The organism is Saliphagus sp. LR7 (assembly GCF_003344565.1).
GTDB classification, from domain to species: Archaea; Halobacteriota; Halobacteria; order Halobacteriales; family Natrialbaceae; genus Saliphagus; species Saliphagus infecundisoli.
The window spans coordinates 1-57,671 of the sequence record NZ_QPND01000016.1 but is presented as its reverse complement, the minus strand read 5'-3'; the positions used below and the strand labels follow the sequence as shown (position 1 = coordinate 57,671).

47 protein-coding genes and 1 pseudogene (1 of these 48 running past the window's edge) are annotated in these 57,671 nt (G+C 60.1%); 27 read left to right on the top strand and 21 right to left on the bottom strand.

Features of this window, described 5'->3' with window-relative positions; genetic code table 11:
* Positions 1-204, top strand: partial view of a helix-turn-helix domain-containing protein gene (locus DVH23_RS17730; RefSeq protein WP_114578754.1) — the end only. 447 nt of this gene lie to the left of the window's left edge; the window shows 204 of its 651 coding nt (coding positions 448-651); its start codon lies off the left edge, out of view; the stop codon is at positions 202-204.
* Positions 205-884: 680 nt separating this feature from the next.
* Positions 885-1,553, top strand: coding sequence for a helix-turn-helix domain-containing protein (locus DVH23_RS17720; protein ID WP_114578752.1), 669 nt, complete (start codon positions 885-887; stop codon positions 1,551-1,553).
* A 473-nt stretch (positions 1,554-2,026) separates the two neighbouring features.
* Here the strand turns inward: DVH23_RS17720 and DVH23_RS17715 are convergent, their stop codons facing one another.
* A complete protein-coding gene (locus tag DVH23_RS17715; protein ID WP_114578751.1) occupies positions 2,027-2,989 on the bottom strand; it encodes a transcription initiation factor IIB family protein in 963 nt (320 codons plus the stop codon).
* Positions 2,990-3,252: 263 nt separating this feature from the next.
* On the opposite strand from DVH23_RS17715, the gene DVH23_RS17710 reads away from it, so the two are divergent.
* Positions 3,253-3,498 carry a hypothetical protein gene (locus tag DVH23_RS17710; RefSeq protein WP_114578769.1) on the top strand — a complete coding sequence of 82 codons (246 nt, stop codon included), beginning with the start codon at positions 3,253-3,255 and terminating at the stop codon, positions 3,496-3,498.
* A gap of 185 nt (positions 3,499-3,683) precedes the next feature.
* Positions 3,684-3,875, top strand: coding sequence for a hypothetical protein (locus tag DVH23_RS17705; RefSeq protein ID WP_114578750.1), 192 nt, complete (start codon positions 3,684-3,686; stop codon positions 3,873-3,875).
* Positions 3,876-4,695: 820 nt separating this feature from the next.
* Here DVH23_RS17705 and DVH23_RS17700 read toward each other — a convergent pair.
* The 3 genes from DVH23_RS17700 to DVH23_RS17690 all read right to left on the bottom strand — a co-directional run bounded on the left by DVH23_RS17700 (position 4,696) and on the right by DVH23_RS17690 (position 7,405).
* Positions 4,696-5,928, bottom strand: a complete 1,233-nt coding sequence (locus tag DVH23_RS17700; protein ID WP_114578749.1) for an orc1/cdc6 family replication initiation protein — start codon at positions 5,926-5,928, stop codon at positions 4,696-4,698.
* Positions 5,929-6,544: 616 nt separating this feature from the next.
* Positions 6,545-6,868: a hypothetical protein gene (locus tag DVH23_RS17695; protein WP_114578748.1), complete on the bottom strand. Its 324-nt coding sequence runs from the start codon at positions 6,866-6,868 to the stop codon at positions 6,545-6,547.
* A 123-nt stretch (positions 6,869-6,991) separates the two neighbouring features.
* Positions 6,992-7,405: a helix-turn-helix transcriptional regulator gene (locus tag DVH23_RS17690; protein ID WP_114578747.1), complete on the bottom strand. Its 414-nt coding sequence runs from the start codon at positions 7,403-7,405 to the stop codon at positions 6,992-6,994.
* A gap of 127 nt (positions 7,406-7,532) precedes the next feature.
* On the opposite strand from DVH23_RS17690, the gene DVH23_RS17685 reads away from it, so the two are divergent.
* Positions 7,533-8,081: a hypothetical protein gene (locus DVH23_RS17685; protein ID WP_114578746.1), complete on the top strand. Its 549-nt coding sequence runs from the start codon at positions 7,533-7,535 to the stop codon at positions 8,079-8,081.
* Positions 8,082-8,690: 609 nt separating this feature from the next.
* Positions 8,691-8,975, top strand: a complete 285-nt coding sequence (locus tag DVH23_RS17680; protein WP_114578745.1) for a helix-turn-helix transcriptional regulator — start codon at positions 8,691-8,693, stop codon at positions 8,973-8,975.
* 68 nt (positions 8,976-9,043) lie between these two features.
* Here the strand turns inward: DVH23_RS17680 and DVH23_RS17675 are convergent, their stop codons facing one another.
* Positions 9,044-9,316, bottom strand: a complete 273-nt coding sequence (locus DVH23_RS17675) for a hypothetical protein (RefSeq protein ID WP_114578768.1) — start codon at positions 9,314-9,316, stop codon at positions 9,044-9,046.
* A 687-nt stretch (positions 9,317-10,003) separates the two neighbouring features.
* On the opposite strand from DVH23_RS17675, the gene DVH23_RS17670 reads away from it, so the two are divergent.
* The 4 genes from DVH23_RS17670 to DVH23_RS17655 all read left to right on the top strand — a co-directional run bounded on the left by DVH23_RS17670 (position 10,004) and on the right by DVH23_RS17655 (position 14,520).
* Entirely contained in the window at positions 10,004-10,822 is an 819-nt protein-coding gene (locus DVH23_RS17670) for a ParA family protein (protein WP_114578744.1), read from the top strand.
* Positions 10,819-11,235, top strand: coding sequence for a hypothetical protein (locus DVH23_RS17665; RefSeq protein ID WP_114578743.1), 417 nt, complete (start codon positions 10,819-10,821; stop codon positions 11,233-11,235). The genes DVH23_RS17670 and DVH23_RS17665 overlap by 4 nt, the downstream gene beginning before the upstream one ends.
* A gap of 303 nt (positions 11,236-11,538) precedes the next feature.
* Positions 11,539-13,485 (top strand): archaea-specific SMC-related protein, encoded by a 1,947-nt coding sequence (locus DVH23_RS17660; RefSeq protein WP_114578742.1) that lies wholly within the window; start codon positions 11,539-11,541, stop codon positions 13,483-13,485.
* Between the two features lie 141 nt (positions 13,486-13,626).
* On the top strand, positions 13,627-14,520 hold the full coding sequence (locus DVH23_RS17655; RefSeq protein WP_114578741.1) for a Gfo/Idh/MocA family oxidoreductase: 894 nt from the start codon (positions 13,627-13,629) through the stop codon (positions 14,518-14,520).
* A gap of 253 nt (positions 14,521-14,773) precedes the next feature.
* Here the strand turns inward: DVH23_RS17655 and DVH23_RS17650 are convergent, their stop codons facing one another.
* From DVH23_RS17650 to DVH23_RS17640, 3 genes are all read right to left on the bottom strand, one after another.
* Positions 14,774-15,820, bottom strand: a complete 1,047-nt coding sequence (locus DVH23_RS17650) for a Gfo/Idh/MocA family protein (protein WP_157972477.1) — start codon at positions 15,818-15,820, stop codon at positions 14,774-14,776.
* A gap of 5 nt (positions 15,821-15,825) precedes the next feature.
* Positions 15,826-16,803, bottom strand: a complete 978-nt coding sequence (locus DVH23_RS17645; protein ID WP_114578739.1) for an LLM class flavin-dependent oxidoreductase — start codon at positions 16,801-16,803, stop codon at positions 15,826-15,828.
* Positions 16,804-16,910: 107 nt separating this feature from the next.
* Complete coding sequence (locus DVH23_RS17640; RefSeq protein ID WP_114578738.1) at positions 16,911-17,942, bottom strand: SIS domain-containing protein; 1,032 nt, start codon at positions 17,940-17,942, stop codon at positions 16,911-16,913.
* 213 nt (positions 17,943-18,155) lie between these two features.
* Here DVH23_RS17640 and DVH23_RS17635 point away from each other — a divergent pair, with 213 nt between their 5' ends.
* The 4 genes from DVH23_RS17635 (at position 18,156) to DVH23_RS17620 (ending at position 23,029) form a co-directional block, all read left to right on the top strand.
* Positions 18,156-19,370: a class II D-tagatose-bisphosphate aldolase non-catalytic subunit gene (locus DVH23_RS17635; protein ID WP_114578737.1), complete on the top strand. Its 1,215-nt coding sequence runs from the start codon at positions 18,156-18,158 to the stop codon at positions 19,368-19,370.
* Positions 19,371-19,461: 91 nt separating this feature from the next.
* A complete protein-coding gene (locus DVH23_RS17630; RefSeq protein ID WP_114578736.1) occupies positions 19,462-20,442 on the top strand; it encodes a BadF/BadG/BcrA/BcrD ATPase family protein in 981 nt (326 codons plus the stop codon).
* A gap of 118 nt (positions 20,443-20,560) precedes the next feature.
* Positions 20,561-22,033, top strand: a complete 1,473-nt coding sequence (locus DVH23_RS17625; protein ID WP_114578735.1) for an arylsulfatase — start codon at positions 20,561-20,563, stop codon at positions 22,031-22,033.
* 228 nt (positions 22,034-22,261) lie between these two features.
* On the top strand, positions 22,262-23,029 hold the full coding sequence (locus DVH23_RS17620) for a sugar phosphate isomerase/epimerase (protein WP_114578734.1): 768 nt from the start codon (positions 22,262-22,264) through the stop codon (positions 23,027-23,029).
* A 25-nt stretch (positions 23,030-23,054) separates the two neighbouring features.
* On the opposite strand, the gene DVH23_RS17615 is transcribed toward DVH23_RS17620, so the two are convergent.
* A complete protein-coding gene (locus DVH23_RS17615; RefSeq protein ID WP_114578733.1) occupies positions 23,055-24,551 on the bottom strand; it encodes a sulfatase in 1,497 nt (498 codons plus the stop codon).
* Positions 24,552-24,772: 221 nt separating this feature from the next.
* On the opposite strand from DVH23_RS17615, the gene DVH23_RS17610 reads away from it, so the two are divergent.
* Entirely contained in the window at positions 24,773-26,008 is a 1,236-nt protein-coding gene (locus DVH23_RS17610; RefSeq protein ID WP_114578732.1) for a DegT/DnrJ/EryC1/StrS aminotransferase family protein, read from the top strand.
* A gap of 48 nt (positions 26,009-26,056) precedes the next feature.
* On the opposite strand, the gene DVH23_RS17605 is transcribed toward DVH23_RS17610, so the two are convergent.
* Entirely contained in the window at positions 26,057-27,067 is a 1,011-nt protein-coding gene (locus tag DVH23_RS17605) for a zinc-binding alcohol dehydrogenase (protein ID WP_198667985.1), read from the bottom strand.
* 134 nt (positions 27,068-27,201) lie between these two features.
* A complete protein-coding gene (locus tag DVH23_RS17600) occupies positions 27,202-28,569 on the bottom strand; it encodes a neutral/alkaline non-lysosomal ceramidase N-terminal domain-containing protein (protein WP_114578730.1) in 1,368 nt (455 codons plus the stop codon).
* A gap of 215 nt (positions 28,570-28,784) precedes the next feature.
* Here DVH23_RS17600 and DVH23_RS17595 point away from each other — a divergent pair, with 215 nt between their 5' ends.
* Together DVH23_RS17595 and DVH23_RS17590 are read left to right on the top strand one after the other, a co-directional pair.
* Complete coding sequence (locus tag DVH23_RS17595) at positions 28,785-30,149, top strand: aspartate aminotransferase family protein (protein ID WP_114578729.1); 1,365 nt, start codon at positions 28,785-28,787, stop codon at positions 30,147-30,149.
* 127 nt (positions 30,150-30,276) lie between these two features.
* A complete protein-coding gene (locus DVH23_RS17590) occupies positions 30,277-31,530 on the top strand; it encodes a neutral/alkaline non-lysosomal ceramidase N-terminal domain-containing protein (protein ID WP_114578728.1) in 1,254 nt (417 codons plus the stop codon).
* 59 nt (positions 31,531-31,589) lie between these two features.
* Here DVH23_RS17590 and DVH23_RS17585 read toward each other — a convergent pair whose 3' ends face one another.
* The 4 genes from DVH23_RS17585 to DVH23_RS17570 all read right to left on the bottom strand — a co-directional run bounded on the left by DVH23_RS17585 (position 31,590) and on the right by DVH23_RS17570 (position 37,618).
* Positions 31,590-32,678 carry an aryl-sulfate sulfotransferase gene (locus DVH23_RS17585; RefSeq protein WP_114578727.1) on the bottom strand — a complete coding sequence of 363 codons (1,089 nt, stop codon included), beginning with the start codon at positions 32,676-32,678 and terminating at the stop codon, positions 31,590-31,592.
* 204 nt (positions 32,679-32,882) lie between these two features.
* Positions 32,883-34,559, bottom strand: a complete 1,677-nt coding sequence (locus DVH23_RS17580; RefSeq protein ID WP_157972476.1) for a hypothetical protein — start codon at positions 34,557-34,559, stop codon at positions 32,883-32,885.
* A 256-nt stretch (positions 34,560-34,815) separates the two neighbouring features.
* Positions 34,816-36,516, bottom strand: a complete 1,701-nt coding sequence (locus DVH23_RS17575; RefSeq protein WP_114578725.1) for an amidohydrolase family protein — start codon at positions 36,514-36,516, stop codon at positions 34,816-34,818.
* A gap of 82 nt (positions 36,517-36,598) precedes the next feature.
* A complete protein-coding gene (locus DVH23_RS17570; protein WP_114578724.1) occupies positions 36,599-37,618 on the bottom strand; it encodes an amidohydrolase family protein in 1,020 nt (339 codons plus the stop codon).
* 1,424 nt (positions 37,619-39,042) lie between these two features.
* Between DVH23_RS17570 and DVH23_RS17560 the strand changes: the two genes are divergently transcribed.
* Positions 39,043-40,461, top strand: a complete 1,419-nt coding sequence (locus tag DVH23_RS17560; RefSeq protein ID WP_114578722.1) for an amidohydrolase — start codon at positions 39,043-39,045, stop codon at positions 40,459-40,461.
* Between the two features lie 68 nt (positions 40,462-40,529).
* Positions 40,530-41,545: pseudogene (locus DVH23_RS17555) on the top strand (glucose 1-dehydrogenase); the annotation flags it as partial.
* 36 nt (positions 41,546-41,581) lie between these two features.
* On the opposite strand, the gene DVH23_RS17550 reads toward DVH23_RS17555, so the two are convergent.
* Entirely contained in the window at positions 41,582-42,319 is a 738-nt protein-coding gene (locus DVH23_RS17550; protein ID WP_114578721.1) for a sugar phosphate isomerase/epimerase, read from the bottom strand.
* Positions 42,320-42,369: 50 nt separating this feature from the next.
* The gene (locus DVH23_RS17545) at positions 42,370-43,470 is read right to left on the bottom strand and encodes a Gfo/Idh/MocA family protein (RefSeq protein ID WP_114578720.1); all 1,101 of its coding nucleotides are present in this window, start codon (positions 43,468-43,470) and stop codon (positions 42,370-42,372) included.
* 270 nt (positions 43,471-43,740) lie between these two features.
* On the opposite strand from DVH23_RS17545, the gene DVH23_RS17540 reads away from it, so the two are divergent.
* Together DVH23_RS17540 and DVH23_RS17535 are read left to right on the top strand one after the other, a co-directional pair.
* Complete coding sequence (locus tag DVH23_RS17540) at positions 43,741-44,568, top strand: aldo/keto reductase (protein WP_114578719.1); 828 nt, start codon at positions 43,741-43,743, stop codon at positions 44,566-44,568.
* Complete coding sequence (locus DVH23_RS17535) at positions 44,561-45,496, top strand: Gfo/Idh/MocA family protein (RefSeq protein ID WP_157972475.1); 936 nt, start codon at positions 44,561-44,563, stop codon at positions 45,494-45,496. Before DVH23_RS17540 ends, DVH23_RS17535 begins: the two co-directional genes overlap by 8 nt.
* A gap of 61 nt (positions 45,497-45,557) precedes the next feature.
* On the opposite strand, the gene DVH23_RS17530 is transcribed toward DVH23_RS17535, so the two are convergent.
* Entirely contained in the window at positions 45,558-46,328 is a 771-nt protein-coding gene (locus DVH23_RS17530) for an AAC(3) family N-acetyltransferase (protein ID WP_114578717.1), read from the bottom strand.
* A gap of 99 nt (positions 46,329-46,427) precedes the next feature.
* Between DVH23_RS17530 and DVH23_RS17525 the strand changes: the two genes are divergently transcribed.
* Complete coding sequence (locus DVH23_RS17525) at positions 46,428-47,348, top strand: amidohydrolase family protein (protein WP_114578716.1); 921 nt, start codon at positions 46,428-46,430, stop codon at positions 47,346-47,348.
* A complete protein-coding gene (locus DVH23_RS23760; RefSeq protein ID WP_157972474.1) occupies positions 47,345-47,512 on the top strand; it encodes a hypothetical protein in 168 nt (55 codons plus the stop codon). The genes DVH23_RS17525 and DVH23_RS23760 overlap by 4 nt, the downstream gene beginning before the upstream one ends.
* A 32-nt stretch (positions 47,513-47,544) precedes the next feature.
* Here DVH23_RS23760 and DVH23_RS17520 read toward each other — a convergent pair whose 3' ends face one another.
* Complete coding sequence (locus tag DVH23_RS17520) at positions 47,545-48,819, bottom strand: sulfatase (RefSeq protein WP_114578715.1); 1,275 nt, start codon at positions 48,817-48,819, stop codon at positions 47,545-47,547.
* Between the two features lie 377 nt (positions 48,820-49,196).
* Here DVH23_RS17520 and DVH23_RS17515 point away from each other — a divergent pair, with 377 nt between their 5' ends.
* Both DVH23_RS17515 and DVH23_RS17510 read left to right on the top strand, forming a co-directional pair.
* Complete coding sequence (locus tag DVH23_RS17515; protein ID WP_114578714.1) at positions 49,197-49,988, top strand: M55 family metallopeptidase; 792 nt, start codon at positions 49,197-49,199, stop codon at positions 49,986-49,988.
* A gap of 113 nt (positions 49,989-50,101) precedes the next feature.
* A complete protein-coding gene (locus tag DVH23_RS17510; protein WP_114578713.1) occupies positions 50,102-51,496 on the top strand; it encodes a sulfatase-like hydrolase/transferase in 1,395 nt (464 codons plus the stop codon).
* 97 nt (positions 51,497-51,593) lie between these two features.
* Here DVH23_RS17510 and DVH23_RS17505 read toward each other — a convergent pair whose 3' ends face one another.
* Both DVH23_RS17505 and DVH23_RS23755 read right to left on the bottom strand, forming a co-directional pair.
* Complete coding sequence (locus DVH23_RS17505; protein ID WP_157972473.1) at positions 51,594-53,153, bottom strand: sulfatase; 1,560 nt, start codon at positions 53,151-53,153, stop codon at positions 51,594-51,596.
* Between the two features lie 447 nt (positions 53,154-53,600).
* Positions 53,601-54,695, bottom strand: a complete 1,095-nt coding sequence (locus tag DVH23_RS23755; protein WP_157972472.1) for a hypothetical protein — start codon at positions 54,693-54,695, stop codon at positions 53,601-53,603.
* 176 nt (positions 54,696-54,871) lie between these two features.
* On the opposite strand from DVH23_RS23755, the gene DVH23_RS17500 reads away from it, so the two are divergent.
* Both DVH23_RS17500 and DVH23_RS17495 read left to right on the top strand, forming a co-directional pair.
* A complete protein-coding gene (locus tag DVH23_RS17500) occupies positions 54,872-56,800 on the top strand; it encodes a heparinase II/III family protein (RefSeq protein ID WP_157972471.1) in 1,929 nt (642 codons plus the stop codon).
* A gap of 206 nt (positions 56,801-57,006) precedes the next feature.
* A partial coding sequence (locus tag DVH23_RS17495) for a CocE/NonD family hydrolase (RefSeq protein WP_114578767.1) occupies positions 57,007-57,671 on the top strand: 665 nt, incomplete at its 3' end.

Below are 57,671 nucleotides of genomic sequence, written 5' to 3'. Positions count from 1 at the left end.
TCGGGCGACGAGTACGACCTCACCGAAGCTCAACGCGAGGCGCTGACGGTCGCGTACTCGAGTGGCTACTACGACTCTCCACGGACCGCCTCACAGGAGGAGGTCGCCGAAGAGCTCGGGATCACGAGACAATCACTCGCCTCCCGCCTCCAGCGGGGCACCCGACGCCTAATCGCAAGCACGCTCGTTCGTCCCACAGAATAAATATAAAGGACCTTCTTAAGCAGAAGTCAACCATACACGTCGGTCACACTTATGGGTGGATATGAGTCACCTCGATCGGACCATTGAACACAGCGAATTGACAGCGTCTACGGACCAGGTCGGATTCAACGTCGAGAAGGCTGCGTATCGAGTCGCGTACGATTCAGCGGACCTGGGTGAACGAGACCAATGAAGTATTGCCATACCTGTGATTGGTCTGTCAGCGCAGCCGATGGAACGAAACACGAACGTTCCCAGCAAGCGATCGGTCACTTCGTCGAAACGGGCCATCCGATCGATTCGACTAATTCCGCGTTCCGCCCCCGCTCACCACCAGCTGCTGGGAAAATCCTCCAACGAACGTTACTGGATCGGGTCGTCGCCGAACCGTTCAATAAGGAAGGGTGAGTCTCACAGACAGTTCCCCCTGATAGGTGGCATGATCCTATTCCTCCAGTCTAACACAGATTCAGCGTACATTGGTAGGCGGTTCTATTGAGATATGAGTACTTTTGCTCACATCAATTCTCCATATCGCAACTATTGGGGAGTCTATCGTCGAAGTCAGGCTACTTTGGGTTGACAGCAGTCCCCCAGCTATAAACATACGTGAGAACGCATATAGGGGTGGGTATGCGACATTTGAAGGGAGTAGCGGGGGGTAGGGTAAGTAGGGAGCTATGGCCGGAACGATCGCCGAGATGAAAGTTGACCTCACGGATTTCGCTCTTGAACATACCCTCACTACCGTTGGTGACCTGAGCTGTGAGGTCGAACGACTCGTCGCCACTGACCTAGAGACGGTCATGCCGTTTCTTTGGGTCGAAGCACCAGAGTCGGCCCTCGCCGATCTCGAAGAGGCGTTTGCCGCCGACGAGACGATCGATCAGGTCGAGTGCATTGCGGAACTCGAGGGGGAGCGGCTGTACCGAATGGAGTGGATCGACCGGATCGACCTCCTCGTTCAGATCCTCGTAGAAGAGGACGGAACGGTCCTCTCGGCGTCAGGCACCGGCGAAGGATGGCACCTCCGCTTTCTCTTCCCGAGCCGCGAGGCGCTAGCACGAACTCACGACTACTGTCACGCCAACGGGATCCCGTGCGAGGTCCTGACGATCTACAACGTCGACGAGGGCCGACAGGGCCGGTTCGGTCTCACGGATGCCCAACAGGAGACGATGACGAGCGCGTTCGAACTCGGCTACTACGAGATCCCGCGCGAACTCGATGCTGAAGAGTTGGCGACCGAGTTCGACATCTCCCACCAGGCACTCTCCGAACGCCTCCGTCGCGGGCACAAAGCCCTCGTGAAAAACGCGCTTATAATCGGCCGAGGGCCCACACAGTAACCGAGGGATGTTGCGGTCGCGACGACGAGACTAACTGATATCCATGTTCTCTGTATGTAACGCTGCCCCGGCTGTTCCGATGATACAATCCACCGATCACGTTACATCGGGCTGCGAACCAACCACTATCGGTAGTTCCCATCGGATTAGAATATCCATTATCACGGCTGTCCACACGCTGACGCTAGCGAACTCTGTCACACGAAGCCTCGTGATGGCATCTCCCAGTGCCATCGCTACCTCGCTGGGTTCGTTCTCTGATCTCGTTCGTTTTGCTCCAGAAATCGAGTCAGCAACCAGGAGCGATGGGAACACCGATAGTGGAGCGTTGTTCAAGAGCGGGTCTATCTCTCACGGTTTTGAGCTACGTGCACCTGGTGCATGGAAATATAATGCTGTATTAGACCCCACGTGAAGTTGCGTTCCAACTCTGAGGAGCAAAATCTAGATGGCTTTGCGACGGGACCAATCGATTAGGAGGTGGTCAGCCCGATCGCTTCGATCTGTTCCTGGTAGCGGTTCCGGATGGTGACTTCGGTAACCTGGGCGACGTCAGCGACTTCCCGTTGGGTTTTCTTCTCCTTGCAGAGTAACGTTGCCGCGTAGATTGCCGCCGCGGCATAGCCCGTGGGCGACTTTCCCGAAAGCAATCCCTTCTCGGTGGTAATTTCGATGATTTCCATAGCTTTAGCCTGCACTTCCTCGCTGACTTCGAGTTTTGAACAGAATCGTGGGACATACTCCGTGGGATCGGTGGGTTGCATCTCGAGGGAGAGTTCCTGAGCTACATACCGATATGTTCGCCCGATCTCTTTCCTCTCGACACGCGACACTTCAGCAACCTCTTCGAGACTTCGCGGAATTCCCTCTTGGCGACAAGCCGCATACAGACAGCCCGTCGCGACACCTTCGATCGATCGACCACGAATCAGATCTTCCGAGAGCGCCCGCCGATAGATCACTGAGGCGACCTCTCGCGTTGACCGAGGGACGCCGAGCGCCGATGCCATCCGATCGGTCTCCGAGAGAGCGAACTGGAGGTTGCGCTCGCCGGCGTCCTTCGTCCGGATGCGTTCTTGCCATTTTCGAAGTCGGTTCATCTGAGTGCGCTTTTCGGAGGAGAGCGACCGTCCGTAGGCGTCCTTGTCTTTCCAGTCGATGGTGGTCGTCAGCCCCTTATCGTGCATCGTCTGGGTCGTCGGGGCACCGACCCGGGACTTGTTGTTTCGTTCGGTGGTGTTGAACGCTCGCCACTCGGGCCCGCGATCAATGTTCGTTTCGTTGACGACCAACCCACAGCCCTCGCAGACGAGTTCGCCTTGATCCCCGCTGGTGACGAGATCAACAGAGCCACACTCCTCACAGGTCCGTTCGTCCGTCTCCTCCGCCTGGGTCGTAGTTTGCGTAGACTCACGTTGGCGGGTGGGACGTTCCATGTTATCTAAGTAGACACTCCAGAGAGTCTTAAGGCCTCGTTCCAGCGTATCTCCAATACGAGACCGGAAGGATGGTGAATTCGTATGGGTTTATCGAGGGGGCCTAAGAATCTGCCCCTGTTTAGCATGTCATAGGATCCTTCACAAAGGGTATTTTTCGACCCGCTTGGACTGAATCTCGTGCTACATCCAGGTGCGAACGTATCAGGCGATCTTGTAGACCAACCCACAGATTTATGAAGCGGGAGATGTCACTGTGGTATATGGTTCCCACCCAGCAGAGGAGGTCTGGTATCCCATCAACATTGGATGAACTGAACGTTAGCTCAGTGGAGTTGCTCTTCACTGTGACGCTGCTTATCGGTTCAGTGTCTGTCGCTGTGATAGCCAGTGGAGACCCTGAACTGATGGCAGTGGTCGCACTGAGCGGAGTTACGGTTGTACTCTTCGGGATGGCTCTGGTTCGACTCTCCGAGTACAGTCGGACAACTGAGCTGTCCCTCTTCTGAGAACGTACTGTTTCGAAATACCACACCCACCTTGTGGTAAGTGTTCGTCCTGGATGTAACGCAGATAATCAGCCGGCCTAGTTGTGAAAATAATATCCCGCAAGTTAGGCTCACCTGTTTCAGTTTCCGCTGGTCGAAATCATTATCCCATATCTTCACACAAGGCAGTATAGAGGCGTCCGTCAATGACAGCGACCGAAAAGAAGGACCGGGCAGCAGCTGTGTGCAAGTCCTGCGAGGAAATCGTGCCTGTTCGGATCACTCCTGATAGGGAGATTGAGCCAATTGGTTTTTCCTGTGGCTGTGGAGGGGGCGACGGAGAGTCCCTCAAAATCCTCAATGAGGAGGACACACATCTTGATGAATACGGGGAGTAGCCGGCTCACTCTATTAGCGGTAGCTGAGGAGGGTCCCGCGAATTCGGCTGATGAAACTGATCTCAAGAATCACTGTGTTCAACTGGTCTAATCTTCAACGGCGAACGCTTGGCTACCTGCATCCTCAAGAACGGTAAACTGAGTACCTCCACAACTGCGGCACTCACCAATACCGATTGGGATAATATCTCCCTGAGAAGTGACGTTAGCGGGATACCTCTTTCCACACCCGTCACAGGCCGTGAGCTTCCGGTCTTCGTCTGATATGTGTGACATGCGATTCAAATAAAATAAGATATATGTGATTATTAGGGTTGCGCTCAGATTGAGATTGTAACCTTCACTGTGTACAACCGAAGTTAGACACAATAGAAATGGACCCCAGTCTGAGTTACCCCACGGTGAGGGTCGATCTCGACGAGTGGGGAAACCCGGGGAGGTGCCGACAAGCGCTCCCTCATCGCGGTCGATCGTACCATGATATTAACCAACAGAACGACGGTGTACCGAACGGTGTTGGTTAAGCCTTCGAGATGATCGCTGGGGTGCCGGCGGCGGCAGAGTGGTCCGAAATCCTCATAGTTATCCTTCTTGAAGACAGATATTCGATAAGAACTGCCAAGAAAGAAAAACTCTGTTTTGGGTTCATTCGACTCCGTCGCCGAATTGTCGTAGCGAACCCACCCCCCACCCCAGATTTCCGTCGTTCCGATCCGACCCCACGTTTCCGACGTGATTTTCGACCCCCCTCGTTTCCGTCGTTTCCTCATCCCCCACCCCAGATTTCCGTCGTCCACACCCACTCAATAGGAGCGAACCCCTACTCGCGAGCCCAATTCTGCATCCGGCTGTCTTCAACGATCGTTTCCCGGACAACTTGAGGATCTTCAATGAGTCGATTCTGGAGATGGATGCCGCCCGCACTTCCCTTGTTGATCTTCTCGATTTCAATCACGCCGAGGAACGCCTGTTCTTTCAGGATGTCACGGAACCGTCGTACGGAGAGGATATCCACATCCAAGTCGTTGCAGATTAGTTCATACTGATCGTATACGCGGCTCGTTAGGAAGGCGTCGTCGTTAGAGTTGATGCTCAGTTCCGTTAGCGCGAACAATGCAACCTTTGCCTGTGTGGGTGCGCCGTTTACGAGTTCCCTGAATCGATCCTTTTCGGCGTGTTGCTGGGCCTGCCGAACATGTTCTTCTTTGACTTGTTCTGCATCGGACTCGTAGGCGACTTCCCCGGCGTGGCGGAGAATGTCAATCGCCTTGCGAGCATCGCCGTGTTCTTGAGCTGCAAAGGCCGCTGAGAGTGGGATCACATCGGCGGTAAGGATGTCGTCCTGGAAGGCATCCTCGCGATTGTTCATGATTTCTCGAAGCTGGTTTGCGTCGTAGGGCTTGAAGAACAGCTCCTTGTGTTGGAAGCTGCTTTTCACGCGCTCGTTCACGTTGTCGACGTACTGGATTTTGTTGCTAATCGCGATAACACCGACACTACAGTCAATTTTGCCTGCCTCTTCGGCGCGAGAAAGCTTCATCAGTACGCTATCGTCGTTCATCAGGTCAATCTCATCAAGGATGATGATCACAGAATCAAATTGCGCGTCAAGAATCTTCCAGAGAAGTTTGTAGTATTTCGACGTGCTGAGACCGGTGTGTGGAACGGTAATCCCAGAGGTCGATTCATCGTTCAGCTTGGCTGCGAGCGAGGAGATAGCCTGTGTCTCGGTGTTGTCCTCGGCACAATCGATGTAGGCTGTTCCAATATTGACATCGTCCTGAGAAGCGTTTTGAGCGCGCTGACAGACATGTTTTGAAACGAGTGATTTTCCGGTCCCCGTCTTCCCGTAGATCATCACGTTCTCCGGAGAATAGCCGTGGACAGCGCCGTTGAGACGTTTCGCCAATTTAGAGATTTCCTCATCTCGACCGACGATCCGGTCGGCCTCAGGAACGTGGCCGATCTTCAAGAGATCCTTGTTCGCGAAGATACGATGCCCGGACTCGAAGAGTGGATCGTCAACAGAACCTGATGAGGAATCGGACGGCATTGAATATCACACGGTGTGAGCGGGGGGAATATAAATCTAGTGGAGAGAGTCACCCACGTTTCCGACGTTACTTCCCTAATACTGGCGTTGAAGGGGCGTTTATCGGTGAAATTAGGATAATGGTATGAGGACCGCGTTTCCGACGTGATAGAGGGGCTGCGCCCCGATTGGAATCACAGGGACCGAACCCACACACCCTACGTTTCCGTCGTAATCGATCTCAATAGAGAGGTCCACTCGAAGAGGCGGTCCAAGAACTGAAAATAGCGAGAACAGTGCTAATATCAGCCGTTCATGAACTGCTACAGGCAGTCTCGGCCAAGATAGATTTCTTTCGAGTGAACGAAGTAATCTTGTTCACTCTTTGAACGAAGTAGACTTACTGGACTCTTCTCTTCCCACCTACTTTAATCTAGGTGTGGAGTAGAAATACTATCACTAGGGCTAGGCTAATCGAATTCCTTTTCGGGTTAAATTAGGACTGCTTCGCTCTGTCATCGTGGAGAAACAACGGAAACGTGGCGAAGGAGGCGTGGTTCCAGTTCTCTGTCCTCTTCCTTGTCTACCCATTCTCGGTTACGACGGAAACGTGGGGTGGGTGCCTTCCGGGTCAAGTTCATTCGTCTGGGTTGACCGGCCCCTTGTACTTCGACGTCACCTTGTCCCCCTCTCTCCACTGCCAGTAGTAGTAGCGGTTATCGTTGATGTCCTTGATCGTGATCGTTGCCTTCGACGGAACGTCATCCGGAAGATCGGCGGGGCGCTCGTTAATCCCGTTCTCATCCGACTCCTCCTTGAAACGGGCCTCACGTGCTTTGTGTTCGGCTAAGGCCTCGGCGTAGCGGGTAACATGTTGGAGTTGTTCCGGGGAGTACTCGTTCAGCGTATCGACGATGTCTGTCGGGAGGTCCGCTGGCGGTGTCGGTGGCTCGTAGGACATCAAGTAGCACCCTGTGTTAACCAACACTGGGTTCGAGAGTATAATTTTGTTGGTTAACTCTCAATGCCATCGCTGGCCGCTGAATCATACAAATAGCAAACTCTTCTGCAATAGCGCGACTGGTCACGCGTCGTCTGGACGGGGGGCGTTCTCGTACTTGACCATCTTCTCGGGTTTATCGGATATGGTCTCGTAGATCTGTTGGAGGGTTTCTTCCGCAGCGAGGAGGTTGTGTTCGTCGAGGAACTTGCGGCCCTCCTCCGTGAGGCCGTAGAACTTCCAGGGATACCCCTGCCGGCGCTGGCCGTCGCCTAGGGCGACTTCCTTGACGATACCGGAGTCGATCAATTTCTGGATGTGTTTGTAGACGGTGGCGTCACTTACGCTAGGGTTGAGTTCCTCGAGTTCGTACATCGAGGGCAGCTGCTCAGGGTGTTGGAGGATATTATTGAGAAGGGCGAACCGCGTCTGTTGAGTGACGAAGTGGACAATTTCCCGGATTTCCATCCCCTCAACCGTTCCCAGATCTGCGCTCATACGTCACCGTATGCAGTCCGCCGGCAAGTAATTTACCCCAAAGTAAATCACTCTGAGGTAAACTATAGCTATATGAGTTGGTAGTTTACTTCATAAACTCTATCTCAACGCGGGAATTGGCGTAGATATGACTGACGAGGAGTCGCCGATTCCGGAGGATATCCTCACAAGTGTGAAGGAGCAACTCGACGAGGAAGAAATCTCGCTTGGGGAGAACGAGGGGATCCTCCACGCTCTGAGCGAGTTGACGCCGGTCTACGAGAACGACCGGTCATACTTCGTGCTCGGGAACTACGACCGGGAACCGATTCGGCGACTGAGCCTGGTGGTTGACCGTCTCAACCGCCGGCATGACGCGTATGCGTTCCGGATGGTCGATATCCGCGGCGAGTGGGACAATAGCATCCAGAAGTTCTGCCTGGTCGCCGATATCGTAACGTATCTTGTTGGCGTCGCCGAGAAGAAGCCCAGCGATTTCCTTGTTGAGCAGGGGCTCCTGGTCGGCACGACCGAGTACTTCGGGAAGAGTCACGTGCTCAAGCGCGAGTACGAGGACGAGGAGCACCCATTCGGTTGGATGCAGGGCGGCGTCTTCGAACTGTTCGACCAGAATGGACGGTTATATCGCTGGCAGACCGAGGAAGATCTCGTCGAGGTGACTGAAGGGCTTCCGTGACAGCGGGTGGGACCAAAACGGCCGGCGTTAACCAACAGGCTGGCTGAAGGCCTGTCGATGTTGGTTAATCGTAACGGTCCGCGTGGGTCGCGAGTCGGCGACTCCAGTGTTCGTCGAATCAATCGCGTGGACCTATGCGCTCGGTTCCACTTGTAGAGTTCCCCATTCTACTCATCGACAAGCCGTTTGGGGTGGAGGATCATCTCATTCGGGTGGCTGGGACGGGTCTCGCGAGGGTGGCTCGCGCATCCGAATTTTGTGCAAAGGAGGCTTTCTGTTGGAGGCCAAATGTTGCACAAGGTCCATTATCGTTACCACTATTATCATGGATGCAAGACACTCACGCGCACAGCCCACGCGGCGAACTAGACATGGATGAGTGGGCTGTGTCTGTACGTACTCGGGGCGGGATTCCCCTTCCCGCCCCTCTCCATGCTCTCCGCGAGCAACGGCGATTCCGGCCACTTGGTTGTGCTCACTCCCATAAGATCCAGACTCCGATGAAAATCTATGCTTTCCTCACAGGGGTAAACTGTATACGTAGACGTCTTTCGGAGGATATAGGTATATTTCCAAACAGTTAAACCGATCTAGTTAGTAGAGAGTCATATGTATGATCTGACCGGCTTCCAGCGCGATCTCCTGTACGTTGCTGCAGGATTGGACGAGCCCCACGGGCTCGCGATCAAAGACGAACTCGAGAACTACTACGAAACGGAAATTCATCACGGGCGGCTCTACCCGAATCTCGATACGGTCGTCGACAAGGGGCTTCTCGAAAAAGGCCAGAAAGATAAACGAACGAACGTCTACTCAGTGACGCGTCGTGGCCGACGTGAGATTGAGGATCGTCGAGAGTGGGAGTCACAGTACGTCGACGAACTGGTTGCGTAACCGCGTCTCGTGGATTCTCTCGCAGTGATCGGGATCGACATCATTCACACCGATCCGTAGATCGCTCATCACTCGTATGAGATGTCTGTCACACGAAGTCCCCCATCCACTTCGTAGAGATACCCACGATCATGAAGGCGGTCAACGGCGTGATCAACGTCCTGTGGTTCGAGCTCGAGGTCAGTTCTGAGGACTATCTCCGTGAGCTGGTCACGTGACAGTGTCGGGGCGGATGGTTCTCCGTCCGGGGTAGATTCGCGTTGGTTTGTCACGTGCTCTAGAACCGTCTTATAGACGTCAAGAATCCAGTCAGCCAGTGGAGGGCGGTCGTCCTCATACATATTCTGCATCTCGTCATAGACCGGTCAGTGTCTTAGTATTGATGACCCGGATCAACGGCTCGACGGCCTCCTTGGCGGTGTCTTTGATGAGTACACGCCAAAGATCCGATATCAGAATAGTCCAACCACGAGAATTGCAGAATCTATCTGTTGGAGGTAGCGCCGTATACCACCACTCCTGACATCGAGACGGATTCTCAATGACCATGAACTCTTTTCAAGACGCCACGAAATGGGGGCGCTCATAGACTGGAGAACCGAACACGTCGATGAAGAGAACTGAGGCCTTGTGGAACACATATTGAAGTTTTCATTGAGAAAGAGATGAGCATCGTTCCGACACAGATTGAAACTCCAGTGTAGATAGTCGATCCGTCATACGTGTCTCATTAGCGGGTGAAAGCGCCAATGCCTGCCATCCTCATACGAATGTTGCACAAGGTGGAGCTGTAGCCGGTTTCGCTCCCATAATAGTTCTAAATTTTCCGATAGGATTCTCGCCTTGGTAACGAACGGAACGAATGAAATGAATGGATTGACGATGACGAACGAGTTTTGTCCGGAGGGATAACGATCAATAGGATTTATCAGGGTGGTATTCCTTTCATCGAGTGAAATACTCGCACCGAGCGCACCGATCAAAACGAACGAAACGAACATAACGATTTCACTAAACTAACGATTGCTATGGCCGAAACCAACACTGCACGAATCACCGTGGCGAATCAGAAAGGTGGCGCGGGAAAGACGACTGATGTTATCCATACTGGCGGCGCGCTTGCCGCCCGGGGACACGAGGTCCTCCTGGTCGATATCGATTATCACGGAGGGCTCACCTGCTCGCTTGGGTACAGCGACCTCTACTACGACACTGACCGAACCACGCTCTTCGACGTACTCGATTTCGATCGGATGGAGTCAGTGAACGACATCATCGTCGATCACACGGAATTCGACATCATCCCCGCGAGTGAAAAGCTGGCGAACAACAAGAACATTCAGACGCTGCTCGAAGCACCAAAGAGCAGAGAGCGCTTGGAGTTGACACTTAACAAACTCGACAGAAACTACGACTACGTCATTGTCGATACGCCACCATCGCTGAATGTCCTCACCGATAACGCCCTGGTAGCGACCGGAAACGTTGTTATTCCCGTCATTCCCGAGCAACTCAACGCTAACAGCCTCCAGATTTTCGCGAAGCAACTGAGCTCGCTCGAACCGGCGTACGGTGACATCAACCGTCTTGCTATCATGTGCAACCGGGTCGAGCAGAACGGCGAGCACAGAGCTACTATAGAGGAGATCAAATCGGCATACTCGCTCCCTATCTTCGAGCTTCCGAAACGCACTGATCTCTCCCAGTCGATCGGTGAAGGTGTTTCCATCTTCGGCTTCGAGAAGGAGAACAAGCGCGTTGAGGACGCTCGCGAATTGTTCAACGAAATCGCTGACCTGTTCGACGAGACGTTTGAGAAGACCGCTCCTGCGGAGGTGAAGGCATGACCGACGGATGGGGAGAGGCCTCCGGTATTGAGGGGAACTACCAAAACGAGGATGATGAGACCGATCCCGACGAAATAAGCGGGATAGACGAATCGGCGGAAACCAGCTCCTCGACTGAAACGCCCGAATCGAACGAAACGAGTGAATCGAATGGATCGAACAAAACGAACGGAACGAAGACAAACATCAAGGACGAATGGAACGGACGGACGATCTACATTCCAGACGACATCTTGGAGAACATGGAAGACACGTACCTTGAATCGCAGTTGAAACTACGAAAAGCGAGCCACACGCAGTTCAAGAAAAATCGCCATTTCTATCCCCTCCTTGTCCAGTTTGGTCTTGAAGCGTTATCTGATGCGGACGCTGATGAAATCCAGACCCGACTTTCTAATCTTAATGGCGAATAACGTGGAAGGGGATACAGTCCGACTGAATTCTGGAACGTGAGTGGTCATCCGCGGTTATAACTACGCTCGGAATTATGCCTACCACTATACAATTCTTATGTGCTTGTTGTCAAATTTAGCCTGGAAGGTTTAAACGAGGAAGCCTTCAATAATTCTAACTCAGGGGGTCCTGATTTTCTTCCTACTCATGATCACTTTGCTATCTCCCCGCACCCAATAGGAAGTACATATCAGACAATCGCTTGCGATGTCGTCCTTCGTCAAAGTTACCGTATTTATATGGTTGAAGGGGTAAAGGAGCATATGTCCGTAGCAAAGTCGATCGAGACACCAGTAGAGGTTATTGCCGAGAACATCGGTGGGATCGACTCGGCCCGTGTCTCCCTCGAGCCCGGCATCAACGTGTTGACCGGTCGCAACGCCACCAACCGCACATCGTTCCTTCAAGCGATCATGGCTGCCCTCGGCAGCGATCGCTCCTCGCTGAAAGGCGACGCCGACGAGGGCGAGGTCAAACTCTCCTTCGACGACGGCCGCTACAGCCGGTCGCTCTACCGCCGGAACGACACCGTCGTCTTCGACGGCGAGCCCTACCTCGAGGACGCCGAACTCGCCGATCTCTTCGCGTTCCTGCTGGAATCCAACGAGGCCCGCCGGGTCGTCAGTCGTGGCGACGACCTCCAGGAGCTGATCATGCGCCCGATCGACACCGACGAGATCCAGGCCGAGATCCGCCAACTCGAGGACGAGAAACGCGAGATCGACGACCGACTCGACCACCTCGACGACCTCAAGAACGAACTCCCCGGCTTGGAGGAGCGTCGGGTCTCGATCGATGACGAGATCGAGAATCTGGAAGCCGAACTCGAGGAGGTCGAGGTCGAACTCGACGACCTCGACGCCGACGTCGAGGAGAGCCAGAGCCGGAAAGAGGAACTCGAGTCGACGTTCGCCGACCTCCGTAGCGCCCGCCGAGAGCTCGAGTCCGTCGAGTACGATCTGGAGACCGAACGCGAGAGCCGCACCGAACTCGAGAACGAACGCGACCGCCTCGAAACCGACCTTGTCGACGTCTCCGACGAGGAGGACGGCGACGAGTCCCCCGAGCGCCTTCAGGGCCGGGTCCAGGAGCTTCGCGAGCGCAAGCGCGACCTCGATACCACGCTGAACGAACTCCAGAGCGTCGTCCGGTTCAACGAGGAGCGGCTCGAAGACGGCGGCATCGACCTCGGGGACACCATGGGCGAGGACGACGCGGTCACCGACCGCCTGCTGGCCGGCGACAGCGAGGTCGTCTGTTGGACCTGTGGTTCGGAGGTCGAACGCGACGCCATCGAATCCACCCTCGAACGGCTCCAGGAGCTCCACCAGTCGAAACTCGCCGACAGAAACGAGCTTCAAGAGAAGATCGACGACCTGACGAGCCGCCAGAAGGAGCTCCGAAAACACCGGAACCGCCGCGAGCGTTTAGAGGAGCGCCTCGACTCGATCGAGGACGACCTCGCGGCCCACGGCGACCGGATCGACGACCTGGAGGACGAGCGCGCCGACCAGGAAGACCGCGTCGAGGAGCTCGAGGACGAGACCGAATCGTTCGACGACACCGACTACAGCGAGGTCCTCGAAGCTCACCGCGACGCCAACGGCCTCGAGATCGAGATCGAGAACCTCGAGGACGAACGAAGCGAGGTCGACGACCGGATCGCCGAACTCGAGACGACCATCGAGGAGCGCGAGGAACTTGAAGAACGGCGCGAGGAGATCACGGACGAACTCGCGGACCTCCGGACGCGGGTCGACCGGATCGAGGACGACGCCGTCGAGGCGTTCAACGAACACATGTCCTCGATCCTCTCGATTCTCGACTACGCCAACATCGACCGGATCTGGATCGAACGCCGCGAGGGGACGGTCAAGGAGGGCCGCCGGAAGGTCGAGCGGACCGCCTTCGACCTCCACGTCATCCGGTCGACGGCCGACGGAACGAGCTACGAGGACCGGATCGAACACCTCTCGGAGAGCGAACGCGAGGTGACGGGGCTCGTCTTCGCGCTCGCTGGCTACCTCGTCCACGACGTCTACGAGCAGGTCCCGTTCATGCTGCTCGACTCCCTCGAGGCGATCGATTCGGATCGGATCGCCGCGCTCGTCGAGTATTTCGAGACGTATGCCGACTGTCTCGTGGTCGCCTTGCTCCCCGAGGACGCCAGCGCCCTCAACGACAACCACAACTACATCGCTGAAATTTAAGCCCGATGATTGAAATAACGGGTATGATTTTGTTTGGAATTGAGAAACCGGTGGATACTGGGACCATCAATCAAGACTAAGCCGGTCGGTACGGACGAACGGATAGATGTGCCGTGCTAGTTCGTTGAGAGGGATGAGCGGATGATTGACGTCGGGATCCTCGGACTCGACACGAGCCACGCCGAGAAGTTCGCGGCGGCGATCGACGACCGGCCCGACGCGACCGTCGCCGGCGTCTGGGACGGCGGGAAGGTCCGCGAGGAGTCGTACGTCTCTGCGTTCCGCGAGGAGTACGGTGCCGTCCGTTACGACCGCCCGGACGCGATGGTCGAGGAGGTCGACGCCGCGATGGTGCTCACGGCCGACTGGGACCGCCACCGCCCGATCGCCGAGGGCTTTCTCGAGGCGGGCGTCCCAACGTGTATCGACAAGCCGATCGCGGGCCATCTCGGTGACGTCGAGGTACTGCAAGCCACCGCGGACCGCTCCGGAACCCCGATCTGTGGGGGATCCGCGGTTCCCCACCATCCCTCGATCGACGACATGCGCGACGACGACGGGGGCCACGACCTGTTCGCGGCCGGCTACAACGGCCCGTTTTACTACGGGGTCCACCTCACCGACACCGCCCGCCGGGTCTGTGACGCCGACTGGACCGCCATCGAGCCGACGACCCACGGGTCGGCGACCGCGATTTCGTTCGCCGACGGCTCGACGGCGACCCTGCGCTTCGACGGCCCGACGAACCCCTCGGCGTTCGGCTTTCTCGACGTCGGTGAAACGATTCGCACGGCCCGGATCAACGGCGACGAGACCGAACTCGAGCGGATGTACGATCCCTTCATCGACACGTTCCTTGCGACCGCCCGCGGCGAGCGCGACGACGCCGACTGGCTGTTCGACGCCGCGACGCTCCTGCTCGGCGTCCAGGCCGCCCTCGAAAACGGGGTCGTCGTCGAACCGGGGAGCCCGGAACTCGCCGCCGTCGACCGCGATGGTGCCGCCTTCGTCGAGGGCTACGAGCCACTGTACTAAGGTGGCAGGTCTCCGGCCTCGACCATCGCCTCCAGGGAATTGTCCTCGATCTCGAAGGGAGGCTCGACGCGCCCCGGGTGGCGTCGACTTCTAACTTCCAGTGGCTATCGTGATCGCGCTCTAAAGCGGTCAGTCGTCGATCGTCTCCGTGAAGAATATCGTCCGCATCAGCTCTGCCGAGACACGATAAATATTTAATTCTATACATTTAAAACTATTTTATTAAATTTGAAGGATAGAGGAGAACGGCTAGTCAGTCCCTGACAGCGACTCGTTCTCCACGGTTCGCAGACTCGTAGATCGCGTCGAGAATCTGGAGTACGGTCAGGGTGTCATCGAGGTCGGCCGGAGGCTCCCTGCTCAGACGGCACGCCTTGAGGAACTCTTCGAAAAAAGTCAGTCCCCATTTCCCACCATAGCCCGGTGTCGGTTCGTATTCGTGGATGATCCGCCGTCGAGGGGTGCTTTTCCACTGTGGGCCCAGCGCGTGGAGATTAAGAGCTGTCGTCCCATCGAACCCGAACCGTTCGCCCATTGGGTCCCATGTACTGTAGCCTTCGGCGCCATGTATCGTAATCGACGTGTCATATCGGTCTTCGTCCAAATAATAGCCGCAGTCGTGAGAACCGATCGTCCCCGATGCCATCTTGAACTGGATCGAGGCACCGACCTCAACGCCGAGACCCTCCTCTTCGGACAGAGTAGCGTTCACCGCAGTAATCGGATCATCGAGCAGCCAGGGGAGGAGATCGAGCCAGTGAACTCCGAGCCACTGGACAATCCCGCCGCGACTCGCTTCTGGATCGAACAGGTAGTGGTCTGTCGCCCGGAAAGAGGGATTCGACGCGAAAAAGCGCATGTCCACGTTCCGGACGTCGCCGAAGAAGCCATCTGAGACGAACTCCCGGAGCTGTTCGGCGATCGGGTGGGCTCGCCACGTATAGGCGGTCCCGACAACACTGTCGGACCGTCGGGCCGCCTCTGCAATCGGCTTGAGCTCCGCGGCCGTTCTGGCGGCCGGCTTCTCGGTGAAAATGTGAAGGCCCCGATCAATAGCGGCTCCGATGAGTTCCGGCGTAGCACGGTTCGAAACGGTGAACCAGACGAGTTCGATATCCGCCTCCTCGAGGAGTGCCGCCGGCGTCCCGTACCCTTTCGCGTCCGCGAATCGGTCGTCGGCAGCCGTAGACATGTCCCGCTCGGGATCGGCGACCGCGACGACCTCGGCCGGAAGCTGGTCGATGCTCGCGAGGTACGGATCGACGTGATGGTGGTTAGTCCCAACATAGCCTACCTTCATGGCGGTCACCCGAACACCGGACGAACCTCGCGGCCGAACCGCTCCAGGGTCTCGAGGGTGACGTCCTGGGGCTGGCCGGGGAACTGACACCGGAGATAGACCTGGTCGACGCCGAGGTCCTCGTAGACCCGGAGCTGGTCGACGCACTCCTCGGGCGAGCCGATGACGAACTTCTCCTCGAGGTCGTCGTAGTCCACTTCGACCTCGTGTTCGTCCATGTAAGTCTGGCCCCAGCGGGCGTACCACTCGTACATCTGCAGCAGATAGGGCTCGATCGTCTCGCGGGCGTCGGCGACGGAGTCGGCGACGAAGCAGTCGCGCATCAGGACGACCTCGTGGTCCGCCCGGTCCTCGCCGAACTCGTCAAGGGCGTCCTCGTAGACGCCGATCTGGTGTTCGAGGTCGGCGGTTGTCGAGGAGGCGCTTGCGATCCAGCCGTCGCCGCGGTAGGCCGCCCGTTTGATCGCGACGTCGGCGTGGCCGCCGATCCAGACGGGCATCTCCTCGGGGCGAGGGGAGACGAAGACGTCCTCGACGGTCCACTCGGGGCCGTCGTGGCTCACCGACTCCTCGCTCCAGAGGCGTTTCAAGAGCGAGAGCGACTCGATAAACGTCTTCGACCGTCCCTCGAGGTCAACGCCGAACGCCTCGAGTTCGCGCTCGCGGTAGCCGATCGCGGCGCCAAAGCGCATCCGGCCGCCCGAGAGGCGGTCGATCATCGCGACCTGCTCGGCGAGGCGAATCGGATCGTAGCACATCGGCAGAAGCGCCATCGTCGCAAGCTCGAGGCGCTCGGTCCGGGCGGCGATCGCTGAGAGGGTGGTGATCGCCTCCGCGAACCCCTCCTCGTGGACGTGGCGCTCGCCGACGGCGGCGCCGTCGAACCCGACCCGCTCCATCAGTTCGGCCTGTTCGTAGAGGTCGGTGACCTCGAACCCGCTCTCGGGCGTGTAGTACTGGTTCAGGAAGACGCCGAACTTCACGCCGAACCCACCTCGGACTGGACCGTGGGAAACTCCTGCATGGTCGTTTGCCGAACTGACGAGCCTACGTGTAATGTAAGTTTGGATGGAGCTAGGTCAGACCGGCACTACAGCTCAACGACCTGCGTGAGGTTCTGGGGTTCATCGGGGTTCAGGCCAGCTTCGACGGCCCTATAGTAGCTTAACAGCTGGAACGGCGGTGCATAAAGCGGGAGCGACCCAATATCCCGCTCAGGCAACTCGATGGCGTAGTCGGACCCGACTGCCTTGAGGGTCTCGGCGGTCCCGACCGCGAGTGAGGTCGCCCCTAGATCGTCGACGTCCGCCAAGAGGTCGGCCTGAAGATCGAGCTGACGGTCCGGAAGGAAGACGGTGACGAGCGTGTCTTCATCAGCAATCGATTGGGGTCCGTGGCGGAACTCGAGGGTGTGGTAAGCCTTTGTCCAAGAGAGGGTCATCTCTTCGGCCTTGAGCATTGCTTCGGAGGCGATCCCGAACGTTTCACCCGAACCCAGGAAGACGCTCTTCTCGAACTTCTGTCCAGCGAGGTCTCGGGTAACAGGGTCGGTTTTTGAAATGACTCGTTCGCTGTCGGACGGAAGCGAGGCGAACCCGTCAGTCACCGACGAGCCGTCGGTCTCAATCACACGTGCGATATACTCGAAGGTGGCTAGCATCGAGGAAAACGATTTCGTCATGACGACGCTCTCCTCGTCACCCTCCGGCGAAAGGATCGGGATGTCGGCCAGGTCGTGGATCGTGCTCCCTTCGGTACAGGTGAGCCCGAGGACGGTAGCATCGGGATACTGCTCCTGAAGCGCCTCGGTCGCCCGCACCGTCTCGGTCGATTCGCCCGACCGGGAGACGGGGAGGATGACGTCTACCACCTCGGGCAGCTGGTGGGGTGAGACGAGCGCCTCGCTGCCGGGGATCGCGATGCTCGAAGCCACTTCGTTGAGCACTGCGCTCCCCGACAGCGAGAGGTAGTAAGAGGTACCACAGCCGGTGAGACAGAACGTCGTCTCGCCGGAAAGCAGTTCGTGGAGTCTCGGTTTGACTCGATCGAGCGACTCGACGACAGCCTCGAGTGCCGCTGGCTGGTCGTTGATCTCACGGATCGTCGCGTGTTCACTTGGCATGTGGGATATCCTTCTTAGCGACCCCCATTAAATTACGCCGGTTCAAGCCGCTTGCCCCACATAGGTCGGATCCGAATCGTTCAAACGGAAGACGAAGCAGCACCGGATCAAACGTCTCAATACGGGGGTCACGTTCGACGGGATTCGGTGGAGTTTCGACGGCTGGACGGAGACACGGATCGTTAAGTCATCTCGAGCGGTACGTATTGCCGAATGACGTTCGACACCAAGAGGTGGCTCGACGATCGCCGTGGCGAGGCGACGCTGCTCGGCGTCTGCCCCATGTCCGAGGAAATTGTTGAGGCGACGATCCGGGAGGCGACGACTGCGGCCGACTTCGTCCCAATGTTCATCGCGACCCCCCGGCAGGTGGACGCCAACAGGGGTTATACGGGCTGGTCACAGGAAGAGCTCATCAAGTTCATCGACGAAACCGCCGACACCGTCGGGTACAACGGACCAACTGTCGTGGCACGAGACCACGGCGGCCCCTACCAGAGCACGCGTGATCGTGGCGACCCGGACGTCCCCCTCGAGGACGCACTGGAATACGCGACGGAGCTGTTCATTGCGGACCTGGAAAGCGGGTTCGATGTGCTCCACGTCGACGCGACCGAGGATGCTCGGGCAGCGGAAGTCCTCGACCTTAAGGAGGTCGTCCGACGGACGGTTGAGCTAATCAATCGGGTCGAACGCTACCGCGAGTCCGAGGGACTCGATCCAGTGTACTACGAGGTCGGAACCGAGGAGATCACAGGCGGGATGACCGAGGCCGATGATTTTGAGCGGTATATCGACCTTCTCTGGGAGGCGCTGGCAGAGGCTGGACGGGAAACCGTCCGCGACCGTCTGCTGTTCGTCGTCGGTCAGATCGGAACGACGATGCGCATCGACATGGAAAACGACTTCAACCCGGAGAAAGCCCGCAGTCTCCAGTCGATCGTCGTCGATCGAGAACTGTTCCTCAAGGTTCACTACACGGATTGGCTCGACGACGATCAACTGTCGCAATTCCCCGAAATCGGCATCGGTGCGGCCAACGTCGGTCCCGAGTTCGCCGCGTCCATCATCGACGGCCTAGAGGAACTGGAGGACATGGAGCGAGAAGTGATCGACGACGAGTCGTCCCGATCGAGGTTCATGGAGTCGTTCATGGCTGCTGCCGTTCGAGACTCGCCGTGGCAGAAGTTCGCGCCTGCAGAACTTTCGGAGGACGAACTGAAGGCGTTCGCTGCGGAAAACCGCCGGAACATCGCCTACTGTGTCGGCCGGTACGTACTCAATGACCCGGAGGTGAGGGAAGCACGGGAGACGCTGTACGGGAACGTCGAGGCACACGTACCGGGGACTGATCCCCACGACCATGTCGTCGGGACGGTCCGCGAATCGATCCAACGGTACGTCGACGCGTTCGAGATGGACGCCTGACCCCCCGTTCGATGGAACGACCTCCTCCCAGGGGTGTCGCCGGACGGGCCAATCATCAGATTCAACTTCTGAACCCCTCTAATCATATCGTATGACCACGTACGTCGTCGGCGTCGACACCGGCGGGACAAAGACTACATCGATTGTCGTCGACGACTCTTACTCGTTGCTCGGGGTCGGCAACGGCGGTCCGGGAAACTATCGGGTTGCTGGCCCGGACGGCGCCCGCGAGAACGTTGAGGGTGCGATCCGGGAAGCGCTGGCGGAGGCCGGGGCCGACACGTCCGATCGGATCATTGGCGGGTTCGGTATGGGTACGCTCGATAGCGAGGAGGACTACGGGATCATCTCCTCGTTCTTAGATGATATTGAGTTCGTTAACGAACGCTACATTGAGAACGACGTCGTCACGGCCTACTTCGCGATCACAGCCGGCGATCCAGGAGTTGTCGTCATCTCGGGAACCGGTGCGATGGCCTTTGGAAGAAATAAAGCAGGTGAACGCGCTCGATCCAGCGGCTGGGGCTGGCTGTTCGGCGACGAAGGCAGCGGCTTCGACGCGGCGAGGCTCGGCCTCCGTGCCGCCTCGAAGGCCCACGATGGCCGCGGCGAACCGACCGTGCTCGTCGACGCGGCATGTCGCCACTTCGGTCTCGACTCGTTCGAAGACGTGTTTACCGAAGTCATCGATGAGATCGATCATGCCAAGGACATCGCGTCATTCGCCCAGCCCGTCGCCGAAGCTGCAGCGGCCGGCGACCCGACCGCGACGCGCATTGTCGATGACGCCGCGTCTGAACTCGTCGACGCAGCATGCGCCGTCGTCGAGCGGCTGGGTCTCGAGCCGTCGCCGATTGTCGGTTGTCTCGGCGGGTTCGGGACGAGTGAGGTGGTCGCAACCAGGTTCGAGTCGGAGCTACGGACGACGTATCCTAATGTGGAGATCCCAGAACCTGTCGCGAACCCGGTCGTCGGGAGCATCGCCCAAGTCGCCGACCAGCGATCGGCGTCGATCACGTGCGAGGACCTGCTCACGCTTGATGGGGAAATCGAGGGGTATCCTGACGGGTAAACTCGATCCGGAACCGTTCTCTGGACAGGTTTCTTGCTGGCAGCCGTATCACTTGGCTCAGGTCGTGGATCCGGATCTGTGAGGTAGAACTATATGGAACGGCGGGCAGGTGGCCAGTATGTCTGATCGACCGAACGTCCTATTCGTCATGACCGATCAGCAGCGTGGAGACTGTATCGGGGCCGACCCTGAGGCACCGACCGACGCCGACGGTCGGTCGCTGCTCCACACTCCGAACATCGACAGCTTGGTCGGCGATGGCGCGCTGTTTACGCGGGCGTACACGCCCGCTCCATCGTGTATCCCGGCGCGGCGATCGCTCCTGACCGGCCAGACGCCTGCGACCAACGGCGCGCCGGGCTGGGTGACGACACCCTGGAAGTTCGACCACACCCTTCCCGGCGAGCTTCGAGACGCGGGCTACCAGACGAAACTCGCCGGGAAGATCCATTCGATCCCGCCGCGAAATCATGTCGGCTTCGAGGACATGGACCAACACGAGGCGCTGTGGAATCACCCTGACGATGACTACACCCGCTGGCTCGAGCGCGAAAGCGACGGCCAGTATGACGAACTCGCCCACGGTCTCGGGCGTAATTCCTGGGACCCTCGGCCGTGGCACGCAGCGGAGTACGAACACCCGACGAACTGGACGACTCGGAAGGCCCTCGACTTCCTCGATCAGCGAGATCCGACCCGACCGTTCTTCCTCAATCTCTCCTACGTTCGCCCACACACGCCGTTCGATCCACCCCAGGTCTACTGGGACATGTACATCGACCGCGAGGCACCCGAGCCATACATGGGCGATTGGGTCGAGGACGTCCACGGCGGGAAGATTCCCGAGTATCCGTCGGCCGATGCCTGGGTCGCTGACCTCTCGCCGACGACCGTTCACCGAGCGCGGGCGGCCTACTACGGACTGATCACTCACATCGATCATCAGTTCAAGCGCGTCCTCGACAAGTTGGCGACGATCGGCGAACTCGAGGATACGTTCGTCGTCTTCTGTTCTGATCACGGCGAGATGCTCGGTGACCATCACATGTGGCGCAAGACCTACGCGTACGAGGGGTCCGCACGGGTCCCCTTCATCTTGAAGTTCCCCGCCACGATGGACCTCCCCCGCCAGCAGCTTATCAACCGTCCGGTCGGTCTCGAGGACATCATGCCGACGCTGCTGTCGGTCGCCGGCGTCGAGATCCCCAAGACGGTCGAGGGCCGAAACCTACTCGAACTGGTCCGTGAGCCCGACCGCGAGGATTGGCGCGAGTGGTATCACGGCGAACACGCCGCCGGTAGCTACGACCCCGAGAACGGCACCCAGTACCTGATCGATGGCACGATGAAGTACGTCTGGAACCCGGTTACGGACCGCGAACTCCTGTTCGACCTCGACGACGACCCCGGGGAGGAAACGGACCTGACGACCTCGAGTGCCCACGCGGAGGACTTAGAACGAGGACGCACGGCGATGGTAGAGGTCTTATCGGGACGTCCCGAAGGATTCGTCGAGGACGGTGAACTCGTCCCCACGGCTTCCGGCCCGGAAGGGTTGGGCGATCCGGACGACTGTGCCTCGAGCAGCTAACGCCTGATCGACAGCAATTCGACCTCCGCGCGAAATGCTTCCCCTGTGCTGGTGGCGTCTCATCAACTGGTGGAAATCCATTGTTCGATTGGTTCACTGATGAATCGTAGCCGTCAGAGAGTTCGCTACAGAAATATCTCAGCCGAGAACATATCGCCCACCAGTTGATGAGACACACCCCCCGTGCTCGAGCAAAAGTACTTTATCCCGGCTCGGTTCCCGTGAGATATGGTACGCACCGCGATCCAGTTGTTCACGCTCAGAGACGTCGGCTGCTCCCTTCCCGACATCATCGGTCGGGTTGGCGGCACCGCGTTCGACGGCGTCGAGTTCTACGACGCCCACTTCGATGACCTCGCGGATCCTGGGACCGCCGACCGAACGCGAGAGACGCTGGCAGAGGCCGGACTTTCGGTCGCAGGCGCACATGTCGGCATCGACCGCCTTGAGTCGTCGTTCGACGAGGTCGTCTCGACCTGCGAGAGGGTGGGCTGTTCGACGCTCGTCATTCCCTCCTACGACGGCGAGGCGTTCAGCACTGTCAACGGGATTGAGGAGGCCGCCGACCGGATCGCGGGTCTCGCCGCCGACCTCGCCGAGCACGACGTCGACCTCCTCTATCACAACCATACCTTCGAGTTCGTCGAGGTCGAGGGCTCGGTTGCCTTTGAGCGGTTCGTCGAGTTCGCCGACGGTCGGTTTGGGTTCGAACCCGACGTTGGCCTCGCGGCCCACGCGGACTACGATCCCCTCGAATTGCTCGCGGTCGTTGGCGAGGACGCCCCCGTCGTCCACCTAACCGACACGGTGCCAGGAGACGACGACGGCCTACACGCCGACGTCGGCAAAGGCGTCGTGGACGCCGAGGCGTGTGCGGAGGCGGCCGTGAGAAATGGTGCCGAGTGGCTCGTCTGTGAGAACGGACGGACTGACGACGGCCGCGCGTCGCTGGCCCACGGTAGCGAGGCGTTCGCCGACCTTCGCGACGGCGTTTGATCGGAGCGCGGTCGTCGGGACCCGTTCAGTCCTCAAGACCGTACTTCGTCTCGATCTCGTCGGCTTGGGTCTCACGGCCCTCGCCGCGGAGGTATTCGGCGTAGGCGCCGAGTGACTCCCGAGCGTGCAGCGGGCCGCCCTCGCGGAGAGTTTCCCACATCGGATCGACGATGCCGTCGGGCGTCTCGGGGTTGCCCCCGTTCTTGCCGCGGGCGGCCTCTAGCATGCGGTCGTCGTGCCATTGCTGAAGGATCGAGAGGCCTCGCTCTGTCACCTCGGGACGGTCGCTTGAGCGGTCCGTCGTCTGGTGGGGGTCCTCAGCGACATTAAATAGCATCACGTCGTCGAACGCGGGTTTGCCGCCGTCGTGGTAGGTGCGAATGAGCAGCCAATCGTCCCACCGCGCGGCGCGCTGACACGCCCAGGCGCCCTGGCTGACCACCAGGGAGTCCCGGCCTGCGGACTCGCCGTCGGCTACCGAGGGTGCGAACGACTGCCCATCCCAGCCGGCAGGAGACTCCACCCCAGCGAGGTCGGTCACGGTCGGTGCGAGGTCGATCTGGTAGTGGAGATCGTCGTCGACGCCCGATTCGACCGCTGGACCCGAGATGATTAGCGGGACTCGACAGGTCGCCTGATCGGCGGCGTGGTGATCGCCGTAGACATTGAACTCGCCGAGGGCCTCGCCGTGGTCGGCCGAGACGATTATCAGCGTCTCCTCAAACACGCCCTGCTCGCGCAGCAAATCACAGATCTTCCCGACGTGGTCGTCCATGAAGCGGATGCCAGTGTCGTAGCCGTCGACCCACTGTTTGAAGTCTTCGCGATCCGCGATCTCCTCGGGCATCCGTTCTAAGTTCCACGATCCACTCCAGTCAATGCTCGCGCTCTCGGGATTAAACGCGCTGTGGGGACCGTAGCTCTGGTAGTGGGCCTCGATGGTCTCTTGGTCGGGCCATTCCGGGGCAGGGTCATCCTCGAAGGGGTTGCCATATTCGAGGGGAGTATTGTACTCGGTGTGGGGATCCCAGAAGTTGACGTGGAGGAACCAGTCGTCGTCGGCGGCGTTGTCTGCGAGCCACTCCTTGGCGTAGGGGTACAGCTCCTGGGCGTGGGCGTGGCTATCCCGTGGGTCGTGGAACTCGGTAATGCCCTCAAGGACCTGCCAGGTGTCGTGGCGGGAGGCGAACGGGCTCACGGAGGTCGTGTGGATGCCGTGCTTGACGAGAACGCTCATCCATGATCGGAACTTTTCAGGGTAGCTGAACCCGCGTCCGTGGCCGTAGCGGCGAGGATCGGCGTTGATTCCGCCGTGATTGATTACGCCGGTGTGGATTCCAAACCGACTGAGAAACAGCGCGGTCCGGGAGGGACCACACGGCGCGTCGGAGGCGTAGTAATTTGTGAACCGGCGGCCGTCGGCGGCCAGTGCGTCGATGTTCGGGGAGGTGTCTCGGTGGTAGCCGTAGCAGCCGAGGTGGTCTGGCCGCAGGGAGTCGACGTCGATGTACAGGATTCGCATGCTACGATTCGGCTGCTCGTGCCACGGGATATAGATCTGGCGTTGATGGCAGCCCTTTGGGGTTGCCGCGCCCGAGTGGGGGTCGATATTCCGAATGATCCGCCATCGGGAACACACCTGGAACCCAACACGTTATCGACGATTGCAATCGGAGACATGACGCATAAAGATACCCTGGGAAGACGTAGCTATAATACTATTCGGATCAGTGACCACGACCTATGTCGGAGCTAGCCATCCACGGCGGATCCAAAGCCGCCGCCAACTTGACCGTTCCCGAGTGGCCGCGACTGACTGACGCCAGCCGGCAGTACGTCGAGGAGTCCCTCGAATCCGGACGCTGGTGTCGGACGACCACCGACGGCGACGGGTTCTGTGACCGCCTCGAGACGGCGTTCGCCGACTACCACGACGCCGAGCACGCCATCGCGGTCGCCAACGGGACAGTCGCGATCGAACTTGCGCTCCGGGCGGTCGGCGTTGAACCTGGCGATGAGGTGATCGTTCCCTCCTACTCGTTCATCGCGAGCGCGGGCGCCGTCCCTGCGGTAGGCGCTATCCCCCGTTTCGTCGATACCGATCCGGAGACGTACAACATCGACTTTGACCACCTGGAGGAGATCATCACCGACCGGACTGTCGGGGTCGTCGGCGTCCACTTCGCGGGGTATCCGATGGACATGGACCGGCTTCTCCCGATTATCGAGGACGAAGACCTGTTCCTGATTGAAGACGCAGCCCACGCCCAGGGCTCGGCGTGGCGTGGCGAGAAAGTCGGCACCTTCGGAGACTTCGGTACTTTCTCTTTTCAGGAAACCAAGTCTCTCCCAAGCGGCGAGGGTGGGATCGTTACCACTGACGACCCCGTACTCGCGGACCGGGCGCGCACGATGGCGAACATCGGCCGGCGCCGGAGTGAGACGGGATACTACTTCTATCATCTCGCCTCGAACTGTCGACTCTCGGAGATGAGTGCCGCGCTCGCATTCGGCCAACTCGAGAAACTCGACGAGGAGAACCGTCGGCGCGAGCGAAACGAGGAACTGCTCGTAGAGGAGCTGAGGTCGATTGAGGGGATCCACACGAAACCACGTGATGACCGGATCACGTCCCGGGGCTATTGCGTCGAGAACTTTCGGTACGATGCGAGGGCGTTCGACGGACTCTCCCGGGACCGCTTTCTCGAGGCGCTGCGGGCCGAGGGCGTCCCCGTCAGCGATGGCTACGAGATGCCCCTCTACCGCCAGCCAGCCTTTTTCCGCACCGAGGTCGGTCGGCTCCTCCCACCGGGAACCGATCTTCCGGACTACCCAAACCACCACCTCCCCGGCGCCGAGGAAGTCTGTGAGACGAACGTCACCTACAGTCACCGGCTGTTACTCGCCGAGGAGCCGGGGATTCGGTCCGTGGCCGCGGCGATTCGGAAGATCCAGGAGAACGCCGGCGCCATCGAGTAAATTCCAACCGATGAGCTCTGGGTTCCGGTTCGCCCCATTCGGGATGGCCTACCACTCGAGGACGACGCCCATCGCGTCGGTCCGGTCAGCGAGCAACGTATCGTAGAGCCGTGGAGCCTCGGAAACGGGTTCGCGGTGGCTGATCAGTGATTCGACCCCGAACGTGTCGTCGGCAAGGTACTCGAAGAACAGTTCGGCGTGTCGGTGTTGGGTCCAGGGGTTTCTCGGCGTGGCAACGGAGGGATGAGAGGAGTTGTGAGCGCCGATAATCGTGTAGCTCGGCGAATTACAGTGGTCGTGGAAGTCAAAAGCAGTCTCCCCTCGTGGACTGCTCAGGACAACGAACCGACCTTGATCTCGGAGGACATCGAACTCGTCGGCGATGACGTCGGGGTTACCGGTCAGCTCGAAGACGACGTCGGCGAGACGGCCACCGGAGGCATCCCGGACCACGGTCGTGGCGTCGTCCTCGATGGGGTTTGCTCCGACAACGCCCGGGTCGTCGGGGAGATATTCGAGGCGCGAGTCGGCCACGTCGAAGCCAACCACGGGGCGGGCCCCGGCCGCCTGACTGATTCGGACTGCGAGCTGTCCGAGCAGGCCGAGTCCGTAGACGACGGCGTGTTCGCCCCACGTCGCCTCGCCGCGACGGATGCCGTTCATGACGATCTCGGCGATCGTGAAGAAGACGGCGGCATCGTCGCTCACCCCCTCGGGAATGGGCCGACACGCATCTGCGTCGGCGCTGACGTATTCGGCATGGGAGCCGTAGGTGGCGACCCGCTGTCCCTCGGTGATCCCCTCGACGTCTTCACCAGCCTTGACGACCGTCCCGACGTTGTTGTAGCCGGGAGTGAACGGATACTCAATGTGGTCGTCCCAGGTCGACCCGGCGGGGACGTCCCCCGAGAGGACGGTAAGCTCCGTCCCAGTGCTCACGAGGGTCCGATCAGAACGAATCAGCACCTGTTCAGTCCCCGGGTCTGGGATCGGTCGGTCCTCGACTGTAACCGTTGCGACGTCACTGAAGACGACCGTTTGGTTGGCGTCGGTAGGCATTGTCTGGTCCGAATCGTCTCGGTCCGGGACCATAGCTGTACTTGTATCGAGGGTTGTGAGACTCCGTGGGATTCATCGACCTCCTCCCTGGGTCCTAGATCAATCGCCCAGTCGAGGACTCCCTGTCGAGCCTCCTATCGACTGACGTGCCGTTCCGACCCTCGCGAGTCACCGGATACGAGCCCGAGGGCGGCCTCCCGGAACTCAACGATCGCTTCGGGGGCGACCTTCATCGTCCGGACCTCGTAACCGACCCGTTCAAGGTCCGAGAGCGTTGGCAAGTAGCCGACGTACCCGCCGGCGTATCCGACGGGCATCAGCGTCCCGACTTCGGCCTCCCGTTTGAACGCCAGGCCATGGGCGACGAGGATCTCCCCCGGCATTCCCAGAATTCCCAGGTCACCTATCTCGACGTACGTGAGCCGGGCAGGCAGTCGGTGGGCGTCCCACTCGGCAATCGCAAGCAGTTCCCTCGCGTACTGGAGGTCCGCGCTGACGTTCGCGTACCCAGCCTCTTCGCCCGCCCGGTCGAGATCCTCGTGGGTCGTCTCGAGCTCGGCGATCCGATCGCGGATCAGTCCGGCCGGTGGCGTCGATTTTACCGGGAGTGCGAGGTCGGCACGTTCGATACAGAGGGGCGCGCGCTCGACTGTCCGGTCGGCGGATTCCGCGTCCGCGACGGCCCGACAGACGGCGTCGCCGACGCGGTGCCCGACTCGCTCCATGTACTCGTAGACGCCAAGGTCTCCGCGCCGGTCGCCGGATCCGTGGGGGTTGATGTCGCCGGCAGCGCCGTTGACGAACAGAACGTGGGCGTCCCGCTCGGCACGGATCCGATCCCGGGCGAATCCGGGCCAGTCGGCCGACAGCAGCGTCTCCTCGGCGGTCGTACAGACGGGGTGGCAGGCGAAGTTGTAGACTACCGTCTCGGTCCCAGAATCGGTCTCGACGAGCGCGACCGTCACTTCGGGGTCTGTCTCTCCGCTCGGCATCCGAACGTGGCCGCTGACCCCGCCCGCTGCCCGCCGGTTCTCCGGAACCTCTGCCTCGATGGCGGTCCCGAGTCGAATCGTCGCAGGCTCGAGGCGGCCGTATGCGGTTTCGACCGCGCGGACGACCTTCGACTGGAGTCGAGCAACGGTTTCGGAGACGTCGTGGTCGGTCCGTAGTGGTGGTGAGACATCGAGCGCCCGCGCGGGAACGTACGGTCCGGCATGAGTGTGGGTCGCGACCGGGAGGAGACAATCGAGATCGATTCCCTCGTCCATGAGTGCGCTCTCAACCTCGCTGGTGAACTCACGGGAGACATTCAGCACGTCGATGGAGATGACCGCGACCGTGACCGCTCCGTCGGCGAGGACGAGTGCCGTCACCGAAAGCGGGTCGTGGATTCCAGTCGAAGGACCCTCACGGGCGCCATATCCGCTCATCACGACGGCCTTCCCTGGAGTGACGTCCTCGGTGGCTGCTCCTGCCCGGACCTGGGCTTCATGGGTGACCATTAGGCAACCCCGACTGGATTCGTCTTCTCATCCCGGCATCCCCAAACGATCGCGGCGCCGCGGTTGATGCCTCCGATCATAGTCAGGAATCGGACGACGACCGTATAACTGTTCAGGCCAACCGCCAGGATACGTGGCTCCAGATGTGACCTTCCGGAGACGAATGTGGAGAGTTAGCGAAGGGCTTATCACCGACGGCAGTAAGATTCCGGATAATGTCCCGCGGTTCGCCACCGGTGTCGAGCGATCGGTCGATCGGTCGATCACAGGAACTGACTGAGCGCGCGACGGATCTGATCCCAGATGCGGCACAGACCGGCTCCAAGAGCCCGAACAAGTTCGTCCAAGGGATTTCGCCGACTCACATTGAACGGGGGGAGGGAAGCCACGTCTGGGATGCCGACGGCAACGAGTACATAGAGTGCAACGCTGCGCTGGGCCCCATCCTGCTCGGCCACAACTACCCCGAAGTCGTCGACACAGTCAAAGAACAGGTCGAAGAAGGAACCATGTTTACCATGGACCACCCGTTGCACGTCGAGGTCGCTGAACTCGTCGCCGATTCGGTCCCTTGTGCAGAGATGGTCCGATTCGCCAAGAGCGGCAACGACGCCACGACGCTCGCGGCGAAGGTCGCCCGTGCCCACACGGGCCGGAACGTGATCGCCACCCAGGGCTACCATGGCTGGCCGGACGTTTGGATGTGCGAGACCCCCTTCACGGCCGGTATTCCCGATACCGTAGGCCAGCATACCGAGAGCTTCGACTACAACGACTTGGACCGAGTCGAGGAGATCTTTGCATCACACTCCGGTGACGTCGCGGCGATTGTGACGACCGCGGTCAACCTGGCGGAACCCGAAGACGACTTCCTTGAGGGCCTCCGCGAGATCGCTGACCGGGAGGACGCACTCTTGGTGTTCGACGAGGTGCTGACAGGCTTTCGGTTCGCTCTCGGCGGGGCCCAGGAGTATTTCGGGGTAACACCGGATCTAGCCTGTTTCGCTAAGGGGATGGCTAACGGTTACTCGATCGCGGCTCTCGCTGGCCAGCGCGAGTACATGGAGACAATTGCCGACGATGACTTCTTCTACTCGATGACCTACGCCGGCGACGCGGTTCCTCTAGCTGCCGCGAAAGCCTGTATCACGGTCCAGCGCGAGGAAGATGTTCACGAGCATGTGTTCCGACAGGGCGAGCGTCTGCGGGACGGCTACAACGAGATCGCACGCGAGATTGGTGTAGATGACCTGACCGGTGCTCACGGCTATGCCCCTCGGTTCATGATCGGGTTCGAGGACGAGGACGTGACCGTTCTCGATGCTAACGCGGAGTTCTCGGGGGGCCAACTCGCAAAGAGCCTTGTCATGCAAGAGGCCCACAGACGGGGCGTACTCTTTACAGGCGGGCACATGCCCTCTTACAGCCACACAGACGACGATGTCGAGACTATGCTCGCGGTCTATCGCGAGTGCCTGGAGATCCTCGCCGAGGCACGCGAGGCCGGCGACGTCCTCTCTCGGCTCGAGGGCGAACCAGTTGGGGCGACGCTCCGAGAGACGACCGGCGAACACGACTGAAGGCATCAGCTCGGAAGCAACGTCCGTGGCGTTGTTTTGGGGAACGAAGACGGGAGAACGACTGAACGCTCGCCCCGATTCGGGGGGAACGGATATCTATTAGAGGTGTCCGACCCGATACCGACCGATGACACCAGACCGGGACACAGCCCAGGAGTGGCGGGTCGGGACGGCGACAGCTGACATCACGCCCGATCCTAACGATCCCCACCACCTCGTCGGCTTCGCGGCACGGGACGGACCGATGGAGGGCGTCGAACACGATATCCACGCGCGGGCGGTCGCCGTCGAGGATCGGACCGGACGCCGTCTCGTCGCCCTCTCATACGAACTCCTGTTCGTCTTCGAGACCCAGCGGGCGTTCCTCGAACGGGAGTGTACCGAACGCTTCGACCTCGAGCCTGAGGCGCTGTTCATCACCCCGAGCCACACCCACTACGGCCCCGACTACGACCTCCACGAGGAGGGTCTCGAGGCCGACTACGACCGCGACGAGACGCTTGTGGCGTCCTATCGCGACCGGGTCGACGAGACACTGGTCGAGGTGATCGGCGAGGCCCTGTCCGACCTTGAGCCGGCTGGGTTGTCGTACACCCACGCGCAGTGTGCGATCGCCCTGAACCGCCGCCGGCCGACCGAGGAGGGGATCGCATTCGACCCGCGGCCGGACGGGCCGGTCGATCACGACCTGCCGGTGTTGACCGCCGAAACCGTGGACGGAACGACGAAGGCGATCCTCTTCGGCTACGCCTGCCACCCGACGGTTGGAATGGCCCACAGCAACGAGGTTAACGGCGACTGGCCAGGGTACGCCATGGCCGAACTCGAGGAGCGGTACCCCGACGCGACCGCGCTCTTCGTCATCGGCTGCGCCGGCGATCAGAAAGCTTACCCCCAGGGGTCCAGGGAACTCGTCCGTGGCCACGCCGACACCGTCGTGACGGCGGTCGAACGCGCACTTGTGACCGAATCGCGGCCGGTCAGGGGCCCGCTCCGGCTTTCTGCCGACGAGGTCGGTCTCGACATCGAGACGCCTCTCGAGGAAAACGGTCGGGAGATCGGTCGCGAGGTGACCGGCCACCGGCCGTACCCGATCCAGGCGATCGGCTTCGGCACCGACCTCACGCTCCTCTCGCTGTCGGGCGAGGTACTCGCCCAGTTTGCCCTCGAGTTGAAAGACCGATTCGCCGCACCCCTGTGGGTCGCCGCCTACGCCAACAACACGGGTTATCTCCCGACGAGACGGGTGCTCGCCGAAGGAGGGTACGAATCCTGGCAGTCGTTCGAGGACGGGCTGTACGCGCCGACGACCGAAGGCCGGATCCTCTCGACAGCGACGGCGCTCGCCGAACGCGTCGGCGGTCGCCGGAGCGACGGATAACCCGGGTCGGAACGGTCGGGGGGTCCGGCCCGAGGCCGACCTCGCCCGATCCAGCCGACTCAACTCGCGTCGAGCAACGGCTCGACGTACGCAGGCGAGTAGCGCCGGCACCGATAGACGTTCCCCACCGATCCGGGTTCGCCGAACAGGCTCGTGAACTCCCAGACGACCTCGCCGTCGGGCGCGACCTCGAAGAGGCGTTTCTTCATCCCCTCGCAAACGAGCGTGTTCCCGTTCGGGAGTCGTCTGGCGCCGGAGATGAACGGCGAGTAGAACTCCTCTCTGGGATCGCCGGTGTACTCCCATACGATCTCCTCGGCAAGCGGGTCGAACTCGATCACCCGAGACCAGCCCCGAACGTCGCCGTTGTCGAAGATCAACAGGTTGCCGTTCTCAAGCACGTGGGGAAGATGTTGGCCGTCGAGTTCGCTCGGCCCCCATGCCCAGACGATCTCGCCGCTGGGGTAGTCGATGACCCCGATCACGTCCAGGCTCCGGTAGGAGAAGACGATATTGTCGGGTCTGAAACGGACCGGACCACCTACCTCGCGTTCGGCCTCGGCGGTCTCGTTAGGCGGGATGATCTGGGCCGTGTTGTTGTGCGCCCAGTCGAACGAGTACTCGTTCTCGATGCGGTCCTCGACGAACGCCCAGTCCTCGGCGGACAGGAGTTCACGGAGTTCGCCGACGTGGTCCTCGCCGAACCACTCCCAGTGGAGCTCTTTATCCCGATCTATCTCGACCAAGTAGGGGTTTCGCTTGAGTTCGGGTCCCAGTTCGGGCACCATGGTGTCGGTGATCGTGTGCACGAGGAGGTGGTCGTTCTCCATGACCTGGAAGTCGTGGTCGATCCGGCAGTGATACGACCAGACGACGTTGCTCCCGGGATCGAGTTCGCGGAGCCCGGCCTCCGCGATGTCCGACCGATCCCGCGTCGGGTAGAGGAGGTTCCCGTTTGGAAGCAGATGACAATGAGACTGGACGGCCGTCTCGACCTCCCAACGGTGGGCGACTTCGCCATCCATATCGACGAGGTAGATCTTCCCCTTTCCGTCGGGGGCATCCTCTGGGAACTGGTAGGTCTCGTTGAAGAGTGTATACCCCTCGTAGGCCCGATCCGGGTCGTGGATGGAAACGCCTGTCGTCATACCGGCGGGACCAACACGCTCGACCGAAATAACGTTACTCCTCGTTCAAACCTGAGTCAGTAACGCCGTCACGCGAGCGGACCTGCTGCAACAGATCCGTTGCGACCGATCCCGCCCAAACACATCCAGCAGAATCATTCGTGTCGCGCATCGTTGATACGGTGCCCTTGTCCTCTTTGACTCCGTAGCGACCGTTTAGCGGTATTAGTCCTGTTCGATCCTGAGGTTGTCCACTCGGAACTGTGCGTTTAGTCCGTTCTCAAACTGCACGACGTGTTCGTCGCTGACCATGGGTTGGAACGAGTCAGAGCCAGTTACCACCTCAGTTCCGTCGACGCTCACCGTCGACGAACCGTCCTTTGTGCGTTCGATGACGATCCTGTGCTTGTCCCAGTCACCGGACCATGACCCCGAGGCGACGGGTGTGGGCGAGGAACCGGACTCACTTTTCTCAATGACGAGTTCTCCGTCATGAGTGAGACGGAGTCGGTAGTAGTCCTCACCGTCCCCGGTATATTGGAAGTAGACGAAAGCGCTACCAGACGACGGGTTATCGTCGTTTCCGTCGGACTGAGCGTGGTCCGGCGGTCCCCGACCCTCGGACTCCGTCCCAATCTTGACGTCGAACGCCCACGTCCCGACACCGACCGGCGACGGGACGGCCGCCTTCGCGTCTGAATCTGCCGGTAGGACAAGTTCGCCGTTTCTAGCGTGCACCGACTCCGATGCCGACCACTCGGGTCGATATCCGCCGTGCCCGCCTCCATTCATCGTGATGCGGTCGGTCAGCAAGTTGTCGTTGAAGTCGTCGGCCACGGTGGTGAACCCACCGACGTAGATAGTTTCGTCGTAGACCATCAGCGTCGCTGACCCGGGATCTCCCAGACCGTAGCTTGTCTCCCACGTGGTATTGCCCGCGATTTGGACGCGCGCTTGCTTGCTGTAGGAGTTGTCCACTACATAGTTCTTCGAGTATACTTCACAGGCTTTCAGCAGATAGTCGTCGTAGAGGCTATGCTGGATAGCGTAGTCTGGCGGGTCCTCACGGTTGCCGACCTGCGACCGGCCAACGTCAACCGCGCCGTTCTTGCCGCTCAGTGCCGACGTCGTACCGCTTCGGTACGTCTTCCCGAGGAAGCGACAGTCACGGACAAATGCTGGTCCAGCGAATTGAGTCAAATACTTAACTGATATCCCCTCAAAATGAATGTCCTCGAGCTTCCCAAAGAATTTGGCGTTCAGTGCGTTTAATGTGACGTTTTCGGGGTTGTCAGGATCACCGAGCAAAGTGAAGTTGTCGGCCGACCACACGAGGTGGAGACCCGTTCGTGTCGCAAAGTTGTCCTTTCCGGTCAGGTACTCGCCATCGGCAAGACTAATCGTCCACTCATGGTAGATGAACACCGGCGTTCGGTTGAATGCCTCCTGTACCGTGGCAAGAGGGTCATTCTCAGTACCGGCGGCGTCGTCGCTGCCGTCGGGGGCGACATGGATGGTCCGCGGGCCGGTCGTCTGGAGTGGACGATCCACTTTGCCAAACCCCTCGTCGGTTTCCCGCAGGTTCTGGACCGGTTCGTCAGTGAATTGTTCCCACTGACCGGCCGACGCGTCGTAGCCGAAGATCCCCTGGTCCGTGATACCCACCGCTGGCGTCTGATCCGCGGAGAGCTCCGGGAGATCGTCTTTTGTGTGTTCGGCGTACACATTCTGCACTTTTCCGGAGTCGTCAGCATCCAACGCTTCGACGATGCCACTACCGGTGGCCGCTCCACTCAGACCGAGACTGCTTCCGGTTGCACCCAGAAGCTGCATGAAGTTGCGTTTGGTGATTTTGAGACCGTTCGGTGCGTCTTCGCTTCTTGCATTGACATCTGATGACATAGGTCGTCGCTCTATTCGTGGAAGCTAGCATACTAAGCTTTTTCGGCTAATAGTATATATTTATATTTATATTTATATTTCTATATTCCTCCTCAATCCATTTTATCAATTGAATGATAATATGTCCGAATTAATATAAGCGCTAACTGAGTCACATATAAATATTCGACCGACTGAAAGTGGGGGGTTGAGCAAGTTGGCTTTCGGCTCACAGATATAACATGCTAATATGCACCTTTTTTGACGAGGATAAAAGTCACTCAAGCAACTCAAGCACGTTCCCGCTGCGGACTCGGTCCTTCTCGGTTTCGCTGACGGGCAGGTTGTCGGTGTAGTTATAGAAAGACTCGAACGTCTTGAACGGGAGCTGTGGGCCCATGACGAGGTGGTCGATCCCGATCGAGTCGGCGATCTCCCGGCCCTGGTTCTGGGTCCAGTAACAGAACAGGTCGTCGATGACAAGCAGCGTCTCCCCCGAACGTACCTTATTGTGGAGGCGGACGTCCTGGCGGTCGACGGTCGTCGTCTCTCGGATGATCCGCTCGCCGGCTGACCAAGCCCCGGCCACGATGACGTCGGTCTCGGGGGCCGCAAGCAAGAGGTCGATCACGTCGTCGATCTTCCCTTCGTTCGCGCGCCAATGTTTCGCCTGTCCCATCCCCTCGAAGTGGCGAAGGGTGACTCGCGGGTGGCGACCGCGCTGGTCCTCCAAGGCGGGAACGAGCATCGCCGGGACACCGAGATCGGCACACGCCTCGAGCAACGCGACCGCCTCGGGGGCGTCTATCTCGTAGTCGTGGTAGGCTGGTAGCAATCGCACCCCCTGCATCTCGAGTTCCTCGATACAGTATCGGAGTTCCTCTTCCCAGTCGGGGAACGTCGGGTTGATTGTCGCGAAGGGAACGAGCCGGTCCTCGTGACCCTTGACATCGTCGGCGAGTTCGCGGTTGCCGAACTCGTGGTCTCGATAGAAGACGGCGCCGAGTGAGGAGACGATCGCCCTGTCTATGCCCTTCCGATTCATCACCGAAAGCAGTTTCTCGGGGGTCGCGTCGATCGGGTGAAATGGCCATCGTCCGAGATAGGCATGAGCATCCACGATCGTTTCCTCCCGGGGTTGGTCGATCGACGCGAATCGCTCGCAGGCGGTCTCCGTTCGGGTTTCGACTTCGTCGGGCTCAAGTCGGTTCTCGACCCCATCGTGGAGGAGTTTCTCGAAGTTGTAGGCGATCTCGGCTCTCTCCTCGGGTGGGAGGTCGGCGCCATCGAGCTTTCCTGCACAGACCGAGAGCCAGGTGTCGGTTCCGAAGAGAACTCGGTCAGTGCCGAGGTGCTCGACGGCCATCTCGATTTGACCCGCCTCGCAGTTACTTCCGCTGACGTCGAGGAAGACGTTTTCGTGGTCGGCGATATTCTTGATCCGATACTCCCAGTTCCCGCCGGCACTGATGTGTGCGGAGATGAGATTTAGCTCCGGGTATCGAGTCGCGAGTTCGACTACGTCGTCGGAGGTTGCCTCGCTCGGCCGTTCGGTTGGATAGGGCTCCTCGTTTTGCATGACGTGAGAGATGATAGGCACGTCCATCTCGATTGCCGCCTCGGCGAAGGGGAAGAACTCGGGGTCAGTGATGTTGACCTCGGTCCCATTGAAGTGGTGTTTGAAACCGACCAGACCGTCCTCCGTGACGGCACGCCTGAACTCCTCGACTCCTTCTTGGCCCCACCCGGGGTGGGCCCGTGCCCAACCGTAGAAGAGGTCGGGATGTTCCTCAACGAACGCGGCGATCTCACGATTGTGTTCCCGACACTCCGCGACTGTCTCGCCGAGTTCGCCGATCAGGGTTGTCCGGTCGATCCCGAGGACTTCGGCCTCCCGACGGAATTGTTCGGCCCGTTCGGCGCGTTTCTCCGGCGTCGAGACGTCCTGTGTCCAGACGTGGAAGTGGCAGTCGATCATCCGATGGACACAGACAGCGTGGTGTTATAGGTATTTCGCGGGACGTCTCTTGATCTCTGCCGACGGACGCCTACCCCGCTGATCAGATCCCCAAGTGCCGACGTGCGTTCCCCGTATAGAATTTTGAAAGGACCTCCCGTGGGAGATTGATGGCATCGACCGTCCAGTCGCCCTGGATCGGCGTCGGGTGGGCGATCTCCTCCTCGTCGGTCTCGAAGTATTGCCAGTGGGCGTCGTAGAACTCCTCAACGTCCTCGCGAGTCGGCTCGAAGCCCTGGGGGGCTCCCAGCATGATCGGGTCCCAGACACCGAGATCGGTTCCGAACATGATCCGATCCTCGAACTCGAGGAAGATTTCCCGGACGAACTCCGCCTCGTGGCGGCCGATCTCCGACAGTCGTGCGGAAACGTCGAGGAGATAGTTAGGGTTGTCCCGCATCACGTCCGCGACGTACCCGACCTCCTCGGCTGCACAGCCCCAGTGGACCCCGAGGAACGTCGTTTCTGGATGACGCTCTATGACCCGTTCGAGTTGGCGGATGAGCTGCCACCAGTCGTAGGGGTACTCCTCGCGGTCACCCCACCACCACTCGGGGTTCTCCTCGAGTTCGGCCCAGCGCTCGTTGTCCGGGGTAAGCGGTTCGAAGAAGGCCTTGGGGTCGGCGATGTGGAAGGCGATGACCGTGTTCAGTTCGGCCGCCCGATCGAAGAGAGGAGCGAGCCGGTCGTCGTCGACGCGGATCACCTCGCCGGATTCATCGGTGTGTTCAAGCCCGAGGGCCTTATGAATCTTGAAACCGACGGCACCCGCCTCGACGTATCGCTCCATGCGATCGATCTCGCGCTCGATCCAGCCGTCGGTTCCGAAGTCTTCAAAATCGAATCCGCCGAAGGCCTCAAACCGCCCATCGTACTCCTCGCGAGCTTCCATCAATCCGTGAAACGGATCGCCGGTGTGGCCAGTGATGTCGACCATCGCCTCGAGCCCGTTATCATCCATAAACTGGACGGCGTCGTCGAGACGCTCGAGACTGATGTGGGTATGCATGTCGATCACTGGGTTCTCACGGCGCCACTCGGCGTATTTCGTCTCAACGGCCATGGCTACCTCCCAACATGAGGTTCCGTGACCGATCGCTCGTTCGGCAACCAACCGATAAGCTTTGGATCATCATGGACTACAACCTAGGACCGTCAACAAATACCTTTCCCTCCCAGGTAGTGGATTTCAACGTGATCTACCTCCTGTTCTCGCTCGACAGCGAGCGCGAACCCGCTCAAGGAAGTATTCTTGACGAAATAGAAACTGGACTATCATTTATTCAATAATAATATTACTAGAATTTAACTTGGTATCCGTTTGTCAATCGAGATCCACAGTATTCGGTGACATTAGTCAGGGAGTGCAGCGCTACTTTTCAATGGATTCAGAGAAGTTCGGTTTGAGAGGGCGAAAGGCGACCGATGGCGACCACTGATAGGGATCAGCGTGGATAGTCGGAGGCCCTCGCAAGGAAAACGGTGTCTCGGGAGAATCGCGCGATGAAAGAAACTACGAACTAGTGTGCTGATTCCTATGAGACCCGCGCATTTCCTTGTTTCCCCTTTCAAAACGCCTGTTAAGGATCTTTAATCGGCACCAGTCGTTGGGCCACCCTTTCGTCATATATCCATAGGATCCAATCCACGGCCACAGATTCGTTTAGAACCACTAAACGAATAACCAATCCCACGTCTGGCAGGGAGAACGCCCCTCGGGCCATTTACTACCTGGAATTACAATCATAGGGTTGTAATATCTTTCTTCGAAATAAGGACTGATGCATGGATCACGCTAACTCTCGACACAGGATGTTTGGTGTGGTAAAACAACACTATCGAATGGTCCTGTCACCTAGCGATATCCTGAAACTTGTTCTTCGGCTGATCCTCATTAGTCCACTTGAAGCCCAGCCGTGGGCGGAGGGATACGAACTACACTCCTGAGACTTTGGGTAAGAGATAGGGTACGAGTCGCGGGATGTTTATGCTCCGACGGGACCAGTACAAGTACGTCTAGTATCCCGACAACCCCGACCAACTGTTCGACCTCGAAGCGGACCCGAACGAACTGCAGAATTTAGGGTCCGACGTCGAGTACGAGTCGCTCCGCGTCGAGTTCGAAGCCGAACTCCGAGAGATCGTGGGCTCGGACGTCGTTGACCGCCGCGCCCACTGGGATCAGGAGCGGCGACTCGCGGAATTCACCTCGGACGCGGGCGAGGACGACAGGGCGTGAAAACCCAGTTCGATTCGCGGTCGAGGATTTGCACTGACCGATAGCGTGGACGCCATCGCGGTCGGTCGAATACGTGCCCGAATCGAGTGCAAGAGGAACCGGGCGGGACTTTCAAAGCCCTCGACCACCGTTTCGATCCTTGCTCGCTGAGAGCGTCCCAGTCGACTCACCCGCCGACCGACTCACGTCTTCGGCCGGCCTGACCAAACAGAATCTTTATTCCCACCAAGAACCCTCCTGATGGATATATGAATAAGAGCTGGTTGTTCGATCAGGTCGAACAGGACCGCGAGCGGTTGCTGGATCTCGCACTGCAAATCTGGGAGACGCCGGAACTCGGCCTCCACGAACATGAATCCTCGCAGATACTGATCGAGGCGCTCAGAGAGGAAGGGTTCGACGTGAGGACGGGTGTCAGCGATATGCCAACGGCGTTCGTCGCTTCCTACGGTGAGGGGTCGCCAAAAATCGGAATCTTGGGGGAGTACGACGCCCTGCCGGAATTATCGCAGAAAGTGACGACCGAACGAGAGCCAGTCGAGGAAGGGAAACCGGGACACGGCTGTGGTCACAATTTGTTCGGCGTCGGGTCGCTCGGTGGTGCCGTCGCCGTCAAGCGCGCTATCGAGCGCGACGAGTTAGAGGGGACGATAGCCTACTACGGATGTCCGGCCGAGGAAAACGCCGACGGGAAGACCTTCATGGCACGGGATGGCGTGTTCGACGATCTGGAAGCAGCACTGGCGTGGCATCCGGCCTCGATCAGTAAGCCCGACTGGCGGCCGACGCTCGCGATGGATTCGGTCAAGTTCACGTTCGAGGGCATCTCGGCGCACGCAGCTGGTGCACCTGAATCCGGTCGCAGTGCCCTCGATGCCGTCCAACTTATGAACACGGGCGTCGAGAACATGCGCGAACACGTTTCCAACGAGGCCAGAATCCATTACGCGATCACCGAGGGCGGTACGGCACCGAACGTCGTTCCAGCCGAGGCGACGGTCTGGTACTACGTCCGAGCACCGACCAGAGACGAGGTCGACCGGATCAGCAGTTGGGTCACGGACGTCGCCGAGGGAGCCGCGAAGATGACCCAGACGACGGTCGACCGGAATCTCATGACGGGTATCTCTGAGTACCTCCCCAACGAGACGGTAACGGAGGTTATCTGGGAAAATATGCAGGCGGTCGGCCCGATCGAGTACACCGACGAGGACCGAGCGTTCGCCGCCGAACTCCAAGAGACAGTCCCCGCAAAGACGATAGAGAGTCAGGTCGAAGACGCTCCTGAGGAGATTCGGGCGGAAGTGCGGGAACGGGCGCTCTGTTCGGAACCGGTCAAAGCCGACAGCGGTGCGGGGGAACTGCATTACGGTTCGACGGACGTCGCGGACGTGAGTTGGAACACGGCGACGGGGCAATTTCGAGCCGCCGCTCTACCGATAGGGGTTTCCGGACACTCGTGGCAAGCAGTATCGATGTACGGCGGCCCCGGGCGAAAGAGCGTCAACTTCGTCGCGAAGGTGTTGGCCGGGTCGGCCTACGACCTGATGACCGATTCGACGACGATAGACGAGGCGTGGGAGGAATTTGAGCGGGAAACCGACGGCCAGCCGTACGACTCTCCCCTGCCCAAGGACGCCACGCCTCCGTTCGATTTAACCGAGTAGCCCGCAGACGCGTTCGGCCGGTCCCCGATTGCGAAAGAATCATACCGATTTCGACGGACTGTCTGTTCATGGAGGCAATCGCTGTTCGACGTGGAGAGACGCGACCGACCGTCGTCGAGATGGATCGTCCGGAGCCCGCTGTCGGCGAGGCGCTCGTCAGAACGCTCCGAATCGGCATTGACGCCACCGATCACGAAGTCATCAGTGGAAATCACGGCGGGTTCTCCGAAGGCAGCGACTTTCAGGTGCTCGGCCATGAAGCCGTGGGAGTCGTCGAGGACGCCAACGACACCGATCTCACCGAGGGCGACTTCGTCGTCCCGACGGTTCGGCGACCGCCCGTTGGCCAGTCGACGACCGAATAATTCGAGCGATGAGAGCCCGACGTGGCTCCCGCCGGTGAGTACGTCAAGCGAGGCATCGTCGGCGCACACGGCTACATGGCCGAGTATTTCACCAGCCCCGAGGAGTTCCTGATCTCAATTCCCGAAGAGCTGTGGGAACACGTCTATCTGGTCGAACCGATCTCGAACTCCGAGAAAGGGTTCGAGCACGCGTTCGCGACCCGGTCAGCGTTCGAGTGGGACCCCGAGAGTGCGTTCGTCCTCGGTCACGGGCCCCTAGGGCTGTTGACGTTAGCGATGCTGGTCGACGGCGACGACTTCGAGCGCTGCTATTGCCTTGGGCGCCGCGAGCGTCCGGACCCGACCATTGGCGTCACTGGTTCATGGGTGCAACCTACGTCGACTCCCGGGAGACGTCCGTCGCGGACGTTCCCGACGCCTACGAGCCGATGGACTTCGTCTACGAGGCGACCGGCTACGCGCCCCACACCTTCGAGACCATCGAGGCGCTCGCGCCGAACGGCGTCGGCGTCTTGCTGGGCATCCCGGAGCCGTGGGAGTTCGAGGTGGACGGCGGGACGCTGCACGCCGATTTCGTTCTGGAGAACAAGTCGCTTGTCGGGAGCGTGAACTCGAACGTTGCCCAGTATCGGGATGCCACGGAGAGGCCGACCAGCTTCGACAGTGAGTTTTTTGACGACTTCGTGACTAGCGTATTCGACTCCCAAAAGTGTGAGGCAGGCCCCGAAATAATAATTTCCCCTACACATTCTGGTTTAGATCGAGTTGAGGACCGCCGCGCCGGTCTCGATCGATGCCGCGGGGTCCTCGGGCTCGTCGTGTTCGTAGATGAGCCACTCGACCTCCGCCTTCCGGGCAGCTTCGGCACACGCTGCTATGTCGACGTCTCCGTCACCGATCTCCCGGAAGCCCCGTTTCTCGTCGGTGACCAAGTCCTTCATGTGCAGGAGATCGATCCGGTCGCCGTAGCGCTCGATCAGCCCCACGGGATCTTCGCCTCCGACGAGCGCCCAGCCGACGTCGAGTTCGAGCCCGACCTCCGGAGCGAGGTCGGCCAGCCGTTCGAAGGCGGTCTCCCCGGCGATATCGACGAACTCGTGGGCGTGGTTGTGATAGTGAATCGGCCAGTCGTACTCCGCGGCCTCCTCAGCGAGCTCACTCAGCCGTTCTGCGGTGTCGCCGACGGCCGCCTCGCTCTCGAAGTGTTCATCCCCGAGATAGGGGACGACCGCGCTCGCACATCCCAGTCGGTCGCCGTAGAGGCCGTAGCTCTCCGCGAGATCGGACTCGAGGTCGTCGATGCCGACGTGGGCGCCGGTCGTCTCTAAGCCCGTCTCCGAGAGCTTCTCGACGACATCTTCGGGGTCCGCGTCCCGAAGCCCGCCGGAGAACTGGACGCCATCGTAGCCCGCGTCGGCGACCCGATCGAGGACCTCGAGCATCGGTTCGTCGAGGTCGCGCACGCTGTAGAGATTGATCGCGGTTCGTGCCATGGGTCGGGCTCACACCCTTTCCGTATCCGTGTTGTGATTCCGGATCGAGGTCATTCTTCCTCGTCCCCGCTTTCGTTGTCATCCTCGCTTGCGACCGGCGCGAGCTCTCCTGTTTCGACCATTTCGGTAAGTGCGTTGCCGCCCTCCTCGAGAGGAAGTTCGATTCGGCCCCGGCGGCGCGCGGACGCCCAGGCCGCGAAGATGATCTCGGTCGCTCGGAGCGCGTGATCGGCGGAGATGACTGGCTCCTCGCCCGACTCAAGACAGTCGATCGCGTGGGAGATCGCGCGCTCGATCGCGGGAGCGCTCTCGGTTTCGATTTCCTCCCAACCCCCGCTCGTGTCGGTCTTGTACCGAACGTCGGCGTCGTTCTCTTCGGAGGCGACCTCGATGACACCCTCGGTGCCGAGGATTCGGTGGTGGGCGCCGATCGCGTCCGCGCCCGAGCCGTAGCCCGTCGAGGCCAGGCCGAAGACGCCCTCGCCGTACGACCACATCGCCAGCCCCTGGTTCTCGTTGTGGACGCCGTACCGGACGTCCTCCTCGTCGTAGTGGACCTGTCCGAGCACCCACTCCGCCTCGCGTTCGCCGACGAAGTGGTTGCAGAGATCCACGAGATGGGAACCGAAGTCGTAGAGGTTCTTCCCGCCCATCTCGACGCGCTCGACGTCGCCGATCACGCCATCAGAGAGGAGCCGGGAAGCCTCCTGCCAGGTCGGGTCGAAGCGACGCTGGTGGTTGAACGTGAGCTGGGCGCCGTTTTCCTCGGCGGCACGGGCCATCCGTTTCGATCCGTCCCAGGTGTCGGCCATGGGCTTCTCGCAGTGGATCGCGCCCGGCACCTTGGTCTCGGCGGCTCCGACCACCAGGTCGGCGTGGGTCGGAACCGGGGTGCAGACGCTGACGACGTCCGGCTCCGTGTCGAAGAGCATTTCCTCGAAGTTCTCGAACACCCGGCCGTCGTCGATCTCGAACTCGTCGGCAAAGTCCTCGGCGTTCTCCCGGACGATGTCCGCACAGGCGATCAGTTCGCAGCCCTCGATTTCGCGGTAGGCGTCGCCGTGGCGGTAGGCCATCGCCGCGCTCTCGCCCCAGATGATGTTGTCTGGTTCTGGTCCTGTCCCGATAACGGCTGCAGTAACACGTGTCATCTGACGCAGCTATTTCTCACAGGGGGCATTAAACCGTTCGCCGCCTGCAGCATGACACCGATACATGTCAAGTTTAAATACTCTATGAAGGCTGAAAGCCGAACAATACCGTCTCCCCTAGCGGACAATTCACGCCAGTTGCGACGACACCGCCGAGAAGTGCGGGATGAATCGGAGCCGATTGCGGGCGGAATGGATGGCTCGTTGATGAAGCGGATCAGTCGATGTCAGGACCCACAGTTATATGCGGGTGTGTCGATTGGTCGCGGTATGGACGGCATGGAGATGCCACGGATAGGGCTTGGTACGTGGCCGATCACCGACAGGGATGACTGTGTACAGATGGTCCGTTCGGGCCTCGAGGCCGGGTATCGCCACGTGGATACGGCACAGATGTACGAGAACGAGGCACACGTCGGCGAGGCGATCGAAACCGCGGGCGTTCCCCGCGAGGAGGTGTTCGTTGCGACCAAGCTGGTCGGATCGAACCTCTCGTATGAGGACGTGCTCGCCTCCACGGAGGAGAGCCTCGAACGCCTCTGCCTCGACTACCTTGACCTCCTGTACGTCCACTTTCCACGGGGCGATTACGATCCTGCTGAAACGCTGCCCGCCATGGACGAACTCGTCAATCGGGGACTCGTCGACAACATCGGCCTCTCGAATTTCACACCGGAATACCTCGACGAAGCACTCGAGGTTCTCGATCATGACCTCTATGCTCACCAGGCCGAGATGCATCCCCTGCTTCACCAGCGAGAGTTGCTGGCGTATGCCCGCGATCACGGTCATCGGTTCGTCGCCCACACGCCGCTCGCGCGAGGGAAGGTGTTCGACGTGCCGTTGCTTTCGGAGATCGCCGACGAGTACGGGGTGAGCGAGGTCGAACTCACTATCGCCTGGTTGCTCTCAAAGGAGAAGGTCCACGCGATTCCGAAGTCGACCGATCCGGCACACCTCCAGGCGAACTTCGAGGCCCAGGAAATCACGATCGACAACAGTGACCTAGCGCGCATCGATTCGCTACATGAGTGGCGACAGGAACGGATCAACAATCCGGACAACCCGGCCTGGGGGTGGCAACTTAGCAATGAATAATTCGGAGAGCAGCTCGCCGCTTCGGATCGGTGTGCTTGGACTCGACACGTCTCACGCCGAGACGTTCGCCGAGGAGTTCACATCGATCGACGACGCTACCGTCTCGGCTGTCTGGGACGGTGGCGCCGTACAGGACGAAACGTATCTGCAGGAGTTCTGTGAGACGTACGATGCGAGGGCTTACGACGATCCGTCGGCGATGCTTGGTGACCTCGACGCAGTGACGGTGCTGACTGTCGACTGGGATACTCACCGTGAACTCGCGGTCCCCTTCCTTGAGGCGGGCGTCCCGACCTTTGTGGACAAGGTGGTCGCGGGCACCGTCGATGACCTCGCGGCGCTGGATGACGCTGCCAGCGAGGCGTCGCTCTTCGGCGGCTCGTCGATCCCGTTCCACCCGACACTCGAAGCCTGCCCCCGCGGAACGGCTGGGCGGACACTGTACGCCGCGTCGTACAACGATCCGTTCTACTACGGGGTCCACGCCGTCGACTCGGTGCGATCGATCGCGGACGCACCGTGGGCACGAGTGACGCCGCAGCCCGGTCCGGGTATCGAAGTCGAGGTAACGTTCGAAAACAACGTGCGAGCCGACATCCGGTTCGATGGAAACACTGACCAGCCCGCGTTCGGTTTCCTCGATGTCGCCGATCGAACCCGGACCGCACGTATCACAGTCGGCGACGGCTACGAAGCGATGCGCGAGGCGTTCTTTGAGGCCTTCCTCTCGGTCGTCCGCGGCGAGCGCGACGATACCGACCGAATCCTCGACGCCGCGACCCTCCAACTGGCGATCCACGCCGCAATCGAGGCCGACGAGTCGGTGACCCCTGGCGACGAGGCGTTGCGAGCGTACCATGCCGACGGCGCGGCTTACGCGAACGCCTACGCGACCGATAGATCGGCTGCAGTCCGTGGAGACTGGTAGCCGGAGCTATGGCCATCTCCCCACCAACTCGGTGCCGGTCTTCGGGTCGGGTGAACTGATGTCACTCTCCACCAACCGTGTAGACCCGTTCGGGATCGGAAACGATCACCTCGGCCAGCGTGTCATAGGCCTCTACGGCGTTCCATAAGACAAACTCCTTGTCGGCGGCTTGTGCCGTCCGCGTGAGACCAGCCAAGTCGAGAGCGTCGCCGAGTGGAGCGAAGTCGTACGTGACACCGTTTTCGAAGTTCTGGACGTGAATGGTATGGCGAACGTCGAACTCCTTCCCGTTGACGACGGCCGTGCCAGGAAACGATTTCTCGTGACGGTAATGCCAGCCCTGCCGGTCGATTCCCTCGCGTTGTTCGACGTAGTGAAAGAACGTCATGCTCCGGCCGAACCGCTCCAGACCGATTCCCAGCATCCATGCGCCAGTCTCGTGAAGCCGACCCAGGACGTTGGTCCGGTCGTAGGTACCGTGTGCATGCAGCCGTCCGAACTCATCGGCCCGCGCGCCGAGGGCCGCAAACGAATGGGTCGGATCGACGTTTCGCGTCGCGCCCGGGCGGGTTCGGACGAGTTCGGAGAAGTAACCAACCTCGGAAGGACTCTCCGCGAGATTGAAGACTCCATCGGGACTCTTCTGTCGGAACGTCGGCGTGAACGTCGGTACAACGAGGGTTCCGTCCTCGCCGAGGACGGCAAGCAGTGCCTCAAGCAGTGTCTCCGGGGAACACGACATCCCCCTCAGGGCACTGTGGACGACGACGGTGTCCCCGGAAGCGAGTCCAAGATCGCGCAGCGTCGAGCGGATCGTTGATTGATCGGCCATGGATCCCACGTTCGCGGTTAAATACAAATCCTTTCTGGAGGGCTTGGTGCAGCGGGTCGGCAACCGAGAGTATATCGGTTACAACGATAACAGAATGATATGCGAACAAAGGACGAACTCGAATCGTTGGCCGAGGAGTGGACCATGACGGCGGCCGAACGTGAGTCGTTCGAGGGAACGCTCTCGGACGCGACATTATACGACGGCCATAGCCACGTCTTCCCGATCGTTCCCAACTGGGGGCCGGGACAGACCGACCTCGACGAACTGGTCGAGGAACTGGACGCCTACGGAGTCGACCGGGCAGTGCTCCTCGCCGAGGAGCAGACCGAGAAAGGATTCAAGGTTCCGAGCTGGTGGATACTCGAGCAGGCTCAGCGGTATCCCGACAGGCTGATCCCGTTCTGTGCAATCGAGCCACGAATGGGACCGGACCGCGAGACGATGGCGGACTTCATCGACCGATACGCCGATGCCGGCGCCCGCGGGTTCGGCGAACTCAAGGTGGGTCTGCCGGTTGACGACGAGCGGATGCAGGCGCTATACGAGAACTGTGAGGAGCGGGGCCTTCCGGTATTGATGCACATCAGCGACAAACACGCAATCGACGAACCGGGGCTGCCCGGACTCGAGCGGATGCTCCAGCGATACCCCGACCTGAATTTTATCATGCACGCTCACGGCTGGTGGGCGCACATTTCTGCGGAGGTGACCCGTGAGCAGATGGCATGGTATGCCGAGGGGCCGGTCGAACCCGGTGGACGCTGTGACGAACTGCTGGCCGAGTACGACAACTGTTACGCCGATTTCTCCCCCTCTGGATTCAACGCATTCGTCCGCGACCTCGAGTATGCCCAGGAATTCCTCGAGCGCCACCACGAGAGTCTGGTGTTCGGAACGGACGCGAGTTACTTCCCTGAGGAGACGATCCCGCACTTCGCGTTTTTCGATCGATTCGATCTCCCGGCCGAGGCCTGGGAGAACATCCGATTTCGGAACCTGACAAGCATCCTCCGGTGAGCCTCGACAACGGCTGGGCAAGTGCGGAAAAGATCCTCGGACGGACCCGTTCGTGCCTTGACCAGTACTGGCTCCGCCACAACACCCACGATGGCGCGGTGCTGTTCAACGTCGACGGTTTGTTCGTCTACTACAAGAGCCAGGCTGCCGGTCTCGTCGAGTGAACCATGGGTTGATTCTCTTCTCGCTGCGACTCTCACTCTCCGGCGTCGAGGAGGTCCTTCCTTGCTCTATTCTGGTATGGATAGCGGATTCCGCCCCGGAGCAGCGGGTCGTCGATACGGGCCATCCAGCTCCGAACCCGGTCGGAGAGCTCTTCGGTAACGGCCTCGCGCTGGTTGGCGATGTCATTGAGGTTGTACGGGTCTTCCGCCCGGTCATAGAGTTGGGCATAGGGCCGGGGGTCGGCGCTCGGCGGGAGACTGGGCGCCCTATCCGTCGGGTCTGCGTCAACTGGGTAAGTGACGGTCCGGCCGGCGCCGAAGTTGCGGATCAGAATGTAGTCTTTGGTAACGATCCCACGAGCTTCCTTACCGGCGTTCGTGTACTGGGTGAATGCGGCGTCACGCGGCGCCACGTCGGTCTCGCCCGCGAGGTACGCTCGGAAACTCCTACCTTCGACACGGTCCGGGGCGGGGACGCTGGCGAGATCCAACAGTGTCGGTAGGAGGTCGACATGGCTGATCGGGTCGGTCACGGGCGTGTCGGCTGCGAACGCCGGGCCGGGGCCATCCATCAGCATTGCGACCTCTACACCGGGGTCGCGACACCACCACTTCGCGCCCGGGTATGGGATGCCGTGATCGGTCGTGAAGACGACAACCGTCTCGTCGCGCACGCCCGTGGCCTCAAGACCGTTGAGCAGTTCGCCCACGCAATTGTCGAGGTATTCAATCTCCGCCTGGAAGCGCCTGAAGTCCTCGCTCATCACCACAGACGGTTCCAGGTAGTCGGGTACGAACACCTCGCCGTCGGTGGGCTCGCGGTCGAACGAACGGTGGGTTTCGAAGAAGCCAAACTGTGCATACACTGGGCCGTCCGGGTCGGCGAAGATGTCCGCGGCGGCTGCGGCGGTCTCTCCAGCGTCACGCTCCTGTGAATAGTGGTGGTCGAACCCCAGGCAGTCGGCGTTGGATGCGACGTGCTGGAACCCCGCAAGATGGGTCTCATAGCCCGTCTCGCCCAAAAGTTCCGGCAGCATCTCCTCGCCATCGTCGATCTCCCACCACCACGGGGAGTGGGTCAGGCCCATCAAACCGTTCGACTGCGGGTAGCGCCCGGTCAGTAGGCTTCCCCGAGCGGGCGAGCAGACGGGCGTGGTCGAAACGGCGTTCTCGAACTGGACGCCCGACGCTGCGAGGCCGTTGAGCGCTGGGGTGTCGACCGCGTCGACGCCGTAGCAGCTGATGTGCTGGCCGAGATCGTGACACGTAATTAAAACGATATGTGGTTGCTGGTCGGCGTTCGCCATCGCGGGGAGAGACAGGTTCCCGGATTAAATAATCGGGGGGCAGGGAGGCGCGTAATTCAAAAAGTGAGGTCGATCCGAGACGCGTGAGGTATGGACCCTGCCGTCGTCCTTGAAGCTCCTCCGAGAGAAATTGCAGCGGCCGTTGTGCATCGCACGCGAGGGTTCCTCGACGCTTCTGATGACCTACGACCACCGGGACGAGGTCTTTTTCTCCTCTCACTGGGCGGAATCTCGAGACATGAAAATCAAACAACAGTCGGGCGCTACCGTGGGGAAGAGGCGTGTCGGCCAACCTCTGAGACCAGCAAAGATCAATGACCGAGCTTCGATTGTGGGGACCTCTATATTTTTGCGACTGCTCCGCGAACGTCGGAGCAATGGGTACGCAATACTTCATCGTTACCGACATTGAGGGCGTTGCCGGGATCGATTCCTTCGAGACGACACGGACGACCGACGAAGCGACGAAAGCGCCGGCCATGGACCAGCTCGCCCGCGAGGTCGCGGCCGCCGTCGAGGGGATCCGGTCGGTCCACCCCGACGCGACCGTCGATGTCTGGGACGGCCACGGGACCGGCGGACTGCGGGCAGCTGACGTGACCGAAGCCACTTATCTCGCCGATGGCAAGCCCTATTTCGACATTGAGGGCTACGACGGAGTTCTATTCGTTGGCCAACACGCGATGGCCGGCACGATTGGGGCGCCGCTGTGTCATACCTACTCCTCACGTGACGTCGCTCACTACCGGCTGAACGACGTCCTGATCGGCGAGTTCGGCGCCCGAGCGCTCGTCGCCGGTCGACAGGGCGTCCCTACGATCTATCTTTCGGGGGACAACAAGGCCGCACTAGAGGCTCGGATGTTCGTCCCCAAGATCGTGACGACCGCGGTCAAGAGCGGCGAGGGGCGACAGGCTGCCACACACCTTGACCGACGCGAGGCCTGCGAGGCGATCCGGGCGGACGTCGCGTCTGCGGTCGAGTGTAGCATGGAACCCGATCCGTTCAATACGCTCGCACCGCCGTACACGCTCGAGATTAGGTTCAGAGACTCGATCCCGGACGAAGCGATCGACGATCGATGGGGGGACGACGATGTCACGGTGACACGGGTCGATGACCGAACGGTGCATATAGAGAGTGACGCGATCGACGACTTGCCCCTGTGAGACGGCCCGAATGTCGAACGTCTGGTCGGCGCGATCCGCCCGATTCGGACGATACCGTGTCGATCCCAGCCGAACCACAACGATAAAGAACGCCGCAGTAGTCGCCGACATTAATGGAAGCGCCGACGAACGTCCTGTTCGTCCTCTCCGACGAGCACCGACCGGACGCACTGGGGTGTGCGGGCCACCGGCTGGTCGAGACGCCGGCGCTGGACCGACTCGCCGAGACGGGAACTCGATGTACGGCGGCGTACTGTTCGAGTCCGCTGTGCGCGCCGAGTCGAGCGAGCCTCGCAACCGGGAGATACGTACACGAGATCGGGTTCTGGGACAACGCGACGCCATACGACGGTGAGCCGGCGAGCTGGGGCCGGCACTTCTCAGAACGCGGCATCGACGTAACGACGGTGGGAAAACTCGACTTCGAACCCAGCGTTGACGACGGGTTCGACGACCAGCGGGTTCCGTTCCATCGGGAGACGCCGGACGTCAACGGGCTGTACCGCGAGCCGCCGATTCAACGCGAGGATGCTCGCGAGCGAATTCACGACGCTGGGCCGGCCGACAGCGATGACGCCTGGTATCGCGCCCGAGAGGAGGCGGTGACCGCGACCGCGATCGACGCTCTCGAGTCGAAAGCTGACTCCGACGAGGAGGGGTGGGTGATAAATGTCAACTACATCCTTCCACACTTCCCACTACGGGCTGAGCCGTCGTACTACGATCAGTATCCGGTCGACGAGGTGGACCTCCCGATCGACAACCCTGCGGGGGACAACCACCCGATTCTCGAGGAGCTTCGGGACCATTTTGACGGGCGCAACGTCGATGAGTCGGTCCTGCGGCGGACCCGAGCAGCGTACTATGGACTCTGTAGCGCGTTCGACGACTCTGTTGACCGCCTGCTGGGTGCCCTCGAGGAACTCGGGCTCGCCGAGGAAACCCTCGTCCTCTACGCAAGCGACCACGGCGAACCGCTCGGTGACCACGAAATATGGTGGAAATGTTGTATGTACGAACCGTCGGTTGGCGTACCATTGATCGCTCGCGGGCCCGGCGTTGAGGCGGGCGCGACGATCGATTCACCGACGTCACTTCTCGATGTCGTTCCGACGATGGCCGACGCTATGGGGATCAAGTCCGATCCCAGATGGCGCGGCCAATCGCTGCTCCCTGCGCTGACTGACCGGCGGGGGGCCGACCCCGACCGGTCCGTCTTCAGCGAGTACCATGCCCACGGGACGAGCCGCGGCATGTTCATGCTCCGACGGGGCCGGTTCAAGTACGTCTTCTATCCCGATCATCCCGATCAGCTGTTCGATCTCGAAAACGATCCCGACGAAAGAGATGACCTGTCGGGGGATCCCGAATATAACCACACGCTGTCAGAACTCGAGTCTGAACTCCGTACAATTGTTGATCCAGAGGCCGCCGATGAGCAGGCGCGACGTGACCAGCAACGTCGGCTAGCGGAACTTACGTCGGACTCGGACGGTCCAGAGGGATGACGCGCTGCGGGCGAGAGATACCAAACTTGTGGGTAAGAGGCAGGACTGTAGCCGTAGATCACTCACCTAATCTACATAACGACGAATAGGGGGCCGGCTACGTGCGATTCCCGGTGGGGAACGAGGTGATCGTCCGCGCGAGTGACTCAATCTGCTCATCCGAACGATCGTGATCGCGATACCACTTGAGAAGCGCATCGGGGTCGACGTAGAGGTACGGGCCGACCGACGCTGTCCGCGCGAGTGGATCGCGCCCACGGGTCTCGACAGGCTGGCGTTCGTGCCACTCCTCTGTGACGTGTGAGACGAGCCATCTATCGAGCAGGCCGCGCATCTCGGCCGTCCGCTCGGGGTTCGAACCGACGAGATTGCGTGTCATGTGTGGGTCCGCTTCGAGGTCATGGAGGAGTTCGAGGCCGTTGTTCGGGAGCGTCGGGTCGTTGTACAGTCCGGGGTGGGAGAAGACTCCCGGGTGGAGGAGTCGGACGTACATCCACCGATCGCGGTAGACTGCCCGGCCGTAGGTGTAGATGCCGTGGCCCGAGACGAGGTACTCCCGGCCCTCGAAGGGGTCGCCACGGAGCGCGGGCGTGAGTCGGCGGGCGTCCCACCCCTTGGGGATCGGGACGTCGGCGAGTTCACAGATCGACGGAACTAGGTCGAATTGGTAGACCTGCGCGTCGGTCGCCTCCCCCTCGGCGTCGTCAGTCACGCCGGGCCAGGAGACGATCAGTGGAACTTGCTGGCAGGCCGGGTGCGGGAAGGCGTGTTCCGCGTAGATTCCGTGTTCGCCAAACGCCTCGCCGTGGTCGGCGGTGACGATGACTGCGGTCTCCTCGCGGATGCCAAGTCGCTCGAGGGTCTCGAGAAGCGTGGCGATCTCGGCGTCGACGCGGCGAATGCTGGCGTCGTAGCCGTCGACGAGCCCCTCGAGGTCCGAACGATCGGCGATCGACTCCGGCATCGACCAGTCGTAGGAGTCCAGCCAGTCCGGGCCGTACTGGCCGGGGGTCGGCCACAGATCGGCACAGCGAACGCCGGTCATTCCCTGTTGATCGTTAATCGCAGCCTCGTCGGGCCACTCCTGTGCAGGTCCGGATTCTCGAACCGGGTCGAGGAACTCCTCGACGCCGAGATAAGGGTGGTGGACGTCCCAGTAATTGACGTGGAGGAACCAGTCGTCGTCGGCGGCGTGACGTTCGAGCCAGGACTGCGCGACCGGCGTCACGTCAGAACAGTCCTCGATCGCGGGGCCGCCCGCGGTCGCCGTCGGCATAATCGACTCTTGGAAGGATGCCCCGAAGTGGTACGCGAGGTGGCGCTGAGAGAACTGGCTCACCGAGGCCGTGTAAACGCCGTGTTCGGCGAGGTGCCGGAAGGCGAGCATTCGATTGGCGTCGGGATCGTGGCCGTCGCCGGGTTCGTCGTAGCGCTGTCCCTCGCCGTGGTGAGTAACGACGCCCGAGTTCAGCCCGTGACGACAGGTCGCAAGCGCGGTCCGACTGGGAAGACACGGCGCATCGGAGACGAAACACCGATCGAACCTAACTCCGTTCGCGGCGATCGCGTCGATCGTCGGTGAGGTCTCCCGCCCGTAGCCATAACAACCGAGGTGGTCCGGACGCAGCGAGTCGATATCGACGAAGAGGACCTTCACCGTCCCGCCTCCGGGGCCGATAGCGTCTTCTCCGTCGTAACTATTCCCAGCACCCTGAGAGAGCGCCTCCCAACGGCGGCACCCGGTCCGGAGGCCGTCTCCCGAGTGCGCATCCTGCCGTTGACCGGCCACAGGCGGTGGTCGCAGGGGTCGCGCCCGGACGGCGTCGTCGCGAACTTCCCGTCCGGACCGTCTGAATCGGGGGCAACGGGCGCCGCCGTTCCGTGGTTCGGTTCGTCGCGTCCGGCCGCCGGTTCGGGCATGAGCATGGAAACAGCACGTTCGTCCCTCGCAGAACGACCGCGTCGTCAGTTCGACGGCGACAGAGCCTAATAAGACTACGGGTCCATGTGGGGTGCCACTGTCTCAAAAATGAGATTTCAAATTTATATTTAAATCATACAGAATAGATCGAATTAATTCTCGCTACCCACAGACGCCCTCCAGCTAAGGTTCCCACCAATTATCCGTTTCACCGATTTCTTTTGGACCTGGCCCACGGATAGTGAGCATTGTCAAATCGTCTTGGAGTGCCCACTCTGGTGCGGTTATCTCATTATCCCCTAAATCATAACAAATACCTCCATAGTCCCAACCGAAAATAATCGAGTCTTGAACTTCCCCAGAGCAAGCTCCAAATGCTAGAGTTCCAAACTGTTCAACAGCCGCGAAATGGTTTACGCCGCCGCCAATCTCACAGTCATGGACGATGGTGTCACCTTGATAACCACCTACACACCTTGACCGGTCGCTATCTTCCGGACCTCCGTGTAGGATACATTTGTGAATCCCGAGTGTCCCCTTATAGTTCTGGATTACTGCTTCCAACGTAACGCCCTCAATAGTGATATTATATAAGGGTTGTGCACCCATTAATCCGAAGCTGATATACTCTGGCCCTTTGAGGATATAGTCCTCCGGATTTTCAGGATCACCAATAATACGGAAATCGGGGTCGTCTTTGGTGGCTACGATCGATCGGGGACTCTGAATCGCAGTATTTTCTTCATTATCGTGAACGCCCTCATTAATGTGTATAATGAATTCATGCTGGATGATGAAGGGCATTCGGCTGAAAGCCTCTTCTAAGGTTGCGAGAGGGGCGTCTTCGGAACCCTCATTTTCATCATCGCCATCGGGATCGATCCATAGATGGGTACCAGAATTGGTGACTAATTGTCGTCGTTGAGCGCGCCATTTCTTGTCTTCCGGGTTATGGACATAATTGGAAACATCGAAGCCATCATGATTTGGAGTTTCCAATAAACCATCGTTATCGGTGTCATCTAGTAACTGCTCCCATGGAGGACCACCGCCCCTTCCTCTTTCCTGGGCATTAGCAGAGCCAGCGGCACCCAAGAGTGCGCCGCCGCCAAGAACTCCTAAGGCACCCCGACGAGTCATATTTGCGCCACTACTTTCCTGTTGTTCGAGTTTGGTTTCTAATTCCTGATTCTGTTGTTCTAATGCCTCAATTCGCTCTTCAAGGCTTTTTTCCGACTGCCTATTCTCAGTTTCATCTGGAGAGTCATCCTCTACCATACCACAGATAAACATTAGACCATCAATTAAATCTAATGATTATATCCAAACGCATTTCAGCTCCTTATGATGTTTTTAGAATCTATGAGGTTCTTGATCGTGACGACCCCGGTTCCGATTGGCCGGCCAGCCGCGATGAAGCGAACCTATTAGTGCTCGAGCGGGGATGGCGAGGTATGCCGAGGACCGATCAGCCGTATCCGCCGGGATCGTGGACCGTCGATCGGGTACGCCGCGTGCTCGAAGAAACCAATGGCAGAGGGGAGCTGCCGACGTACGACGACGGCGATCGCTGGCAGGAGATCGCGACCGATCCGACGACGGGGCCGTACGCCGGCACGATCGTCGAACGGGCGATGGAGTTCAGTGACGATCGGGTCCCGCCGCTACCGGCGTCGTTGTATGCCGACTACACCCGAACGGGAAATCGACCCCGGTACGAGCGGCCGTACTTCGGTCGTGGCCGGCGTCTCGGGGTGCTCGCGCTCGCGGAGTGTCTCGAGCGGGAGGGACGATTCCTCGACGACGTTCTCGACCACGCATGGGCGATCTGTGAGCAGACGACGTGGCTACTGCCAGCACACCTCCCGGAGGAGGAACGAACCGACGGCCTTCCGTCGCTCCGGGATCCCGCGGACCACCACGTCGCGTTGTTCTCGGCACGAACCGCCCACTTGCTCGCCGAAGTCGATTATCTGTTGAACGATCGTCTCCATCCGGCCCTCCGACGCCGCCTTCGGACCGAAATCGACGACCGGGTCCTTACCCCCTTCGAGAGTCGGGACGATTTTCACTGGCAGGAGCCACCGGCCGGAAACTGGACCGCGGTATGTAACGCCGGTGCCGTGATTGCGGCGGTGTATCTCGAGGAGGACCTCGACAGGCTGGCCCGGTTAGTGGTGCAGGCCGCACACGGGTTGGAACACTACCTGGCATCGTTCGGAACCGACGGCTGTAGCCCGGAAGGACTCTCGTACTGGAACTTCGGCTTCAGTCACTACGCGATGCTCGCCACGGTTATCGAGGCGCGTACCGAGGGCCGACTCTCGTTGCTGTCACCGGAGATCCTCCCCGAGATCGCGCGTTTTCCGCTTCGGATCGAACTCAGTCCGGGTCGGTACGTCCTGTTCTCCGACTCGCGCGAGGGCGAAGACGTGGACCCGTATCTCGCGTGTTGGGCCGGGACCGAGTTCGACGTCCCCGAACTCGTCGCTACCGGTCGACGGGCATTCTCGTCGATGGACGGGATCTTCTCACAGCGCCCCTCCGACGGTCTAGCGGAGACGGTTCGAAACCTCTGCTGGTGTCAGCAGGCTACGGCCGACGGTGCGAAACGAGCCCCCGATCGCGGGTTCCTCTTCGATGACGCGGGCTGGTGGTTCGCTCGTGACGATCCTTCGGATCCCGACGGATTGGCCGTCGCCGCGAAGGCGGGATCCAACGACGAACCACACAACCACAACGACTGCGGATCGTTCGTCGTCCACTACGGGGGCGAGTCGTCGATAACCGACATCGGCGTCGGGACCTACGACCGGGATTACTTCAGCGACCATCGGTACGAGTACCTGACCGCCCGGTCGCTCGGCCATCCCGTCCCGTTGGTCAACGGGTACGAGCAGGCGGCCGGCCCGGACTACACGGCCGAGATCGTCGATCGGGTGGAAACTGACGATCGGGAACGGTTCGACGTCGAGCTTGCCGAGTGCTATCCGTCGGCCGCCGGGGTGTCGTCGCTTCGTCGGTCGTTCGTGCTAGAGCGGACTGCGACCCGCCTGACAGTCACGGACCAAATCGTTTTCGACTCCGACGTCGCGGACCCGGACGCAACGGAAGTGTTCGTGTCGTACGCACCCATGACAACGACGGGAGACGGTCGGGCGATAGCGATCGACGGAACCCGGACTCGAACGACCGTCTCGTTCGACCCCGCGCCGGCGGCCATTGAGGTCGAACACCTCCCCGACGCGATCGACTTCTCGACGGTCCAGGGGGTCGATACCGACGTTCGTGACGTGTGGCGGGCCCGCATCACACCGGCGACTACGGCCGGTGACGAACCGGTTCGGCTCGAAACGACGGTCGACCCCGAATCGCTCGACTGACGATCCCTCCTCCCCGATCGACGGGCCCTCGGAGCGGGACCGTTCGGGCGGGAGCGCGACCACGGACCGGGAGACCGAACGTCCGACGAAGTGACGACGCCATCGGCTTGCCTGATCAGGTGGACTCCGGCGACTCGATCCCGACGGATCGCCCTCCGCGAGGCGACGGAACGCTTTTGGCGCTATTGGCCGAGGGTCAACAGGTCATGGGGACCGAACCTGCACCGTCCGCTCAAGCGACTTACGGCGTGACGGTCCATCAGGATTTATTAGTGGAGGCTCGCGACGGAACGCAACTCGCAACGGACACCTATCGTCCGTCCGATCCCGACACGGGAGAACCGATCGACGCCGTGAGACCTGCACTGCTCGCCCGGACTCCATACGACAAACACTCCCGGTCGCGGGCTGACCGCGCCCGCTGGTTCGCCCAACGAGGGTACGTCGTCGTCGTCCAAGACGTGCGCGGGCGATACGGAAGCGAGGGGACCTTCTTCCCGTTCGTCAATGAACCCGAGGACGGGTACGACACCGTCGAATGGGTAGCCGACCGACCGTACTGTGACGGACAGGTCGCGACGACGGGGACCTCCTACGGTGCGTGGGTTCAGAGTGCACTCGCGACGCTGGATCCGCCGTCACTAGCGGCGATGTTCGTCAACCAAGGAGCCGCCAACGGATGGGAGGCGACTCTCCGACACAACGGCGCGTTCGAGATGCGGTGGCTCACATGGGCACTAACTCTCGGTAGTTCCCATCGCTCCTGGTTTCTGACTCGATTTCTGGAGAAAAATGACCGAGATCAGCGTAATGGATTCAGTGAGTCGAACAAAGACGGCGGTCTCACGTCAGTGAGAGCGCCGTCACCCGA

Excerpts from the sequence above, each read along its gene's own strand:
- DVH23_RS17540 (WP_114578719.1), top strand. The coding sequence starts at position 43,741 with ATGGACGGCATGGAGATGCCACGGATAGGGCTTGGTACGTGGCCGATC.
- DVH23_RS17630 (WP_114578736.1), top strand. The coding sequence starts at position 19,462 with ATGACCACGTACGTCGTCGGCGTCGACACCGGCGGGACAAAGACTACA.
- DVH23_RS17595 (WP_114578729.1), top strand. The coding sequence starts at position 28,785 with ATGTCCCGCGGTTCGCCACCGGTGTCGAGCGATCGGTCGATCGGTCGA.
- DVH23_RS17705 (WP_114578750.1), top strand. The coding sequence starts at position 3,684 with ATGACAGCGACCGAAAAGAAGGACCGGGCAGCAGCTGTGTGCAAGTCC.
- DVH23_RS23755 (WP_157972472.1), bottom strand. The coding sequence starts at position 54,695 with ATGGTAGAGGATGACTCTCCAGATGAAACTGAGAATAGGCAGTCGGAA.
- DVH23_RS17530 (WP_114578717.1), bottom strand. The coding sequence starts at position 46,328 with ATGGCCGATCAATCAACGATCCGCTCGACGCTGCGCGATCTTGGACTC.
- DVH23_RS17510 (WP_114578713.1), top strand. The coding sequence starts at position 50,102 with ATGGAAGCGCCGACGAACGTCCTGTTCGTCCTCTCCGACGAGCACCGA.
- DVH23_RS17710 (WP_114578769.1), top strand. The coding sequence starts at position 3,253 with ATGGTTCCCACCCAGCAGAGGAGGTCTGGTATCCCATCAACATTGGAT.
- DVH23_RS17600 (WP_114578730.1), bottom strand. The coding sequence starts at position 28,569 with ATGGTCACCCATGAAGCCCAGGTCCGGGCAGGAGCAGCCACCGAGGAC.
- DVH23_RS17655 (WP_114578741.1), top strand. The coding sequence starts at position 13,627 with ATGATTGACGTCGGGATCCTCGGACTCGACACGAGCCACGCCGAGAAG.
- DVH23_RS17615 (WP_114578733.1), bottom strand. The coding sequence starts at position 24,551 with ATGCGAATCCTGTACATCGACGTCGACTCCCTGCGGCCAGACCACCTC.
- DVH23_RS17610 (WP_114578732.1), top strand. The coding sequence starts at position 24,773 with ATGTCGGAGCTAGCCATCCACGGCGGATCCAAAGCCGCCGCCAACTTG.
- DVH23_RS17590 (WP_114578728.1), top strand. The coding sequence starts at position 30,277 with ATGACACCAGACCGGGACACAGCCCAGGAGTGGCGGGTCGGGACGGCG.
- DVH23_RS17560 (WP_114578722.1), top strand. The coding sequence starts at position 39,043 with ATGAATAAGAGCTGGTTGTTCGATCAGGTCGAACAGGACCGCGAGCGG.
- DVH23_RS17680 (WP_114578745.1), top strand. The coding sequence starts at position 8,691 with ATGTATGATCTGACCGGCTTCCAGCGCGATCTCCTGTACGTTGCTGCA.
- DVH23_RS17520 (WP_114578715.1), bottom strand. The coding sequence starts at position 48,819 with ATGGCGAACGCCGACCAGCAACCACATATCGTTTTAATTACGTGTCAC.
- DVH23_RS17675 (WP_114578768.1), bottom strand. The coding sequence starts at position 9,316 with ATGTATGAGGACGACCGCCCTCCACTGGCTGACTGGATTCTTGACGTC.
- DVH23_RS17550 (WP_114578721.1), bottom strand. The coding sequence starts at position 42,319 with ATGGCACGAACCGCGATCAATCTCTACAGCGTGCGCGACCTCGACGAA.
- DVH23_RS17575 (WP_114578725.1), bottom strand. The coding sequence starts at position 36,516 with ATGATCGACTGCCACTTCCACGTCTGGACACAGGACGTCTCGACGCCG.
- DVH23_RS17700 (WP_114578749.1), bottom strand. The coding sequence starts at position 5,928 with ATGCCGTCCGATTCCTCATCAGGTTCTGTTGACGATCCACTCTTCGAG.
- DVH23_RS17525 (WP_114578716.1), top strand. The coding sequence starts at position 46,428 with ATGCGAACAAAGGACGAACTCGAATCGTTGGCCGAGGAGTGGACCATG.
- DVH23_RS17685 (WP_114578746.1), top strand. The coding sequence starts at position 7,533 with ATGACTGACGAGGAGTCGCCGATTCCGGAGGATATCCTCACAAGTGTG.
- DVH23_RS17635 (WP_114578737.1), top strand. The coding sequence starts at position 18,156 with ATGACGTTCGACACCAAGAGGTGGCTCGACGATCGCCGTGGCGAGGCG.
- DVH23_RS17545 (WP_114578720.1), bottom strand. The coding sequence starts at position 43,470 with ATGACACGTGTTACTGCAGCCGTTATCGGGACAGGACCAGAACCAGAC.
- DVH23_RS17650 (WP_157972477.1), bottom strand. The coding sequence starts at position 15,820 with ATGAAGGTAGGCTATGTTGGGACTAACCACCATCACGTCGATCCGTAC.
- DVH23_RS17640 (WP_114578738.1), bottom strand. The coding sequence starts at position 17,942 with ATGCCAAGTGAACACGCGACGATCCGTGAGATCAACGACCAGCCAGCG.
- DVH23_RS17500 (WP_157972471.1), top strand. The coding sequence starts at position 54,872 with ATGCCGAGGACCGATCAGCCGTATCCGCCGGGATCGTGGACCGTCGAT.
- DVH23_RS17690 (WP_114578747.1), bottom strand. The coding sequence starts at position 7,405 with ATGAGCGCAGATCTGGGAACGGTTGAGGGGATGGAAATCCGGGAAATT.
- DVH23_RS17535 (WP_157972475.1), top strand. The coding sequence starts at position 44,561 with ATGAATAATTCGGAGAGCAGCTCGCCGCTTCGGATCGGTGTGCTTGGA.
- DVH23_RS17580 (WP_157972476.1), bottom strand. The coding sequence starts at position 34,559 with ATGTCATCAGATGTCAATGCAAGAAGCGAAGACGCACCGAACGGTCTC.
- DVH23_RS17695 (WP_114578748.1), bottom strand. The coding sequence starts at position 6,868 with ATGTCCTACGAGCCACCGACACCGCCAGCGGACCTCCCGACAGACATC.
- DVH23_RS17720 (WP_114578752.1), top strand. The coding sequence starts at position 885 with ATGGCCGGAACGATCGCCGAGATGAAAGTTGACCTCACGGATTTCGCT.
- DVH23_RS17515 (WP_114578714.1), top strand. The coding sequence starts at position 49,197 with ATGGGTACGCAATACTTCATCGTTACCGACATTGAGGGCGTTGCCGGG.
- DVH23_RS17585 (WP_114578727.1), bottom strand. The coding sequence starts at position 32,678 with ATGACGACAGGCGTTTCCATCCACGACCCGGATCGGGCCTACGAGGGG.
- DVH23_RS17620 (WP_114578734.1), top strand. The coding sequence starts at position 22,262 with ATGGTACGCACCGCGATCCAGTTGTTCACGCTCAGAGACGTCGGCTGC.
- DVH23_RS17625 (WP_114578735.1), top strand. The coding sequence starts at position 20,561 with ATGTCTGATCGACCGAACGTCCTATTCGTCATGACCGATCAGCAGCGT.
- DVH23_RS17660 (WP_114578742.1), top strand. The coding sequence starts at position 11,539 with ATGTCCGTAGCAAAGTCGATCGAGACACCAGTAGAGGTTATTGCCGAG.
- DVH23_RS17605 (WP_198667985.1), bottom strand. The coding sequence starts at position 27,067 with ATGCCTACCGACGCCAACCAAACGGTCGTCTTCAGTGACGTCGCAACG.
- DVH23_RS17665 (WP_114578743.1), top strand. The coding sequence starts at position 10,819 with ATGACCGACGGATGGGGAGAGGCCTCCGGTATTGAGGGGAACTACCAA.
- DVH23_RS17715 (WP_114578751.1), bottom strand. The coding sequence starts at position 2,989 with ATGGAACGTCCCACCCGCCAACGTGAGTCTACGCAAACTACGACCCAG.
- DVH23_RS17570 (WP_114578724.1), bottom strand. The coding sequence starts at position 37,618 with ATGGCCGTTGAGACGAAATACGCCGAGTGGCGCCGTGAGAACCCAGTG.
- DVH23_RS17670 (WP_114578744.1), top strand. The coding sequence starts at position 10,004 with ATGGCCGAAACCAACACTGCACGAATCACCGTGGCGAATCAGAAAGGT.